Source organism: Mesorhizobium sp. M1348 (assembly GCF_040317925.1).
In the GTDB taxonomy this organism is placed as follows: Bacteria; Pseudomonadota; Alphaproteobacteria; order Rhizobiales; family Rhizobiaceae; genus Mesorhizobium.
Genome location: NZ_JAMYLH010000003.1, coordinates 222,936 through 278,544, shown reverse-complemented (window position 1 = coordinate 278,544; position 55,609 = coordinate 222,936). Strand labels below are relative to the sequence as shown.

Below are 55,609 nucleotides of genomic sequence, written 5' to 3'. Positions count from 1 at the left end.
TTTCCGCATGCTGTTCGGCGATCCCAACTGGTCGGTCAATTTCTGGAACGCGCTGCGGAACAATGTCTGGTTCTTCATCATCCACATGCTGGTGCAGAACCCGATCGGCGTCCTTTTGGCGGCACTTCTGTCCAGCCCCAGGCTGCGGTTTTCCGCCTTCTACCGCACGGCGATCTTCGTGCCGACGATTCTGTCTTTCGTCATCGTCGGCTTTGCCTGGAAGCTGATCCTGTCGCCGCTATGGGGCGTGGCACCGCATATGATGGACCTTGTCGGCCTGAAAAGCCTGTTCACGCCCTGGCTCGGCAAGGCGCAATATGCGCTGACCGCGCTCAGCCTGATCTCGGTGTGGCAGTTCGTCGGCATCCCGATGATGCTGATCTACGCGGCACTGCTGTCCATCCCCGAAGAGGTGATCGAGGCCGCCGAATGCGATGGGATCACCGGGATGGCGCAGTTCTGGAAGATCAAGCTGCCGCTGATCCTGCCGTCGATCGGCATCATCTCGATCCTGACCTTCGTCGGCAATTTCAACGCTTTCGACCTGATCTACACCGCGCAAGGCGCGTTGGCCGGGCCGAACTATTCAACGGATATTCTCGGCACCTTCCTCTACCGCGCCTTCTTTGGCTTCCAGCTGCAGGTTGGCGACCCCAATATGGGAGCTGCGATCGCCACGATGATGTTCCTGATCATCCTCGGCGGCGTCTGCGTCTATCTGTTCCTCGTGCAGACACGCTTGCGTCGCTACCAGTTTTAGGGAGCGCGATCATGAGCACCGCAACCCGTTCGCTGCCCCGCACCATCGGCGCCCACGCGATCCTTCTGACCTACACCGCGATCGCGCTGTTTCCGGTGATCCTCGTGATCATGAATTCGTTCAAATCGCGTGCCGGGATCTTTGGCGCGCCGCTGACGCCGCCGACGCCAGGGACCTTCGACCTGATCGGCTACACCACGGTGATCGGTCAGGGCGACTTCATCCACTATTTCCAGAACAGCCTTGTCGTCACCGTCGCCTCGCTGTTCTTCGTGCTTCTGTTCGGCGCCATGGCGGCTTTCGCGCTGTCCGAATACCGCTTTCGCGGCAATTCGCTGATGGGGCTTTACCTGGCGCTCGGCATCATGATCCCGATCCGCCTCGGCACCGTCGCCATCCTGCAGTTGATGGTGGCCAGCGGACTGGTCAACACGCTGACGGCGCTGATCCTGGTCTACACGGCGCAGGGCCTGCCGCTTGCCGTCTTCATCCTGTCGGAATTCATGAAGCAGGTCTCCGACGATCTGAAGAATGCGGGCAGGATCGATGGCCTGTCCGAATACACGATCTTTTTCCGGCTGGTGCTGCCGCTGGTGCGGCCATCGATGGCGACGGTCGCCGTCTTCACCATGATCCCGATCTGGAACGATCTGTGGTTCCCGCTGATCCTGGCGCCGTCGGAGGAGACCAAGACGGTGACGCTCGGCGCGCAACTGTTCCTCGGCCAGTTCGTCACCAACTGGAACGCCATTCTCGCGGCGCTGTCGCTGGCGATCATGCCGGTGCTGATCCTCTACGTCATCTTCTCGCGGCAATTGATCCGCGGCATTACGTCCGGAGCCGTCAAGTGAGTTCGCAAAAACCTCTTCGCGTTGTCGTCGCCGGGCTCGGCAATATGGGGCGCAGCCATGCGCTGGCCTATCACACCAATCCGGGATTCCAGATCGCCGCACTGGTCAACCGCTCCGATGTGCAGCTGCCGGAAGGGCTTTCGACCTACGCCATCCGGCGCTCCTTCGACGAGGCGCTGCGTGACGAACGGCCTGACGTCGCCTGCATCGCCACCTATTCCGACAGCCATGCCGATTATGCGGTCAAGGCATTCGAGGCCGGCTGCCACGTCTTCGTCGAAAAGCCGCTGGCAACGACGGTCGCGGATGCAGAGCGCGTCGTCGCCGCAGCCAAGGCCAACGGCAAGAAACTGGTGATCGGCTATATCCTGCGCCATCACCCGTCCTGGATCAGGCTGATCGCCGAGGCGCGGAAGCTCGGCGGCCCTTACGTGTTCCGCATGAATCTCAACCAGCAATCCTCCGGCCACACCTGGGAGACGCACAAGCAGCTGATGCAGACGACGTCGCCGATAGTCGATTGCGGGGTGCATTATCTCGACGTGATGCTGCAGATCACCGATGCCAGGCCGGTCGAGGTGCGCGGCATGGGGCTGCGGCTGAGCGACGAGATTGCGCCCTCAATGTACAATTACGGGCATCTGCAGGTGCTGTTCGACGATGGCTCGGTCGGCTGGTATGAGGCCGGCTGGGGGCCGATGATTTCGGAGACGGCTTTCTTCGTGAAAGACGTGATCTCGCCCAATGGTTGCGTGTCGATCGTTATGAAAGAGGGCGTCAGGTCCGACGACATCGACACCCACACCAAGACCTCGACCATCCGCCTGCACAGTGCGGCAACCGGAGCGGACGGCAAATTCGCCAAACCGGATGAGATGCTGTCGATGCAAGGCGAGCCCGGCCATCAGGACCTCTGCGACCTGGAACAGGCGTTTGTGCTGAAGGCGGTCCGCGAGGATCTGGACTTGACCCGCCACATGGACGACGCGGTGAAGTCGCTCGCCGTCTGCCTGGCCGCAGACGAGAGCGTGCGCAGCGGCCTCGCCGTGAAACTCTAGAACAGGGACTAAGCCGTGGGCTCGCTGAACATCGAGAACGTGAAAAAGGCCTTCGGGCCGGTCGAGGTGCTGAAGGGCATCAACCTCGAAGTGACGGATGGCGAGTTCGTCGTCTTCGTCGGTCCATCCGGCTGTGGGAAGTCGACGCTGCTCAGGGTTATTGCCGGGCTGGAGGACTCGACCTCAGGCCGCGTGGTGATCGACGGTGCGGACGTCTCCGCAACGCCGCCGGCCAAGCGCGGCATCGCCATGGTGTTCCAGACCTACGCGCTCTACCCGCATCTGACGGTGAAGAACAATATGGGCCTCGGCCTCAAGCAGGCAGGCACGCCGGCGGCCGAGATCGACCGCCGCATCGGCATCGCTTCGTCGATGCTGTCGCTGGAGCCCTATCTCGAGAGGCGGCCGGCCGAATTGTCCGGCGGCCAGCGCCAGCGCGTCGCCATCGGCCGTGCCGTGGTGCGCGAACCAAAGCTTTTTCTGTTCGACGAGCCGTTGTCGAACCTCGATGCCGCGCTGCGCGTCAACACCAGGCTGGAGATTGCGCAATTGCATCGCCGGCTGAAGGCAACGATGATCTATGTCACCCACGACCAGGTCGAGGCGATGACACTGGCCGACAAGATCGTCGTGCTCAACGCAGGCAAGATCGAGCAGATCGGCGGACCGATGGAGCTTTACAATTCGCCGGCAAATGAATTCGTCGCTGGGTTCATCGGCTCACCGAAGATGAATTTCGTCGACGGTGCCAGGCTTGGCGAAACGGCAAAGACCATCGGCGTCCGTCCCGAACATTTGACGGTCGATCCCAAATCCGGCGCCTGGAAAGGCACGGTCGTCCATGCCGAGCATCTCGGCGCCGACACCAACCTCTATCTCGACTGCGAGATGGCCGGCCTGATCACCGTGCGCATTTTTGGCGTCTATAACGCTGAGCCTGGTGCCACGCTCTATGCGACGCCGGATCCGGCGAAGACATACCGGTTTGGAGCCGATGGGAAGGTGCTGAAGTAGCTTCGCGGCAAAGGTTGGCGCTGCCCCTCACCCTTACCCTCTCCCCGTATAGAGACGGGGAGAGGGGGGCGTCAGCGCTGGAGCTTCGTCCTTCTCCCCGTCACTATACGGGGAGAAGATGCCGGCAGGCAGATGAGGGGCGGCGCAAACTTGCCAAAGTGAAACGCCTACAAATCCGCCTTGAACGTCTGCTTCTGTATACCAAGCCCTTCAATACCGAGCTCGACGACGTCGCCTGGCTTCAGGAACACCGGCGGCTTCATGCCGAGGCCGACGCCGGGCGGCGTGCCGGTCGAGATGATGTCGCCGGGATGCAGCGACATGAACTGGCTGAGATAGGAGACGAGATAAGCGACGCCGAAGACCATGGTCTTGGTCGAGCCGTTCTGCATGGTCTTGCCGTTGACCGTCAGCCACATCGGGATGTTCTGCGGGTCCTTGACCTCGTCCTTGGTCACCAGCCACGGACCGATCGGCCCGAACGTGTCGCAGCTCTTGCCCTTGGTCCACTGGCCCTGCCGCTCGGCCTGGAAGGCGCGCTCGGAGACGTCATGCGCGACGCAGTAGCCGGCGACATAGTCCAGCGCCTCGGCCTCGGTGACATATTTCGCTTTTCTGCCGATGACCACGCCGAGCTCAACTTCCCAGTCGGTCTTGACCGAGCCGCGCGGGATCAGCACGTCGTCGTTCGGCCCGACAATGGCCGAGCTTGCCTTCATGAAGATGATCGGCTCCGGCGGCACGGTGGCGCCGGTTTCGGCAGCGTGATCGGAATAGTTGAGGCCGATGCAGATGAATTTGCCGGTGCCGGCGACGCAGGAGCCGATCCGCGGCTTGCCGGAAACCACCGGCAGCGATTTCACGTCGAGCTTCGACAATGTCTCAAGCGATGCCGGGTCAAGCGCCTTGCCGGCAATGTCGGTGACATGGGCGGAGAGGTCGCGGATCGTTCCATCGGCATCGAGCAGGCCGGGGCGTTCGCTCCCCGCCTCGCCATAGCGCAGCAGTTTCATACAGTTTTCTCCCAGTTGCGACCAGAGGCCGTTTGCAAACTCGCTCCGCTGCGGCGAATGGCGTGGGTTTCGAGAACCGGAGCGGAGCGTACTTAAAGTACGTGAGCACCGGAAGCGCAGAAAGCCGCGTCAGGCGCCCGGCGGAGTAGGGTTTTCAAATGGCCTCTTAGATCGACCAGCCACCGTCGATATTGTAAGCCTGCCCCGACGTATAGGTGGCACCGGCGAGATAGACGGCGAAGTCGGCGATTTCCTCGGGCGTGCCGAGGCGGCCCATCGGCTGGCGGGCGATGAAGGCGGCGCGGGCTGTGTCGTAGTCGCCCTGCGCATGCATGCGGTCCTGCAGCGACGGGCTTTCGACCGTGCCCGGACAGATCGCATTGCAGCGTATGCCCTTGCCGACGTAGTCGGCGGCGACCGACTTGGTCAGGCCGATGACGGCTGCCTTGGTCAGGCCATAGACGAAGCGGTTCGGCACACCCTTGGTCGAACTGGCCAGCGATGCCATGTTGATGATCGAGCCGTCGCCGCGCTCCAGCATGCCGGGCAGCACGGCGCGGATGGTGCGGATCATCGAGCGGACATTGAGGTCATAGGCAAAGTCGAGATCGCCGTCCTTCATCTCGAGGATCGAGCCGGAATGGACGAAGCCGGCGCAATTGAACAGCACGTCGACGGCGCCGATCTCGGCAAAAGCGGCGTTCACCGCCTCGTCGTTCAGCACGTCGAGCTTGCGGGTCTTGATGCTGGGGGTCTTGCCGAGGTCGGCGAGCACAACCTCGTTAATGTCGGTGGCATGGACGACGGCGCCTGCCTTGGCGAAAGCCAGCGCGCTCGCCCGGCCGATGCCTTGCGCCGCCGCCGTGACGACAACGATTTTGCCTGTCAGATCCGCCATGCTTTTCTCCTCGCCCGTCTGTGATCGTTCGGCTTTTTACCGGCACAAGGCCGGGGCGCAATGTGCCAGGCGGGCACTACCATCCCGCCTGTTTCGATATCCGCCTGCCAGCCAAATGTTTTTTCTCGGTAAAGAACATCTTTTGACCCGTCAAGCCCGGACGTCCCTCCGGGACACTCAGTCGCCGTAGGGCACCCAGACGTTCTTGACCTCGATCGCCCGACGCAGCACGGCATTGCCGGCTGCTTCGCCCGACGCCCAGTCGAGGCTGTGGCCATTGCCGGTCCAGACGCGCTTGAGATTGCCGATGGACTCGGCCTCGGCCTTGGCGCAGGTCTCGGAATCGGCGAACACCCAGAGCCCGTCGACATCGTCATGCTTGGCCAGGACGCCGGCGAGTTCGGCGCTGCGGCCTGTGACGATATTGATGGCGCCCGCTGGAACGTCGGAATATTCGATGACCTGGTAGAGGTCGGTGGCAAGCAGCGGGTATCTTTCGGATGGTACCGCGACCACGGTGTTGCCCATGGCGAGCACAGGCGCCACCAGCGAGATCAGGCCAAGCAAAGGTGCGTTGTCCGACGCGACGATACCGACGACGCCGACCGGTTCGTGCAGCGCCAGTGTGACGGCGCGGGCCGGCGGCTGGTGGACGCGGCCCTCGAACTTGTCGGCCAAGCCGGCATAGAGGAACAGGCGCTCGATCGACAGTTCGACCTCTTCGCGCGCCGCCTTGGCGGTCGCGCCGGTGAGATGGGTCAAACGGGCGGCAAACTCGTCGGCGCGGCCGGAAAGGTTTTCGGCCAGGTAGTAGAGCACCTGGCTGCGGTTGTAGGCGGTCGCCTCCGGCCAGGCCTTGCAGGCACGCGCGGCCCCGACGGCGTCGCGGATGTCCTTGCGGTTGCCGAGACCGACCTCGCCCGCAAGCTTGCCCTTGGCGCTGGCGACGGCAATGGAATAATTGCCGTCCGGCCGGACCTGCTTGCCGCCGATGAACAGCTTTGCCGTGCGGTCGATGGCATCGCCCTCCGGGCGCTCGATAGGTTGAGCCGAAGACGTTGCCGGTTTGATGACCGGGCCAAGCGGCAGTTTTGCCGAGAGATATTCGAACATGCCCTCGCGCCCGCCTTCGCGGCCGAAGCCGCTCTCGCGATAGCCGCCGAAACCGCAGGAGGCGTCGAACATATTGGTGCCGTTGACCCAGACGACGCCGGCCTTCAATTGCGGTGCGACGTGCAGGGCAAGATTGATGTTCTCGCTCCACACCGAAGCGGCCAGGCCATAGCGTGTGTTGTTGGCGAGGTCGATCGCTTCCTCGGTGTTGCGGAAGGTCATGGTGGCGAGCACCGGCCCGAACACCTCTTCCTGTGCCAGAATGTTAGCCGGCGAAACACCTGTCGCCAGCGTTGGCAGATGGTAATAGCCCGAGGCGGGCAGTGCCGAGTCCGGCTGCCAGCAGATCGCGCCCTGCTTGGCGCCTTCGGCGATCAGGCCCTTGACGCGATCGAGCTGGGTCAAATCGACCAGCGGGCCGATATCGGTGTTCTTGTCGAGCGGGCTGCCGACGCGCAGCCGGCTCATCCGCGTCTTGACCTTGGCGATGAAGGCGTCGGCGATGCCTTCCTGCACCAGAAGGCGCGAGCCGGCACAGCACACCTGGCCCTGGTTGAACCAGATGCCGTCGACCAGCCCTTCGACGGCGCTGTCGAGATCGGCATCCTCGAAAACGACGAAGGCCGACTTGCCGCCAAGCTCCAGCGAAAGTTTCTTGCCCGAGCCGGCAGTGGCTTTGCGGATGATCTTGCCGACCTCGGACGAACCGGTGAAGGCGATCTTCTGGATGCCGGGATGGTTGACGATGGCCGCGCCTGCTGCCGGCCCGCCCTGGACGACGTTGACGACGCCTTTCGGCACGCCGGCGCGTTCACAGATCTCGGCAAAGAGGATCGCGGTGAGCGGCGTGAATTCCGCGGGTTTGAGCACCACGGTGCAGCCCGCGGCGAGCGCCGGCGCGATCTTCCAGGCCAGCATCAAGAGGGGGAAGTTCCACGGGATGATCTGGCCGACGACGCCGACGCCCCTGTGGCCTGGAAAATCCTTGTCCAGCGCCTGCGCCCAGCCGGCATGATGGATGAAATGGCGGATGGCGAGCGGCACATCGATGTCGCGGCTTTCGCGGATCGGCTTGCCGTTGTCGATCGATTCCAGCACTGCGAACAGCCGCTGGTGACGCTGCATGGCGCGGCCGATGGCATAGAGCACTTTGGCTCGGCTGTAGCCGGTGCTGGCGCTCCATTTCGGCAGCGCTTTTGTGGCGGCCGAAACCGCCGCGTCGATATCGGCGGCACCAGCGTCCGACACCTTGGCCAGCAGCTTTCCCGAGGACGGATCGCTGGTGTCGAAGGTCTTGCCATTTGCAGCTGCCTTCCAGTCGCCGCTGATGAACAGGGCTTTCGAGAAATCACGGGTCGCCAGCCAGGCATCGGCCTCGTTGCGGGCTTCCGGCGCCGGGCCGTAATCCATGGCGTGATAGCGTTCGAGAATGTTCATGAAGCGCTCCGAATCACGCCATCGCGTGGCGATGATTGGCCGAGTAGTGGCCGGTCAGATGATGCTCAAGCTGGCGCTCGATATCGGTCAAAAGGCTCGATGCTCCGAAGCGGAACAGCTCCGGCTCCAGCCACGGTCGGCCAAGCTCTTCCTTCATCAGCACCAGCCAGTCGAGCGATGCCTTGGCGGTGGAAATGCCGCCGGCCGGCTTGAAGCCGATGAGATAGCCGGTTTCCTCGAAATAGGCGCGGATGGCGCGCACCATGGCAAGGCCGACCGGCAGCGTCGCGTTGACGCTTTCCTTGCCGGTCGAGGTCTTGATGAAATCTGCACCCGCCATCATCGCCACCATCGAGGCGAGCATGACGTTGCGCAGCGTGGCGAGGTCGCCGGTGCCGAGGATCACCTTCAGATGCGCCTCGCCGCAAGCGGCACGCATCGAGACGATCTCGTTATAGAGCTCTTGCCATTTCGCCCCGAATACCAGGCCGCGCGGAATGACGACGTCGATCTCGTCGGCGCCGTCGCGGACCGATGCTTCGATCTCCTGCAGACGTGTCGAAAGCGGTGCAAGGCCATGTGGGAAAGCCGTGGAAACGGCGGCGACATGGACGCCGCTGCCGCGCAGCGCCTCGACGGCAGTGGCGACGAAGGGGTGATAGACGCAGACCGCCGCCGGGCGGATCTTTTCACCGGTAATGCCGAGCCCCTCGGCAATGTCTCGGCGGAACGGGTTGACCGCCTTGGCACAGAGCCGGCGCACGCGCTCTTCCGTGTCGTTCGAGTTCAGCGTCGTCAGGTCCATGCAGGCGACAGCGCGCAGCAGCCAGGCGGCCTGGTTATCTGCCTTGATCGAGCGTCTTTTGGTCAGGCTGGCGACGCGGCGTTCCAGCGCCGAGCGGTTGACGCTGCGCACCGATTCCATGAAGCCAAGATCGAGCCTCATGCCGGGATTGCGGGCAATGCCATGGGCCTGCGGCATAGGCGCATTGGCGGCGGGCCGCGCCGGCAGCGGCGTGATCTTGGACGTGCCGAGATCGGTTTCGCGGATTGTGCTGCTCATCTCCTGCCCCTTGTTTTCAGCGACTTATGCCGAAGATAGACCGTGAAGCAGCGCTTCACGAGTCCTTCAAGCGGTCATAGCGGAAAAAGGCAGTCAAGGCAGCCGATTTTTGACCGTATGATCAAAATCAGGATCGCAAACCAGTGGACGCTGAACTGCCGCGTCTCAGCCGACGAAGGCGCGCTCGACGACGAAGCTTGCCGGATGATGCAGCGAGCCTTCCTGGAAGCCGTGGCTTTCAGCCAGCTCCTTGACGTCCTTCAGCATATGCATCGAGCCGCAGATCATGATGCGGTCGGTCTCGGGATTGAGCTTGTCGATGCCGAGATCGGTGTAGAATTTGCCCGAGCCGATCAGTGCGGTGATGCGGCCCATGCGCTCGGAGGTCTCGCGCGTCGTTGAATTGTAGAGCGTGACCCGGCCGCCGGTCAGCTCGCCGATCAGCGGATCGTTCTCCAGTGCGGCCACCAGCTCCTGGCCATAGGTGAGCTCGGCATTGTCGCGGCATGTATGGGTCAGGATAACCTGCTCGAACTTCTCATAGGTATCGGGATCGCGCAGCAGGCTGGCGAAGGGCGCAATGCCGGTGCCGGTCGAGATCATGAACAGGCGCTTGGCCGGGATCAGCGCGTCGACCACCAGCGTGCCGGTCGACTTCTGCCGCATGATGACGGTGTCGCCGATCTGGATTTTCTGCAGCTCCGAGGTCAGCGGGCCGTCCGGCACCTTGATCGAGAAGAATTCGAGTTCGTCGTCCCAGGCGGGGCTGGCGATCGAATAGGCACGGAACACCGGCTTCTCGGCATTGGGCAGGCCGATCATGACGAACTCACCGGAGCGGAAGCGCAGTGATTGCGGCCGGGTGATGCGGAACGAAAACAGCCGGTCGGTATAGTGCTTCACCGAGACCACGGTTTCGGCATAGACATTGGCCGGTATCGGGAACTGCAACGGCCGGGCGCCGGTAGTGTTGAACGCGGATGTGGTGTTCATCAAACCTAACCTTCTGGGCCAGCTCAGCGCCCGCGCCAAATCTTCACCTGCGCGCCCGAACCGGTCAGGTTCCAGCGTGCCGTTTGCACACTCCGAAGCGGTAAGCTCTTGTGTCCGGAATTTATTAGTATACAAACGATATTTGCGTCAAGACGCCGCCGTAAAACAGCTTTCCAAACTGAGGCATGTAAGCAGTTCGGGCATTTCGGGTTTCGACAATGGGACAGAATTTTTCGGCGCAAGCTCTGGATTCGACGGGCAGCGTCGTGGCCGGTATCGATGTCGGCGGCACCTTTACCGACCTGCTTCTGATCGACGGCCGCGACGGTGGCCGGGTGCATATCGCCAAGACCCCGACCACGGTCGACAACCAGGCCTTCGGCGTCGTTGCAGCGCTTGGTGCCACCGGCTTTCCGATCGACGGCATCGACCTTATCGTGCACGGCACGACCACCACAACCAACGCGGTGCTGGAGCGCCGGCTGGCCAAAACCGGCATGATCACCACGCGCGGCTTTCGCGACGTGATCGAGCTAGGCCGGCGGACACGGCCGCAACCCTACGGCATGACAGGCACTTTCGTGCCGATCATTCCGCGCAATCTGCGGCTCGAAGTGTCGGAGCGGGTCGAGGCCTCGGGCGCGGTGCGCATACCGCTCGACGAGGCCGAGATGCGGGCAGCGATTTCAGAACTGATCGAAGCCGGCTGCGAATCCCTCGTCATCCATTTCCTGCATTCCTACGCCAACCCGGCGCATGAGCGGCGCGCGGCCGAGATCGCCGCCGAGCTTTGGCCGAACGGCTACATCACGACAGGCCATGCGCTGCTTTCGGAAGCGCGCGAATTCGAGCGCGGCGTGACCGCTTCGGTCAACGCCTCGGTGCAGCCGATCCTCGAACGCTATGTCGAACGGCTGCGCAAGGAACTGGCGTCAAAAGGCTACGCCCGCGACTTCCTGATCATGAACGGCAATGGCGGCATGATCTCGGCCCGCTTTGTCACACGTGAGTCGGCCAAGACCGTCATGTCGGGACCCGCCTCCGGCGTCATTGCCGCCGCCTATACCGGCAAGCGCGCCGGCTTCGAAAACCTGGTCACCTACGACATGGGCGGCACCTCGACCGATGTGGCGCTGATCCGCAACGCCGAGCCGGCGGTGTCGAACGAGATCGAGATCGAATATGCCATGCCGATCCATGTGCCGATGGTGGCGGTGCATACGGTCGGCGCCGGCGGCGGCTCGATCGCCCGCGTCGATGCGGCCGGCCTGATCCAGATCGGCCCGGAAAGCGCCGGCGCCAATCCCGGGCCGATCTGCTACGGACGCGGCGGCTTGGAGCCGACCATTACCGACGCCAATCTGGTGCTCGGTCGGCTGGCGCCGAAAAAGCTGCTTGCGGTGGAAAACCCGGTCACCGTCGAACGCGTCACCGGCATATTCGAGGACAGGATCGGCCGCGCCACGGGCCTGTCCGGCGTCGAGGCGGCGGGTGCCGTGCTGCGGCTCGGCAACGTGAAGATGGCCGGCGCCATCCGCATGGTGTCGGTGTCGCGCGGCCACGACCCGCGCGATTTCGCGCTGTTCGCCTTCGGCGGCGCCGGGCCGCTGCATGCGACGGCATTGGCGCGCGAGCTCGGCTTGCCCAAGGTGCTGGTGCCGGCGCGGCCAGGCATTACCAATGCGCTCGGCTGTGTCGTCGCCGATCTGCGCCATGATTTCGTTAATACAGTCAACCAGCCGGTGGCGAGTCTCGATGAAACCCAGCTTCACGGAGTATTGGAACGGCACCGAAACGAAGGCGAGGAGCTGGTCGGCAAGGAAGCGGTGAAGCCGGAAATGATCCGCGTCACGCATTCCGCCGACATGCAGTTCGTCGGCCAGACGCATATCATCAACGTGCCGCTGCCGTCGTCTGCGGTGACGCGCGAGGTACTGCAGCAACTGTTCGAGAAGGCCTATTTCGCCCGCTTCAAGGTCGAGCTGCCGGAAATCCGCGCCAATCTGGTCAACCTCAACACCTCGGTGACCGGCGTGCGGCCGGCGATCGATCTGTCCCGGCTGATCGACCCGGCTGGCCGCGCCAAAACGCTCGAAGAGGCGCGGCGCGAAGTCAGGCCTGTCTGGTATGGCGGGCGCTGGTACGACACGCCGGTCTACAGCAGAGAGAAACTGCCGCTCGACGCAACAATCGAAGGGCCGGCAATCCTCGAACAGATGGACGCCACCACGGTGCTGGAGCCCGGCGACCTGGCGCGATCGGATGCCGACGGCAACATCATCATCGATATCGGTAAGGCCTGAGATGGAAAAGCTCGACGCCATCACCCTTTCGGTCATCCAGGCGGCCCTACAGCAGGTCTGTGACGAAATGGACCTGACGTTTTCGCGCGCCGCGTTCTCGCCTGTTATCGCCGAGGCCAATGACCGCTCCGACGGTATCTATTCGGCGCTCGATGGTTCGCTGATCGCGCAAGGCAGCCAAGGCCTGCCGGTGTTCGTCGGCGTCATGCAGTATTCGACCAAAACGGTGATCGAGATGATCGCCGACGGTCGCTGCCTGCCGCCCGAGCCAGGCGATATCTACATCGTCAACGATCCCTATCTCGGCGGCACCCATCTGATGGATGTGCGCTTCGCCATGCCGGTCTATCGCGGCGGCAAAATATTCTGCTGGCTGTCGAACACCGGCCACTGGCCCGACATCGGCGGTTCGGTGCCGGGCGGCTTCTCCGCCTCGGCAACGGCGGTCGAGCAGGAAGGCTTGCGACTGCCGCCGGTGAAGCTGTTCAAGAAGGGCGTGCTCGATCGCGAAATCTACGCCATTATCTGCTCGAACATCAGGGTTGCCGACCAGCGCATCGGCGACATCCGCGCGCAGGCGGCGGCACTGCTGATCGGACAGGACCGGCTCAACGGAATTTTGGATCGTTACGGAGATGAAACGGTGGTCGATGCGATCGCCGAATTGCGGCGCCGCGCCGCTGAACAGATGCGCGTCAACATATCAGCCATTCCGGACGGCATTTACCGGTCGCAGGCTTTCGTTGATTCCGACGGCGTAGTCAACGAGCCGCTGACTATCGCGCTGGCGGTCGAAAAACAGGGCGACACGCTCAGCTTCGACTTCTCGGGGTCGTCAAAGCCCTGCGCTGGGCCGATGAACAGCGTGCTGGCGACTACCTTGTCCTCGGTCTATCTCGCCATGCGGCACATTTTCCCCGACGTGCCGATCAGCGCTGGCGCCTTCGAGCCGCTGATCGTCAAGCGGCCGGAAGGCACCTTCCTCGATGCCAAATATCCGCGGCCGGTGTCGGGCTGCGCAGCCGAAGTCTCGCAGCGCATTGCCGAGGCGGTGTTCGCGGCGATGGTGCAGGCGCTGCCGGACAAAGTGACGGCGGCTCCGGCCGGCTCCAGCGGCAATTTCGCGCTCGGCGGCAACGACCCGGCGCGCGGCCGCGACTACGTCATGTACCAGATTTCCGGCGGCGGCTATGGCGGCAATGCCGGTCACGACGGCCTGACCAATGGCTGCTCGACCATCGGCATTTCAAAGTCGCCGCCGGTCGAGATCATGGAGCAGGCCTTCCCGGTGCTCTACCGCCACTACGCCCTGCGCGAAGGCTCGGGCGGCGCCGGCAAGCATCGCGGCGGTTTTGGCCTCGCCTATGAGGTCGAGATCCTGCGCGGTGACGCCCGCGCCTCCTTCGTCATGGACCATGGCCGGTTTGGCCCGCAAGGCGCGCTCGGCGGCAAAGACGGTGCGGTCAACACGGTGACCGTGTTCCGCGACGGCAAGGAACATGTGCCGCCGCATCTGTCCAAGGAACAGGACATCGCGCTGAAGGCAGGCGATCGCGTGCGCGTCGGCACGCCGGGCGGCGGCGGCTACGGTGACCCGTTGCAGCGCGATTCGGAACTGGTCGCTCGGGATGTCAGGCTAGGGTACTATACGGCAGAGCAAGCCAGAGATCTGTTCGGGATCAAATGAATCCACAAGACAACTTCAAATGCCGTGTCTGCGGCCTCGATCAATCTCCCGATCTGCCATGGGGCGAGAACAGCAAAGAACCCAGCTACATCATATGTTCGTGCTCTGGAGTGGAGTTCGGCTACGAAGACGACGGCCTCGGCAATTGTTTGTCAATTCGCCGGCATTGGGTGGAGGTTCGGCGATGCAAGTGGTTCGCGCCGGAGGATCGGCCGCTCGATTGGGACATGCCCGCTCAAATCAGAGGTATTCCGTTAGCCTATAAAGGCGCAGAGGATGAGCAACTGATCCAGCTATATTTGCAAGCCGGAGAGCCGCCTCTACAAGGCTTGGCGGCGCTGAGCGCGGTGGAGAAGCCGGACCGGCAGTGAGGGTCTCACCGGGTGCTGGCGCATCGCCCAAACCGCAGCGCACCCTCAGTTCAAGCGGCCCTATGCCCTGTGATCCAGCCTCGCGACCAGCCGGTCGCCGGCCCACTGGATGCCGCAGACCAGGACGATCAGGACGATGACCACGGCGATCATGACGGACGTTTCGAAGCGCTGGTAGCCGTAGCGGATGGCGAGGTCGCCCAGCCCGCCGGCGCCGATGGCGCCGGCCATGGCCGAGGCGCCGATAAGCGTCACCAGCGTCACCGTGAAGCCGGCGACGATGCCGGGCAACGCTTCCGGCACCAGCACCTCGCGAATGATCGTCCAGCGGTTGCCGCCCATGGCGCGCGCCGCTTCGATCAGCCCGTGGTCGACCTCGCGCAGCGACACTTCGGCGATCCGGGCGTAGTAGGGCGTCGCCGCGATCGACAGCGGCACAATCGCTGCCCAGGTGCCGATCGAGGTGCCGACGATCAGCCGCGTCACCGGGATCAGCGCAACCAGCAGGATGATGAAAGGCACCGAGCGGAAACCGTTGATGACCGCGCCGAGCGCGCGGTTCACCCACAGGTTTTCGGCGATGCCGCCGCGGTCGGTGGCGACCAGCGCCAGGCCGAGCGGCAGCCCGAAAACCAGCGAGATGAGGCCGGAGGCGGCTGTCATCAGGATCGTTTCCCAGATCGAACGGACGAGAAGCTCAAACAGAACCGGCGACATGGCCAAGCACCTCCACCCGCGCTTGGCGAGCTTTCAAGAACGCGATCACCTCTGCCAGGTGACCTTCATTGCTGCCCGCGACCGCCACGAACAGTGTCCCGACAGGCTGCTGCTGGACGTGATCGATGCCGCCATGCACCAGGCGGAACGAGCCGGGAACTGCCGAGGCAAGATCGGACAAAAGCGGGCTTCGCGCGGCCTCACCCGCCACGTCGATCCTGAGGATCGCCTCCACGCCGGCGTTCTGCGGTAGCCGGCTTGCGATCTCCGCCGGCAATTGCGGCCTGATGCCGCCGAGCAGGCTTTGTGTGATCGCCGACTTCGGATCGGCAAAGACCGACCACACCGGCCCTTGCTCGACGATTCGTCCGGCATCGATCACCGCGACCCGGTCGGCGATCGAACGGATCACCTCCATCTCATGGGTGATGAGCAGGATGGTCAGGCCGAGCTGCCGGTTGATGTCTCTGAGCAAGGCAAGGATGGAGCGCGTCGTCTCCGGGTCCAACGCCGAGGTCGCTTCGTCCGACAGCAGCAGCGCCGGGCGCGCCCCAAGCGCCCGGGCAATGCCGACGCGCTGCTTCTGCCCGCCCGAAAGCGACGCCGGATAGGCTTTCGCCTTCTCCGACAGGCCGACGAGCTCGAGCAACTCGGCAGCGCGCGCCAGGCGTTCGGCTCTGGGCCGGCCTTCGATCTTGAGCGGCAGCGCTACATTGTCTTCGACCGTCTTGGCGGACAGCAGATTGAAATGCTGGAAGATCATGCCGATGCGCCGGCGCAGCGGCTGCAATTCGCGCTCGCCGAGCCGGCTGATGTCGCGGCCTTCGATGAAGACCTGTCCTGTATCCGGCCGCTCCAGGCCGTTCAGACAGCGTATCAGCGTCGACTTGCCGGCGCCGCTGCGGCCGATGATGCCGAGGATCTCGCCCTGGCGCACGCTGAGCGATACGCCGTCCAGCGCCGCCGTAGCGCCGAAGCGGCGCTTCAGCTCGACGAGGCGCACGACATCGTCCGGTCCGGTGGAACGGCTGCCGATGGGATGCATGATCTCGGTGGCCGAGGCGAAATGCTGGTTCATGAAAATTCCTGTCTCGCGATCCACAAACGCGATCGCGGTCCGCGTTGCAACACGGACCGCTTTCCTCATGGACCGGGCTTCAGCACCCGGACCGGTTCGGCAAATCAATAGGCGCTGATGCCGGTTCCCTTGTAGACCCGGTCGAATTCGGCCTTCACCTTTTCGTTCTGATAGGAGGCGACCAACGTCTTTACCCAGGGCTGGTTTTCATTGCCGGCCTTGACCGCGATGAAGTTGCGGTAGGGATTGTCGGCCACCGCCTCCTGGGCGATGCGGTTCTCCGGTGTGAGGCCGCTTTTAAGCGCCCAATCCGTGTTGACCACGGCCCCGTCGAGATCTTCCACCGAGCGCCCGACAATGCCGGCGTCAAGCTCCTTGACGACCAATTTCTTCGGGTTTTCGGCAATGTCGGTCGTCGTAGCCAGAATGCCGGTGCCTTCCCTGAGCTTGATCAGACCTTCGCTCTGCAGAACGCGCAGTGCGCGGCCCTCATTGGACGGGTCGTTCGGCACGCCAATGACGGCGCCTTCGGGCAGGTCGGCAATCTTCGTGTACTTCTTGGAATAGAGGCCGATCGGCCAGACCCCGGTATAGCCGACCGGGACGATGTGATAGCCCTGCGTCTTGATCTGGTTGTCGAGATAGGGCTTGTGCTGGAAGGCGTTGGCGTCGATTTCGCCACGCTCGAGTGCTTCATTCGGCTGGGTGTAGTCGTTGAACACCACGGTCTCGATCGTCAGCCCCCTCTCCGCCGCCTGGGCGGTGACGACGCGCCATACATCCTCATCCTCGCCGCTCATGATGCCGACCTTGACCGCCGTCTTGTCTTCGGCGAACGACGGCGCAGCAAGGCCGACAATCGCAACCGCCGACGCGAAAAGTACAGCCAGACCGGCGCGCCGGTTTATACTTGCGGAGAGAAATGAGAGCAAAGTGTTGGTGTTCCCAGACATGATCTATCCCGTCGGTTCTGAAGTCGTTGCGGCCAAGCGGAGTGCCAAGCCTTGCCGGCATCATCGGGAATGCTGACCGTCGGATCAAAGCACCGTATTTCCCGCGAAATGCCAAGCCAGGAATATTCTCTCAAAGTTTCGGGCCTGGCGAGCACAGGGCGTGCTGGGATCATGCGTTCCAAGCCAATGCTGGCTCAGAAATTGTCCGGCTGTCGTCTCCGCTATGAGGCCCGCCGTGCTTCGAAGCGGCGGGCCTTTCTGCGTCCGAATGCCCAACACGGGCAGCAGTTTGGGATGTCGACAATGCTGGACGCGCCGCATGTCCCTTCAAAGCGACGCGCTTGCTCACTCGATGACCTTTACAATCCTGCGCGAGCCAGGATCGACCAGGACGGTCCGATTGTCGACGACGACATAGCGGTATTTGACGTCGGGAACCTCATGAAGCTCGACGGTATCGGGCAGGGTCGAGCCGACATTGAGCTCCACGCCGGGAAGCTGGACGGACGCCAGAGGCTGCTTTTTCACATACTCGCGTACGATCGTCTCCTGCTGCGGTTCGATGACCACGTCCTGAGCGGCAGCGGCGCCAATACCCGCAAGCAGCAAGAACCCAGCCGCGGCTGCCGAAAGATGCATTCTCATGATCGTCTCCTTTCGTCGTGAGCCACCTCTGCGCTGCGCCGCGTCATGCCGTTCGCAGCGGGGTCGCTATAGGCCGGTAACGTCATCAGGTGGAGCTTGTTCCGCCACTCGGATCGCTTGCCGTTTCGCTCCATTGGTTTGGAACAAAATTTTTTAGCCGCAGTTTTACGCGGTGAAGGGACGCATTTTCCAAGGAGATCTCTCATGAAAGGCGTTCTGATCACCAGCATGCTAGCAATCAGCGTCAGCTGCGGAGCTGCACTTGCCCAGACGCAGCAGTCGACCGACGACCAGTCCGGCGCCAATTGCGCAGCCGGCGCTGCCAATTGCCAGAATGGCGCCAAGATGGACGAGCAGGCTCAGGGCAAGGCCGGCGCTGCGACTGATCAACAGGCGCAGGGCAAACCGAAGCTGAAGACCGACGAGCAGGCCCAGGGCAAGGCCGGCGCTACGACTGATCAACAGGCGCAGGGCAACAAGAAGCTGAAGACCGAAGAGCAGGCCCAGGGCAAGGCCGGAACCACCACTACCGAGCAGGCCCAAGGCAACACGAAAATGAAGACCGAGGAGCAGGCTCAGGGCAAGACTGGGACCACGACCACCGAGCAGACTCAGGGCAATGCCTCGACGCAGACGCAAGACCAGAGTTCGACCGCTTCCATCAACAATGTGACCGTTGAACAGAAGACGGAGATCACGCAGGTCATCAAGGAGACGAACGTCCAACCCGTTTCCAGCGTCGATTTCGACATCTCTGTCGGCATCGAGGTTCCGCGGAAGAAAGTCCGGCTGCATCGTCTGCCGGCGCGCATCGTCAAGATCGTTCCGGCTTACGAAGGCTATGAGTATTTCGTGCTCGCCGATGGCCGGATCGTCATCGTCGACCCGAATACCTACAAGATCGTGATTATCCTGACTTAGTTGTGGCCAGATGGTTTGATTGAACCAAAGGGTCCGTCGCGCAGGTCGCGTGGCGGGCCTTTCCGCATCTCCTCGCTCCGCGTCTGCTGCAATCGCAGATCACGGTCCGTCCTCGGGGCGAGGAGTGAGCACGGTGTGATCGATGGTGTCGGGCAGGCATGGACTGGGCACGCAGCTTGTTCGGACTGACGCGGTGGTCATGGCATCGATATCCGTAACCAGCACCATTCTCGCGTAGTGCCGCGGCCACAGCGGCTCTCCAAACAGGACGAAGACGCCGCCAATCATCAAGGCCAGCAACATGAGTGCCGTAACATTTGCAAATATCTCGCCGTAGCGCATGAAGGCAGCCTGTCCCGTTCGGAAAGCGATTTCAGCCTATGACAGCGGCGACCAGGACGGTGCCGAAAGCCGGCGCTACTATCCTTGAGGCCTCGCGAATGCCGCCTTCCATTGGATCCTCCCCGAACAAGCCGGATAAATAACGGCACTCTCGGTGCTTTGTTCCCGGCCGTGTGGCCGGACTACAGCCGCTTTACACAGGCCGTGTGTGGGGCGGCCTTTCGTTTGCAAAAGGCACTCCTCGCTCTCATTGATGCGCGGCAGCGAGGTCCTTGACATGACGTTCGTGCATTTGCAGCACCGGCAGCGTCTTCTTGGCAAACTCCTTCATCGCCGGATCGTCGCCGGAATTTGCGTAAGCGGAAAACAGCGCCACCGCTTCCTTATGCGCCTGGGTCTGCATGTCGATATATTTCGATTGGAAGCTGTCACCGCTGGCCTCCTTAAGTTGGTCGAGCAGCGCCTGGTGCTTGGTGTCCAGCGACGGGCCGGCTGGCGCGGTGGCCGAAGTCGTCTGACCCCTGCTGAGCGCCGCCTTGAAGTCCTCGCCGGCCTTGGTGTGGTCCGTGACCATTTGCGCCGCGAATGCCTTCACGTCGTCGGCAGTCGCCTGCGTCTGCGCAAGTCGGCTCGATTCGATTTCGAATGTATTGGCGATGGGCACGGTCTTGACGAACGTCGCGGTGTCAACCTTGCTCATGGTGTCGGTCGTTAGAGGCGTCAGCGTCGCCGATTGAGCAAAAGCAGCCAAAGGCGCGCCGGCCATCAGCGCTGCCGCAGTGATGGATAGAAGTGTTTTCATGGAAGTTCTCCGAGGCCGATGTCATCCCTCCGATGGCTCAACGCGGAAGCTGCGGCGAGGTTGCCTGATCGCGGCGGCCACAGCCGCCGCGACGCCAAACAATGGTTTGGAAACGCAAAACAAAAGACGCCGGCCGGGTCGTGGAAAGTGCAACGCAAGCCGCGAGATCGTACGGAATCGTACAAGCTCTTTCGCTTTGCCGCAGTCTTGCTATCGTTGGCTGGGAGAGATGGGTGGAGGCTTCCGTGGGGCAGATCAAGTCGCCGCTAGGAATCGGTATTGACACCGACGCTGCCGTTCATACCATCATGGCCGACTATCATTCCGGCGACATTCTCTCGACCACCGTCGTCATAGCCGATTTGCGCAAACGCTTCCCTGGTTCCGGCAAACCGACGAGGAGCTGGTTGGCTTTATCGTTCGGGCGCTGGACGGTCGGGATATCGCGGTCAGCTTCGACCACCGCGGCCGTTAGGCTGATTTTACGGCAAAACCAGCCGGCCGCGGAGCCTATGCTCCGCGGCCTCGTCAGGCTGTGATGACCGGGCGCTTACTTGCCGCAGTGGTTGTCGTTCACCGTCGGCGCCATCGTGTCCGGAGCCTTGCCGGTCGCATCGGGCAGAGCCCCCTGCGGGCCCGGCGGGCAATTCCGGTCGGCATTCGAATTCGTCGTTGAGAAATCGCGAATGCTGTTGGTGATGGTCGAATCCGTGCCGGTGTCAGGGCCGCCATTATCCGGGACTACGACCGTCCGCCCGCTACCGTCGGCAGCGGCTCCGGAGGGGTCGCCGACGTTCTGGGCCATCGCTGACGTGGCCAGACCGATCGTAAGCGCCGAAGCTGCGAGAATTTTCGTGAGCATGATGCTTCTCCTTTTTACGAGGGTCGTCGCGTTGCGACTACGAAAACAACCGTTCGAGCTGGCGAAGGTTCCGACAAATTTCCTATGAAATTCAGCATGTTCTCAGGTGTTCAAGGTGGCCGGCATGCCATTCTCCGCGGGCACGCATCTATGGACTTTTCTAACGGCACAGCCCGGCATTTTGCTCGCCGCATGAGCGTACGCCTTACCGTCCCGCCGGAACAGGAATGCTCCTTGCGAGTTCATACCTTTGTACAATGCGACGCGCTGATGCGAATGGCGGCAGCGCAAACAAGGAGAGCAGACATCATGGGCCTTGGAACCATTCTCATCATTATCTTGGTCCTTGCCTTGCTTGGCGGCTTCAGCGGCTTGGGCGGCGGACCGTTCTATGGCACCGGCTATTACGGTGGTGGCGGCCTCGGCCTGGTGTTGCTTATAGTTATCATCCTGGTCCTGCTTGGGCGCATTTGATGTATGTCGCGCAAAAGTGTGCAGCGGTTTTGTGATAGCGACATGCATAAAACAGGAACCTAAAGCGCGTCGCATGGGGCCGGTCGAGCGCGACGCGCTTTAGTGTCACGCTCACGACCAAACACCCGGCGCTTGGTAACAAGCGCCGGGCGTTTTGTCGTGAAGAGACAAGATTTCCATGATCCTTGGCTAAAAAGGGCGACCCGGTGCCGAACCTTTCGGCAACGAGGACACCACCATAGCAGCAGCTTAGTGTTGGCGATCGGCGGCCAGCGCTTCTTTCAGATCGGCGCTGAGCACACCCTCGTTGAACAGCGACATGATACGGGCGGCCAACCGCTCGCGGACAGGACTGTCGTCCGCAACACCCAACTCGCGGCAGCAGTCGTCGAGCGCTTTTTTCAGCACGCTCAGTTCGGCTGGAGTTGCTGCACCTTGCATCGACATGCCATCCTCCCTTGAAAAGGGCGAAAGCGCGAAGCGTCTTTCAAGCGTCCACTCGCCATGTCTGTGTGGACGACTCCAATTCAATTAGCGCCGCTCTCTTCCAAACTCAATGTACGGAAATTACTAAGCAGACAGTTTGGGAACGACTGCCTTCCACCTGCATTGTTGCTGCGATCCAACCCACCCCTCATTTGGATCACTGGGCGTAGCCCACGACGCCCGAATGGAGCCCGTTGCATCCCTCGCGACGGGCTCTTTCGCGCCCGATGATCTCAATTGTCGTTTTCGTACCAAACTGTCTTTGGTACGTTTCCAACTCTAACTTTCAGTCGGATGTTTTCGTAGGCAAGCGACAGGAGAAACTGCCGTGCATCGATTCATTTTTTTATTTAGTAGGCTCCATACCTTTCAGTGCTTATATGAGCGTTATCGTCCGCAGGTTATACCGGGCGCGGACGGCTGGGAGATAAAAAAGCTCTTGCCCTGTTTTGGGGCGAGTTATGTCTGATCCAGCAATTTCCAACAAAAACCTATACAAAAACAAGCTGTTGCGCCGGATGAGCGCCGGCGATTTCGCATCTCTCGAGCCGCACATCGAGCGCTGTTCGCTGGAGTTACGGCAATCGCTCGAAGTGTCCGGATCGCCGATCGAGGCCATTTATTTCCTCGAGGACGGCATCGGTTCGGTGGTTGCGAAAATGCCGAACGGCAGCGATGCGGAAGTTGGCCTTGTCGGCTTGGAAGGTATGACCGGCTCGGCTCTGATAATGGGCGACGACCGTACGGTCCATGATTGCTATGTGCAACTGGCGGGAGAAGCCGCCAGGATAGATGCCGAGCCATTCAAGGCAGCGCTGACGCAAAGCCCGACGCTGCGCCTGTTCTTGCTGCGCTACGTGCAATATCTGCATGTCCAGACTGGCTATACCGCGCTGGTCAACGCGCGATCGAAACTTGAAGACCGGCTGGCGCGCTGGCTGCTCATGTGTGACGATCGGGTGGACGGCGGCCGGCTGACGATCACTCACGAATTCCTGTCGATCATGCTTGGCGTAAGGCGTCCGGGTGTCACGGTCGCGCTGCAGCTGCTCGAGGGGCGAGGGCTCATCCGGTCCCGGCGCGGCGAAATTATCATTCGCGATCGCGATGGTCTCGTCGCACTGGCGGATGGCGGCTACGGCCTGGCCGAGGCCGAATATACCCGCCTGGTCGAGCATATCGGCGAGCGCTGACGGCGCTTTCCTGGCCGATTGCTACCGCAGGTCGAGGCCCCTTGCGACACTACACGGCGGGTCGGAAAAATTTTCAAAGCTCCCGGACCGTCAGGGAACTTGTTTCCCGTCGGAGGGTTATGGGACGCCTCTACTTTGCGAGGCGGCACCAACCATTCGGGAGAGGATCATGGCGACTACGAAAAAGGCCGCGAAGACGGCAAGCAAGGGCCTTGAGGATCTGTTCCTCGACGGGCTCAAAGACCTCTACTACGCCGAGAAGAAGATACTGAAAGCGCTGCCTAAAATGGCCAAGGGCGCGGAGTCGGAAGAAGTGACCGCCGCCTTTGAGAAACACCGCATGGAAACCGAAGGACATGTCGACCGCCTGGAAGAGGTGTTCGAGAAATTCGGCAAGCCGGCCCGCGGCAAAACCTGTCCGGCGATCGACGGCATCATCGAAGAGGGCTCGGAAATGCTCGAGGAGTATAACGGTGCTCCCGCGCTCGACGCCGGGCTTGTCGGTGCGGCGCAGGCTGTCGAGCATTACGAGATCGCTCGCTACGGCACATTGATCGCGTGGGCGGAAGAACTTGGCAAGAGCGACGTTGTCGAGCTGCTCAGGGCAACTCTCAAGGAAGAGGTCGCGACCGACGAAGCGCTTTCCAAGCTCGGCGAAAGCGGTGTCAACGAACGCGCAATGCAAGAAGCCGCTTGATCTACCAGATCGCCTCCGAGCCTCGGCAAGGGTTTGCCGTGGCTCGGCTAGTGCGGCGAACCAGCGAATTCTGCATTGGTTCCGTCGTCGTCGGCAGGACGGGGCAGCAAGAGCTTGAATCGGTGCCTCGGGACGGACTTACTCGATCTGCTCGAACGTGCATTGCCGGGGCTGCTTGTCCGGCCGCCAGCGCAACAGCTTGGTTCCATGCCGGAACCGGTCGCCTGTCACATGGTCGAAACGAACCTCGACCACCAGTTCAGGCTTTATCGGTTCCCATTGTCCGCTGCGCTCCGTGCTCCAGCGGCTTGGTCCGCCCGGCGCCTTGCCGGTGAAACCCGGTTTGGCCCGCAGTTTTTCCAGCCGTCTGGTCAGCGCCGCCCTGTCGTCCTTGCCGATGGTCGAGGTGAACCCGACATGGTCCAGCCTGCCTTCGTTGTTGTAGAGGCCGAGCAGCAGGGATCCGACTTCGTTGCTGCTGGCGAGATAGCGAAAGCCGCCGACCACGCAATCCGCCGTGCGCAGCCGCTTGACCTTGACCATGGCGCGCTCGCCGGGCCGGTATGGCCCGGCGATCAGTTTTGCAACGACACCGTCGGTCGAGCCGTGGCCGGCGCCCTGCAGCCAGCGCTCGGCGGTGGCGGCGTCGTGCGTATATTTGGACAGGTGCAGTTCGGGCCGTGCCGCCGACGCGACAAAGGCCTCAATCGCCTGCCTCCTGGTGGTGAGAGGCTCTTCGATGATGATCCTGCCGCCGGGTTCGGCCAGCATGTCGAACAGGACCAGCATGGCAGGCGTCTCCCGGCTCAACTTGCGGATCCTGCTTTCGGCTGGATGAAGGCGCATTTGCAGGGCCTCGAACGAGGACGATCCGTCGACCTCGATGACGATCTCGCCGTCGGCAACAAACCGCCGCGAGTTCACATAGCGCAGCACCACGACCAGTTCGGGAAAATAGCGGCCAAGCGGCTTGCCCGATTTTGCACGCAGATCGACGGCGTCGTCGCCCTTGAACACGAGGCAGCGGAACCCGTCCCATTTCGGTTCGTACTGCCAAAGCCCGTCACCGCCAGGAATTGCATCGGCGGCTTTGGCTTCCATCGGACGAAGGTCGAGCGGCAACGGAAATGCGGTCATGGCTGGTCCGCGCCGCCGCTGAGGCATTCGCTACCGCCGTCGGCCATTCCCCTGCGCCCCGCTTTCCCGCCTCGGCACCTTGCGGCCGGTTTGGTCGGGTGAAGGCGACCGCGGATCGACCTCGTCGGACCCACCGATCTCCTTGGTGATGCGATAGGCCAGATAAGCGACGGCTCCGGCAAGCAGCAAGCGGACCATGACTGCAAATCCTTCGTTGGCGTGAACCCACCAACCCACAGGCCGAAGGTTTTGTTCCGCCGCTGCCGATCGCCGGAGTGAATCGTCGGCGGCGCAACCAAAATCCAAGCGCATCGTTTGTTGCTTATCGACGAAAAGAATTTGCGATGAAGACGCTCTTGCCCTTGTTCGCTTTGACCCTGGCGCTATTCCTGGCCAGCAGCGCTTGGCCTGACGGGTGACCGCGATGCTTCTCGTTGTTCCGGTCTGGCAGGACATCGCGGCACGACTGCTTCTGACCGCGCTCGCCGGCCTGTTGATAGGCCTCAACCGCGAGGCGCGCGGGCACGCGGCGGGGCTACGCACCACCGTGCTGGTCGGATTGGCCGCCGCCATCACAATGATCCAGGCCAGTATTCTGCTCGAGACCGTTGGCAAGCACCCGGATTCGTTTGCATCGATGGACGTCTTGCGCTTTCCGCTGGGCGTGTTGACCGGCGTTGGCTTTATCGGCGGTGGCGCCATTCTTCGCCGCGGCAATCTTGTCAGCGGGGTCACCACGGCGGCCACGTTGTGGGTGATGACGGCGATCGGATTGGCTTTCGGTGGTGGCCAATACGGCTTGGGCGCGGCCGGCACGGCGCTGACGCTGGCCACCTTGCTGGTCCTGAAATGGGTGGACCTTCGAATGTCGCGCGAACACCATGCCCAGTTGGAACTGACGTGGAAGGCCGCGGCTCGACAGGAGCTCGATGCGCTCATCGGGCCGCTTGGCTACCAGGCACGCCTCGTCGCAATAGAGAGGCGCCCAGATCTCAAGGACCCTGTGTTCTCGTTCGAGATCAGTTGGAGGCGGCCCGACACTGGCGCACCGCCAATGGATCTGCTGGCATCGGTGGGCGAGCATTGCGAGATCCAAAAGTTTGATCTCCTCAGCGAGCCTGCCCGCTAGAGCGGTTCATCGTTTCACGGAAACGCCGAAACGCTCTATCTCTTTGTTTCTGCGCAATCCCGGACGGAAAACCGTTCACACTTTTCCTGGAATTGCTCTAGCGGCTCGCAACGATCGCGGCCTGAATCAGGCCATCGCTTCTTCGCGGCGCTTTCGATACCTATCTGTGGAGGCAGGACTCAAGGAGCAAGCAAGAGAGCGTGGCACAGCGATCGGGAAGTGCTGATCTTCCACTTCACGGCGGACGCGTGCCGAAATGGCTCGGCGACCGCATGACGCGGCTTGGCGCGGTCATGTGCGAGGCGATCATCCACCATTACGGCCGCGATGAATTGCTGCGCCGGCTGGCGCATCCGTTCTGGTTCCAGTCCTTTGGCGCCGTGATGGGGATGGACTGGCACTCTTCCGGCATCACCACCAGCGTCGTCGGTGCGTTGAAGCGCGGCCTGTCGCCGCTTTCCGGCGAACTCGGCATCCACGTTTGCGGCGGCCGCGGCGCGCATTCGCGCAAGACCCCGCACGAGCTTGCCCTGATCGGCGAGCGTGTCGGCCTCGACGGGCAAGGCCTCGCGACTGCCAGCCGGCTTGTCGCCAAGGTGGACAGCGCCGCGGTCCAGGACGGTTTCGATCTCTATCTGCACGGCTTTATCGTCACCGATGACGGCAAATGGGTGGTGGTGCAGCAAGGCATGAACGGCGACAGCAAGGTGGCGCGCCGCTATCACTGGCTGTCCGAGGGCCTGAAGAGCTTTGTCGACCAGCCGCATGCTGCCATCGAGGGCGCCAACCAGGGCGAGATCGTCAACCTGACCGACCGCCGCGCCGAAGCGTCGCGCCAGGGACAACTGGACCTTCTGCACGACCTTGGACCGGATCGCATCGTGAGGGAGCTTGCCGCTTTGGAGCGGGGTTCGGCGCCAGCGCCGGAGCCGGCACAAAAGCTGCTGCCGCATCTGGTGATGCCGGCGCACCACGATGTACGCGAAAGCGATGTCGTCATGCGCCGCCTGCACGGCAACATCGCGGCGGCGGCCGAGCGCGGCCCGACAGATTTCGCCGGGCTTCTCCTGGTGCCCAATGTCGGCGCGCGCACGGTGCGGGCGCTGGCGCTGGTCGCCGAAGTGGTGCATGGCGCGCCGTGCCGTTTTTCCGATCCAGGGCGTTTCTCGCTGGCGCATGGCGGCAAGGACCGGCATCCGTTCCCCGTGCCGCTGAAGGTCTATGACGAGACGATCGGCGTGCTGAAGTCGGCTGTCCAGAAGGCCAGGCTCGGCCGTGACGAAGAGATCGGCGCGTTGCGGCGGCTGGACGACCAGTCGCGGCAGGTCGAGCGCTATGTCACCGGCCCAAGCCTGAAGGAAATCGTCGCCGGGGAGTTCGAGCAATCGCATCTGCTCGGCGGCCGCAGCGTCTTCGGTTGGGAGGTCGTACCCGAAACGGCCGCGGTCAAATCAACGAAGTGATCGGCTCGGATCAAGCCTCCAAGTCGATCAGGGCGACGCCGAGTTCGGGACGGTGCCTGCGGCGCAGATGGCCAGGCGTCTCCACCAATGTGACCTCGAGCGTCGGCCGCACGATGCCGTCCAACAGATGACCGCCCCTCGTGGTGCCGTCACTCAATCCAAGGACTGCGTGGACGTGCAGGCTGGGCCTGCCGTCGTCGCCGATGGCAACATCGCCGATCGCGCTCAGCACTTCACACTGTTCCCGAACGGGGATTTTCCGGTAGGTCCTTTCCCCAGGGTCGAACCAGCCGACGGTCGCTCTTTCGAAAGCGCCGAGCGCAGTCAGCGCCGCACTGCCAATGTCGTTGTCGACGGCAAAGGACGTCAGCTGGGCAAACGCCTCTTCGCCCGGATCGAGCACAATGACGAACGTTCTCTGTCCGGCGCTTTCGGCAACAAGCTGTGATTTCATGATTTCGCTCCAGCCGTCAGGAATTCAAATCCACCACACCAGCAATGCCAGCAAGACGAGACCCGCCAGGCCGGCGATGAAAATGATCCGGCGCGCCCGCGTCCGCAGGATGATCTCGCCCTGCCGCGCCTGCTCCGCCGAAAAGACAGGACCATCCTTGTCCCGGTCGTTGCTCATCCATCGTCTCCTTCCGGGCAATTATTCAGCATTGAATGGATCTGGCGCCCGATAGAACACAATCTCGTTTGGCGGATGAGGTTCCACGATGGACCATCGACGATTGGAACCGACTGGGACCCGGTCTTCTGCCGGCTCGGGACGGAGATCGACCACGAGGTGAACCCAGCCGGCTTGGGACCGGCTGGGCGCCGTTTGCATCTATTCCTTCGGCGCGGTCGCGGGCGCGGTATAGCGGCGGCGCACCGCGTCCAGGACGTGGTTGCGGCTCTCCTGCGCCGAAAGTGTGCCGTCTTTCTCCGCTTCGGCGGTTTCGCGCGCCAGTTCCTTGTCCCTGATCTGGTGGCGAAACCATTCGGAATAGTCGCCGGCGCGCAAATGATGTTCCCAGGTCTTGTCGTCGATGCCCTCGGCGATCTGGGCGAAAATCATCAGATTGTGGGCGCGGAGGTTCATCGCATTGTCGGGGCCGCGGAAATAGAAGCTGCCCTTCTCGTCCAGCTGGCCCTCGGCATATTTGCGGCTGTGGCGCTTGAGCGACTGTCGCGGTTCGATCGGCTCGACCATGGCAGGTTTCTTACGCGCCTGCGGCCGCCAGAACAGCACGCGCTTGTCTTTTGGAGAGTTCAGGTCCTTGTCCTTTGGCGGTTCGGTGCCGGTCTCGTGACAGAACGTCTTGATGACCTTTTTCGCCTTGGGGCCGAGTGCGATGACGGCGGTGACCAGCCGCAATGCCTCGGTTGAGATCGCGTCCGGATGAACCGTGATCAGGATCGTGCCCGGCAATTCCATGGCCAGCACCATTGGCGTGTCGTCGCGCCGCTTCGGCAAGAGGTGATGCGCTTCGTCGATGATCAGCCAGTGTGGTCGTGCCGTGCGGAAGCGAACGCTACCAAGCCCCGGCAGCAGGTCGGCAAAGAAGTCCGGCCGCTCATTGACGCGCAGCGCCAGGCCGTTGACGACCAGGTTGTTGTCCGGCTTCTCCAGGATCTCGAGCAGCTCCGTCTTCGTCGGCGCATTCGAGCCGTCGCCCAGCCGGACGGCGCCTTCGAGGCCGTCATAGTCGCCTTCCGGATCGAAGATGCAGAACTGGAACTTTCTCTCGACGAAGCGCTCCGTCAGTGCGGTCGCCAGGGTCGATTTGCCGATGCCGGAGCTGCCGGCGATCAGCACCGTATCGGTTGGCGACAGATGCACCTCCTTGCCATCCTCCGAGCCGAGCAGAATGCCGTCGCGGTTCGGCACAAGCTCGCGATCGCGCTCGACAAGTTTGTCGATCAGCTCCTCGACGCCCTTTCCGCGCGCGCCGCGTGTCACGAGATCCGCTGTATCCTTGACCGCCGCCAGTGCATTGTCGACGGCGATGCTGAGGCCGCAGGCGCGCAGGAAGGCGTGGTCGTTTTCGGCGTCGCCGACACCGACGACGTTGTGCGGCGACAATCTGAGGTCCTGAAGCGCGGCTGTCAGCCCGGTCGCCTTGTTGATGCCGCTGGGCAGGATCATAACCGCGCCCTTGTTGAAGATGATTTCCAGCTCCAGCCCCAATTTCTTGATGACCTCGAGTGCGGTAGCCTGATGCGGTTCCCAGGTAGCCACGATAGAGCGGCCGACCGAAAGCGGTTTGACACCGCGTTTCCTGAGTTTGGCGATGAACTCGGGGGCGGGCGGCGGAGATATCGCCCGCTCCTCCTCGCTCGCCGGCGTGTAGATCAGCGCGCCATTTTCCGCGACGACCTTGTCGAAGATCGCGACTTCGGGAAAGACACGCTTCAGGTCGGGCAGCTCGCGCCCGGTAACGAGAATGAGCTTGCGGCCGCTCTTCTTGAAGCGCTCGAGCGCCGCAAGAGTCTTCTCGGCAACGATCCCTTCATGCGCCAGCGTGCCGTCATAGTCAGTGGCCAGGGCTATGAAATACATGTCGTCAGTAGCCGCCGACGATCGGCAATATCTCGCCGGTGATATAGCTGGAGCAGTGCGGCGAGGCGAGGAACACGTAGGCCGGCGCGATCTCCTCCGGCTGGGCCGGCCGTTTCATCGGCGTGTCAGCGCCAAATTTCGAAACATCGCCGGCTTCCTTGTCCGAGGGGTTGAGCGGCGTCCAAACCGGGCCTGGCGCCACGGCGTTGACCCTTATGCCCTTGTCGACAAGGTTGCCCGAGAGCGCGCGGGTGAAGGCATGAATGCCGCCCTTAGTCATGGAGTAATCGACCAGTTGCTTCGAGCCCTCGATGCCGGTCACTGAACCGGTATTGATGATCGCCGAACCGGGTTTCATGTGCGGCACGGCCTCCTGCGCCATGTGAAAATAGCCGTAGAGGTTGGTCTTCAGCGTCGTGTCGAAATGCTCCTCGGTCAGCTCGCTGAAATCGCTGGAGTGGACCTGGAAAGCGGCGTTGTTGACCAGCACGTCGATCCGCCCAAACTCCTGCACGATCTCAGCCACCGCGTTGTGGCAGTGGTCGCGTTCGCTGACATCGGCCTTGATCAGGATGCAGCGCCGGCCTTCCGCTTCGACGGCCCTTTTGGTATCTTCGGCGTCCCTATCCTCTGAGAGATAGATGATCGCCACATCGGCGCCTTCACGCGCATAGAGCACGGCCACCGCACGGCCGATGCCTGAGTCGCCGCCGGTAATGACGGCCACTTTGCCGTCGAGCTTTTTCGATCCGATATAAAATGGCGCATCGTAAAGCGGCGCCGGCTCGATCGCCCATTCATGCCCCGGCTTCGGCTGGTGCTGCTCGGGGAAGGGCGGCTCGGGATATTTGCGGGCACCGGCCTGCATGGCGCCTTTTTGCTTGCCATTGGACTTGGACTTATCCTTCTCGTCGATACGGCGCTGGATGTGCCGCTGCTTGGCGGCCTCGCCGGCGATTTCCGACTTCATCTGCATGGTCATCTCCCTGGCTTGAAACCCAACAACGCGTGTCCAGCGAAAAGGTTTATGCGATGGCGTCATTCCTTCAGCCCGGGCGGATCGTGCGGAGTCTAACCCACGGCGCCGGCTGCAGTACGGACCCGCTGAAAAGCCTAGGAGATTGCGGCTCCCTCAGCGGCGCATTCGTTCGGCCCGCCCTGAGTCACAGATTGTTCTGCAGGGTCGCCGGCCCGTTGGCTCCATCCGTCCTATTCGTGTCGCGCCCCTTGCCATTGAGTTGCCTGGCCTCGTCTTCGGCTGCGTCTTCGAGCTTGGCGACAAGCAGATCCTTGAGGTCACCAACCTCTTCCTCGATATCTTCGATGGGTACGCCGGCGTCTGCCGCCTCTTCCTTGCATTCCCTGGCGAGGGTTTCCGCCTCCTTTTCAAGCTTGATCGGAGGCGGCGGTAGATGAACGTTTTCGTGGATCCAGTCCTGCAAGAATTCTATCGCACTAGCACTCATGGCGCTCACCTATAGCGGCAACCTGTAGTGCACATTAACGTACGTGCTGCAAAATGGATGCTTGGCAACGCCGGATTTCGAATTACGCCACTTGACGATAGCGTGATCGCCTAGGGGCTAGAGCTTCTGCAGCCAAATGGGATCACTTGGCGTCGCAGAAATGCGGCTAGCCAGACAGTTGGAGCGGGATCCAATTTGAAGGTATCCCGCCCTTAGGACGTGTTGCGCCGCCGCGCCGATGTTGCTCGATTCGGATCGCCCGACGGCCGACCATCGTCATCCGCAGCAGCCGGTCGTGTCGGCCACTCAGCGGCGCGGTCGGCGCGCATTTTGCGTTTATGCGCCATCCAGAACGGCAAGAGCTCAGCAAGAAAACTGTATATCGTGGTCTTCATCGGCATGCTCCGGACACGGGTTACAACTCGTGATCCCGGAGTTCCGTTCCGACAATGAGTTGCCTCTACAATTGCGATTCGATCGGCAGGCACCCAACCAGCGCTGCAACGATGCGCCGATAGAGACTGGCCTCGGGTTCACGCGAATATTGCCGCATCTCGCCATTCGCCATGCCGAGCCACCGCACGGCGCCTTTGTCCAGGACCAGCTGGTAGCTCGTCTGCGGTGACTTTTCGTGCTCGAACCGCCGGCGCAATTCCATCACCAGATTGGTATCATGGAAAAGCACGCCCATTTCGGCATTCAACGACACCGAACGCGGATCGAAATTGAAGGAGCCGACAAACCCCAGCGTGTCGTCGACCGTGAAGGCCTTGGTGTGGAGGCTGGCTCCCTTTGAGCCGAAAACGGAGATGTTGGCCTGGCGGTCGAAGGGCTGCAATTCGAAAAGCTGGACGCCGTTTTTAAGCAGCTTGCGGCGGTATTTGGCATAGGCGCCGTGCACGGCGGCGACGTCCGTCGCGGCGAGCGAGTTGGTCAGGATTGCAACCTCGGCGCCACGGTCCACCAGCTTCGACAGGATGGCCAACCCGGTGCGGCTGGGGATGAAATAGGGCGAGACGATTTCGAGGCGCTGCCTGGTCGCCGCGATAGCGGGAAGCAGCTCCTTGGTCAGCCAGTTCCTGCGCCTTTTGCCGCGCACCTTTTCCGGCGGATCGGAAATGACGCGAACGCCTTTCGTCCAGCAGACGTCGCTGTGCGCTACAATGAACTCCGTGATCGTGCGCCAGGCACGGAAGCTGTTCAAAAGCTGGCCGTCCGCGGTCGCATCGAAATTGTCGAGGAAATCGGCGCGCGAGCCCGCCGCAGCCGGGTTGAGCAGCTGGATCGGCGTTGCCGCCTCGCAATTCCAGAACGCCTCGAAGATCTGCATCGTCTGCCCTACGGCAGGACCGAGAAGCAACAGGTCGAGATCGCGGAAATTCGTCTCCGCAGCGTCGAAATAGGCATCGCCGATATTTCTTCCTCCGACGATGGCCAAGCCCTCATCGGCGATCCAGGCCTTGTTGTGCATGCGGCGGGTCATCGCAAACAGCCGGGCGACCATCTCCAGCGAGCGAAAGATGCTGCCGTTCCTCATGCCGCTGGGGTTGAACAGCCTCAGCTCGATGTTCTTGTAGCTGTTGAGCGCCAGGTAAGCGGCGTCGCTGTTGCGCGGATTTATATCGTCCAGCAGTATGCGGACGCGGACACCGCGCTCCGCCGCCTTGACGACCTCCTGCATAAGCAGCCGGCCGCTATGGTCGTCGTGCCAGAGATAGTACATCAGGTCGAGGCTGCTTGTGGCACTTCGCGCAGCAAGGATTCGCGCGGCAAACGCGTCATAATTGTCGGTGATCAGCAGCAGCCCGCTATTGCCGGCCGCGATCTTGTCCCGGGCAAACCGCGAAATGGCTGTATCCATGAAGTGCACCGGCAAACATCAGCGAAGCAAACGGTCTGAAATCTGACTAACAACCCTTCAGGTTCATTCTGGTTGCAGTCGCGGCTGCCGTATCGCGTCCAGGTTCAGCCGGGCCTTGATCGGCAGATGATCGGAAGCCCGTTGCGCCAGCGGCGTCTTGTGCACCTCGATGCTGGAAATCAGGTGCGGCGGCCTGGCCAGGATGCGGTCGAGCGCAAAAAGCGGAAAGCGCGACGGAAAGCTCGGCAGAACCGCATCGATCGGACCGAAATGCGGCAGCAGGGCCAGCAGCGAAGACCTGTTGCGGACGCGCCATTCGTTGAGGTCGCCAAGCAGGATTGTTGGCCGCAGAACCGGGTGCGTGGCTTCGACCAGCGCGTTGGCCTGCTGCGAGCGCGACCGCCGCAGCAAGCCAAAATGTGCGGCTATGATCCTGAGGGAGACGCCCTTCAGTTCCAGGTCCACGATGACCGCACCGCGCGGCTCGAGGCCGGGCAGCCGGATCTGGTTCACGCTTTCGACCACGCCGCGGCGTGCCAGGATCAGATTTCCGTGCCAGCCATGGCTGCGGCGGTTTTCGGGGACGTGGGTGGGGACGAGGTCGCTGTCCCGCTCGAGCGCTGCGAGATCGAGCAAACCCTGCCTGCTTCCGGTTCTTTCGTCGGCCTCCTGCAAAGCAATGATATCCGCGTCGAGTTCCTTGACCACGGCTGCGACCCGCTCCGGATCGAACCTACCGTCTGTGCCGACGCATTTATGCACGTTGTAGGATGCGACCGTTGTGCACGAAATTTCATTGCCGGGTACCGTAAACCGCGGCACTTCCCTTCGCAGCGCAGCGCCAAGCGACCTTGGAAGGGTAGGCGATCGATCCAGCATGTGATCCATTTGCTGTTGAGTCGGTGAGTGGCGGCCATTGCGATTATGGCGCGTGCGGAGGTCTGAAACAACGACGACCTTGCAAAACCGTTCCACCGCCGGCCTCGGCGCGCCCGCGGCCTGGAACCGTGACGGGCAACAACACGTTTCAGGAGGGCAGCGCAGTCAACGGAGAAGTCGAATGCAGCCCTTAGCCGCAAATTCCGCCCCCCGGCCAGGCCCGCTCAGCATTGTCCCGTTCGATGGAACCGTGACCGTTCGGTTTTCCGATGCCATTATCGCGTCGAGCCAGCGGGCAAAGCTGCTCTACGAAGACGGTCATGATCCTGTCTTCTACATACCCTTCGAGGACATCTATTTCGACCTTCTGGAGAAGACGAACACAACGAGCCACAGCCCGCTGAAGGGCACGGCAAGCTATTGGCGTGTTCATGCGGTCGGTTCGTCGGCAGAAGACTTCATGTGGGCCTACGAGACGCCCGACACCCCGGCATTGGCGATCGCCCGCCACGGCGCGTTCGATCCCGGCAGGGCGCGGATCGAGGCCGATCCCGCGGAGGACAAGCGGCATACGCCGCACGTCACCGAGTAAACTCAAATCGGCGACAGCGCAGCCTTCCGTCAGCTCGCAAACTCTTCTCTGAGAATGCGCAAGCCGTCTTCGTATTTCGCTGTCGAGGCCCCGATCTGCCGTGCCTGCCATAGATTGTCGGCAAGATCGGCGCGCTTGACAGGCAACGCCAACGGGTTGGCCGCGGCCCTGCGAACGAAAGCCGCATCGTCCTCGTTCGGCAGCCGCGTCATGGCATCGACGGCGGATACGATGGACGGTCCAAACCCGGCCGCCTCAAGCCGGTCGCGGTTCCAGCCGTCGCCTTTTTCGATGACGTCGTGAAGATAGGCGATGGCTTTCTGGTCGAGCGTTTCGACGGCATCGACGACCCGGCGGCAATGTTCGATATAAGGCCGCCCTGTCTTGTCCGTCTGCCCGGCATGAGCCTGTTCGGCGATTTTCGCTGCGCGATAAAGCACGCTCATTGGGTCGACCCCGTAACGAACAGCGCATGTCCTGGCGCACCAACGCGCCATCGTCAGTGCGAGTTCCTGTGCACTGCGGGACTCCTGCTGCCTCACTCGCGAGCTGAATGCCCGCGACAGTCAGGAGACGCGTTCAAAACTGTCGAGGCTGGTTCCAAAAGCGCGCCAGGCGGGGAGTTTCCTGGCTCGGGCCGGGGCACCTTCCTTTTCAGCCGACAAAGCGGCATCCGCAACGGTGTGCCACAGCATCTCCAGCTTCCCGTTCCTGAGGATGCCGGTATAGCTCACCGCCGCGGCTCCGATCCGCCCTTCGGCCGCGCAGGTGAATCCGATGACGTCTCCATGGCAGGCTCCGAACAGCGGCACCGTCATGCCGAAGAAGGCGCTGTCCTCCAGTGCCGTCCTGAAGGTTCCGCTGATCCGTCCGCCCTCTTCGCTGGTCAGTTCGACGACCGACCCGTACTGGTTCCGCCAGGTGCCCAGCCAACTCATCGCTGCTCCTCCTGATTGCTACCAAAGGGATTGCGTTGCCACACGGCCGCCAAGCCGCGGCTGGTGTAGCAGCCTTCAATCAGCCGCGATGCCAGCCATCGACATCTGAACGAAGCGCAGCGGCGCTTCCAGCGTCCAGGTGATGCCGTGCCTGGCGAATTCCAGGCGGCCGGTGCCGCTGAGCGCCTGCGGGGTGACGCGTTTGAGCACAACCGTTCCGAAACCGCGTCGCGTGTTTTCATCGACCAATGGTCCGTCCAGTTCCCGCCAGACAAGGCGGAAGCCATCGCTGCCATCGGCGGCTGGCGTCACGGTCCATTCGACCTCGACCCGTCCGTCAAGGCGCGACAGCGCTCCGTGCTTTACCGAATTGGTGGCCAGCTCGTGAAAGGCAATGCCGAGATATTGCACCGCGTTCGGCTGCAGCATGATCATCGGCCCGCTCATCGACAGCCTGGCCTGTGTCGCGAAGGCCTTGGTCTGGGCATGGATCAATTCGCCGATAGTCGCGCCACGCCATTCGGCATCGACCAGCAGATCGTGCGATTCCGAAAGCGCCATGATGCGTTCCCGAACCTGTGAAAGGAAAGCCTCTGGCGTCCCCGCCAGCTTGCTGGTCTCGCGGATCATCGAGACGATCACCGAATACTGGTTTTTGACGCGATGGTTGACTTCGCGCATGAGTGTGCGGATACGCCGTTCGCTCTCCTTGTGCGGGCTGATGTCGCGCGCGATCTTGGAGGCGCCGATGATACGCCCGATGCCGTCGCGTATCGGCGAGATGGTGAGCGAAACCGGAACCAGGGTGCCGTCCTTGCGCTGCCGGATCGTCTCGTATGAAGGAATCCGTTCGCCGGCGCGAATGCGGCTGATGATCATGGCTTCCTCATCCAGGTGGTCGGGCGGGATAAGGATCGTCACCGGGCGCCCGATCGCCTCGGCGGGCGTATAGCCGAACAGGCGTTGTGCCGCGTCGTTCCAACTGGTGATAATGCCGTTCAGGTCTTTCGACACGATCGCGTCCATCGAGGATTCGACGATGGCAGCGAGCCTTATGCCGGCGTCGTCAGCCAGCGCCTGGGTGCGCAGGTCGAGCAGGGTGTTGATGGCGCCGACGACCTCACCGCGCGCATTGCGAAGCAGGACCGGGTGCGCGCTGAACGGGATGAACTGGCCGTCCGGCCGCTCGGCGATCGCCCGGCCCCCACGAACCTCCCGCTCCTCCAGCAAGGCAACGGCCATCGGACATTCGTCATGCGCCATCGGCCGCCCGTCTATGTGGCGAAGCTTCCATGATCCGCACCAGCGGTCCTGGCCGATAACTGGACGATATCCCCAGAGATCGGCAGCGGCTTCGTTGAAGAAGGTAATGTAGCCTTGTTTGTCGGTGGTGTAGACGGCGACAGGCAACGCCTGCATCAGATCGGCGGAGGAAACTTGCGGGATTCCGCCAGTCTTTAGTTCAACGACGTCCACCAGTCCCCCGCTCCGCTTGGCTTGCCGACGGATTGCTTCGTCATCTAAATGCGCGCGAGCGTTTTCGGTTCCGTTCGATCCACTTTCGGACATTCAGGCCGATTTGCGTTTCGGGGCCGTTCTCGGATTCTTGCTGGGAGCCTTGCCGCCTTCCTGCGCCAGGCTTTTGCGCAGAACATCGGCGAGGTTGACGACGTTCGTCCTCGGCTCGGGTGCCGGCTTGGGCGGTTTCTTGCCCTTGCGCTTGGCTTCGATCATCGCAACCAGCGCCTGTTCATAAGTGTCTTCGAACTTCGACGGGTCGAATTTGGCCGGCTTCTTGTCGACTAGCAATTGCGCGATTTCCAGCATCTCGGGATCGACCTTGCGAGCCTTCAGCCCTTCGAACACCGCGTCCGCCGCGACCACTTCATTGTGGTTGCGTAATTCAGTCATCACCATGCCCTTGCCCAGCGGCTGGATCAGCACCTCTCGGCCACGCTGGTACAGCACGACGCAGGAGCGAGCTGCCACTTTCTTCCTGGCCATGGCGTCCCGGATCACCGCGAACGCCTCCGTGGAGGGCGCATCGGCCGGGACCAGATAATAGGGCTTTTCGAGGTAGCGTGCGTCGATTTCGGCGGCGGGCACGAACTCGCCGATCTCGAGCGTATGCTGCGATACCATCTTCAGTTTCTTGATTTCGTCCGGCTCAATGCGGATGAACTCGCCCTTTTCGACCTCGTAGCCCTTTACCTGCTCGGCCGCCTCGACCGTGTCGCCGGTCTCCTCGTCTATATAGGCGCTCTTGACCGGGAGACCGTCTTTGCGGTTCAGGATCCTGAAATGTACTTTCTCGGCCTCGCTGACGGCGCCGATGATCTTGACGCCACAGGAAACCGATCCGACTTTCATAAAGCCCTTCCAGGCAGCTCGCGGCGTCGCCATGTCAATCACTCATTTGCCGAACGGACGGAACGGCTGCGAGCGGAAATCGTTCCGCCGTGGCAGGCTGCTCCATACGCCGGCCCGGACGAGAACGTTCGTTTCATTTTCGTCAGGGGAATAGCGGAATGGCCAAACGCAGCGCAGGGTTGCTCATTTATCGCCAAAGCAGAGGTTCACTTCAGGTGTTGCTGGTGCATCCGGGCGGCCCATTCTGGGCGAAGAAGGACGACGGCGCATGGTCGATCCCGAAGGGCTTGGTCGACGAGAACGAGGACGAGCTGGCGGCGGCCAAACGCGAGGCAGAAGAGGAACTCGGCATCGCCATCGATGGAGTTTTCGAACACCTTGGCAGCTACCGGCAGCCGGGCGGCAAGCTCGTCATCGCATGGTGCGTCGAGGCGGATTTCGACAGCGACGCCATCAGCAGCAACACCTTCGTCATGGAATGGCCGCCAAGGTCCGGCTCGATGAAGGAATTTGCCGAAGTCGACAGAGCGGGCTGGTTCTCCCTGCCTGAAGCCAACCTCAAGATCCTGAAAGGCCAGCGCGCCATGTTGGCGGACTTTGCCGGTCGGCATGGCGACGGATGAACTTGTTTCAGCCTGGTCCTTAGGGCATCGCTTGGGCTTCCTCACCGCCCTGCTTTAAGCGCGTTGCGGTCGCAGCGTGCGCAACGTGATCGAATAGCGGCGCTCGGCAACCGGTGGAATGCTGTGCTCCCATTCGTTGCGCGCAGCACCCGTCATCAGATAGGCCGATCTTGGCTCGACGGTGACGGTCTTGCGATCCCATCGCGTGCCATTTTTCCGGCGCAGGCGAAAGCTGCAGGCGGCTAGCAGCGAAACGCCGGCGACCGCCTCGAAATGAGGCTTGTCGCGGTGCCAGCCGATACCGGCGCCCGGCCGGTACTCGTTGATCAGCACCTGCACGAAGGTTTCGGCCGGCAGGCGGGCAAAGGCTACAACCTTTTCCCTGAGCGGCAGCAGAAAGCCGGGTATCGGCGGTGCCTCGACGACTTCGAGCCGGTCGTAGTCGTAACGCAGCCCGAAGCCGACCACCCGACGGTTTGCCAGATGGCCGTGAAAGTCGAAGGCCTGAAATGGCAGGGTTGCGAGCTGGCTCGCCAACGTTGCTTCTTCGTCCGGCGTGATCAGTTCGGGCCGGTAGTGAAATCCTTCCGGCAGGTCGTCGATGGCGGCAAAGAGATCGCCCTGGCGGGCTGCAGCCGATGTCTTGAGCGACGGCATCAACCGTATTTGGTGAAGCCGGCCCGTAGCGGCAAGGCTGCCTCGGCAGCAAGGAACCTCGCTCTCCGTGCAGGGTTATTCACACGACGGCATGGAATGGAGCACTGCCGAGCATTGGACCTGTCGAGGATGCCTTCAACTGCGATCAGAAACATCGACTACCAGCCGGCGACGAGGGTACTCTCCGTATGGTTCGTCCCGAGCGGAAACCGCTATGATTACGAGGACGTGCCGCCGCGGGTGCACGCGGCATTCCGCAAAGCCTCGTCAAAGGGCCGGTTCTTCAACGCGCATATTCGCGACCGGTATAAATTCCATCTGGTCGAGCAGAGCCATTCGAGCTGAGCCTTCAGGCGCTTCCCAACCATCATCTCGGCTCTCCGCCATGCGTGGCCGCGCCGGGACTTCGCAGTTGGCGAGTGACCTCAATGAGCTTTTGACGAACGCGCTGAAGCACGCCTTTTGGGCCGCGAAGGCGGGACGATCACGCTGCGCAGCGTCGTCGATGGCGACGGTTTTCGCATCGTAGTCGCCGATGACGGCATCGGGCTGCCCGAAGGCGAGACCTGGCCGAAACCCGGCAAGCTCGGAGCGTTGATCGCGCAATCGCTGACCGAAAATGCCAATGCCCGGTTCGAGGTGGATTCGACCCCTGGCAAAGGAACGCGGGTGACCATTGTGTTCAACAGATCGGCCGCGCTAGCGGCGTAGCCGCTCGACCAGTGCGGTCGTAGGCGCCGCCACTCAAGGCCATCCGCATCAGCCGGGCTCCTCCATCACCTTGCGGGTGTGGCGGGCGATGACACCTTCTTCGTCGGTCGCCACGACGCGGACTTCGACCTTGCTGTCTGCCTGGCTGATGAGCGCGGCATGGGAGCTGTTGGCGGCCTCGTCGATCGCCACGCCGAGCCAGCCAAGCCTCCCGCAAATCGCTTTGCGGGCCGGGGCAGAGTGCTCGCCGATGCCGCCGGTGAACACCAGGCATTCCAGCCCGCCCAGCGTGTTGGCGAGGGCGGCAACCTCCCGGGCGGCGCGGAAGGCGAAAAGCTCCACCGCTTCGCGAGCCCGGCGGTCGTCGCTGGCCTCCAGCGTGCGCATGTCGCCGGAAATGCCGGACACGCCGAGCAGGCCGGATTCCTCGTAGAGCATGTCTTGCAGCGCCTCTCCCGAAACGCCTCTTTCCAACAACAGGTACAAAAGCACGCCCGGATCGATGGCGCCGCAGCGTGTGCCCATGACCAGGCCGTCAAGCGCCGAAAAGCCCATAGTAGTATCGACGCTTCGCCCGTAGCGCATGGCGCACAAGCTCGCCCCGTTGCCGAGATGGGCGACGATGGTTCTTTTCGCCGCCAGATCGGGCGATATCTGCTTGAGCCGGCCGGCGACATATTCGTAGGAAAGCCCGTGAAAGCCGTAGCGGTGGATGCCGTCTGCCTCATAGCGGCGCGGCAGTGCGAAACGGCTGACCAGAGGCTCGATGGTCCGATGGAAGGCCGTGTCGAAACATCCGACCTGCGGCAGGTCCGACCGCAGCGCAGCAAGCGCCCGGATTGGTGCGAGACTGCGCGGCTGGTGCAGTGGCGCAAGCGGGGTCAGCCTGTCGAGAGCCTCGATAACTGTCGGCATCAGGCGGACAGGTTCGACGAACTCGCGTCCGCCATGGACGATGCGATGGCCGGCGGCGATCAGTTTCCTTCCGCCAAGTTCGTTCTCGATCCATTGCAGCATCTGGCCGATGCCCATGTCGCGTGATGCGTCTGCGGCAAGTGGCCGATCGCACTGCACCGCCCCATCGGCGGCTTTCGCGGTCAGCCTTGGCGCGTCGCCCAGATCCAGCGAACCGCGCGAGGCAAGATCCAGCTCGGCGGATGCTGCAAGGTCGTAAAGTCTGAACTTGATGCTCGACGAGCCGGCATTCAACGCAAGGATCGATCGTCGCATCAATCGCCGGCCTTCGTCGCGCTGTCCTGTGGCCAGGACCATTTCTGGATCTCGGGCATGTCCTCGCCATGTTCGCGGACATAGGCCTTGTGCTCAGCCAATTTCCCATGCAGCGCCGCGGCAAGCTCCTTCGCCCGCTCGGCCAGCCCCGGCACGCGCGCGATCGCGGCGAGCGCCAGATGATAGCGGTCGAGCTGGTTGAGCACGACCATATCGAACGGCGTCGTCGTCGTGCCTTCCTCGCGAAAGCCATGCACATGCATGTTGTCGTGGTTGGCGCGCCGGTAGGTCAGACGGTGAATGAGATAGGGGTAGCCGTGATAAGCGAAGATAACCGGCTTGGCCTTGGTGAACAGGGCGTCGAATCTGTCATCGGCAAAGCCATGCGGATGCTCGGAATTCGACTGCAAAATCATCAGGTCGACGACATTGACGACGCGGATCTTCAGGTCCGGAATGCCTGAGCGCAGGATGTCGGCTGCGGCAAGCGTCTCCAGTGTCGGCACGTCGCCGGCGCTGGCCAGGACCACATCCGGATCTTCGCCCTTGGCAACCGTCCCGGCCCATTCCCAGATGCCCGCACCGGCCTTGCAGTGCGCTTCCGCGTCTTCGGCGGACAGCCATTGCGGCGCCGGCTGCTTGCCGGCGACGATGACGTTGATGCGGTTGTAGGTTTTCAGGCAATGGTCGGTGATCCACAGCAGCGTGTTGGCATCCGGCGGGAAATAGAGCCTGACCGTGTCGGCCTTCTTGTTGGCGACGAAATCGGCAAATCCCGGGTCCTGATGGCTGAAGCCGTTGTGATCCTGCCGCCAGACATGCGAGGTCAGCAGGTAGTTGAGCGAGGCGATCGGCTTGCGCCAGGCAAGTTCGCCGGAGGTCTTCAGCCATTTGGCGTGCTGGTTGACCATGGAATCGACAATGTGGATGAACGCCTCGTAGCACGAGAACAGGCCGTGGCGGCCGGTCAGCAGATAGCCCTCCAGCCAGCCTTGGCAAAGGTGCTCGCTGAGCACCTCCATGACGCGGCCGTCGCGGGAAAGATGGACGTCGTAAGGCTCGATCCGCTCCATCCAGACGCGGTCCGTAACCTCGAACACGTCGTCGAGGCGGTTGGAGGATGTCTCGTCCGGTCCCATCAGCCGAAAATTCCTGGCATCGGCGTTCAAGCGGATCACATCGCGAAGATAGCTTCCGACGGTCCGCGTCGCCTCCCCAACAGTACCGCCCGGACGCAGTACGTCGAGCGCGAGGCCTTTCCAGTCGGGAAGCACAAGGTCTTGTTTCAGCAGGCCACCATTGGCGTAGGGGATTGCGCCCATGCGTCTTGACCCCGTAGGCGCCAGCGCCGCGAGTTCCGCCAGGAGATGCCCGCCTTCGTCGAACAGCGTCTTCGGTTCGTAGCTGCGCATCCAGTCTTCGAGGATCTGGCGGTGCGCCGCGTCGCCGCGTGCGTTCGACACCGGGACCTGGTGCGAGCGCCAGAAATCCTCGACCTTCTTGCCGTCGACCTCTTTCGGCCCGGTCCAACCCTTTGGGCTGCGCAGCACGATCATCGGCCACAGCGGCCGCTCTCCCATCCAGCCCGCGGCTCGTGCAGGCTCCTGGATGGAGTGGATCCGGTCGAGCACGGTATCGAGCGTGCGGGCCATCTCCCGATGCATCGCGGCAGGCTCATGACCTTCCACGAAGAAGGTCTCGTAGCCATAGCCGAGGAACAGGCTGCGCAACGCCTCGTCTTCCATGCGGCCGAGGATCGTCGGGCTGGCGATCTTGTAGCCATTGAGATGCAGGATCGGCAGGACGGCACCGTCGGATGCCGGGTTCAGGAACTTGTTGGAATGCCAGGCCGCGGCGAGCGGGCCGGTCTCGGCTTCACCGTCGCCGACGACGCAGGCAACGACAAGGTTCGGATTGTCGAAGGCGGCGCCGAAGGCATGAACCAGCGCATAGCCGAGTTCTCCGCCTTCGTGGATCGAGCCGGGCGTCTCCGGAGCCGCGTGGCTCGGCACTCCGCCGGGAAACGAGAACTGCCGGAACAGCTTTCGCAGGCCGTCTTCGTCCCCGCCGACCTCGGGATAGATCTCGCTGTAGGTGCCCTCGAGCCAGGTGTTCGCGACCATTGCCGGGCCGCCGTGACCCGGCCCGCAGATGAACAGAACATCGAGACCACGTTCACGGATGATCCGGTTCAGATGCACATAGATGAAATTGAGGCCGGGCGTCGTGCCCCAATGGCCGAGCAGCCGCGGCTTGATGTGCTCGGGCCGCAAAGGCTCGCGCAAGAGCGGATTGTCGAGCAGATAGATCTGGCCAACCGAGATGTAGTTCGCGGCGCGCCAGTAGCGGTCCATCAGATCGATCTGGTCAAGGCCGGTTGTCTGCGCAGTGGTGCGGGCCTCGTCGTTCATGGAAATGCCTCCGGAATACCCTCGTCCGTCGGTATCTGGAGTGGCGTCGCCTCGGAGAAAGGATTTGCCTCGAAATAAGTTTGGGCGGGCGCTGCCCCTCGCCAGCAAAAGCCGATCGGTCACTTGGGAACCTCGAGGCTCGCCAACGGTTAGAGAGACGTGCGTAATCCAGGAATTCACGGGACCGCAATTCCAGGGACGTACGGGACATGAACCTAGTTGCCCTTGAGGACGCTTGGCTCATTGGGGCGGAGGGGTCTGCAAAAGGAGCAAAAAATGCTCGATCTCTCCGATGCCCGTGATCGTATGGTGGACGTCCACCTAAGCCGCCGTGGCATTCGCGACCGCAATGTCCTGCAGGCGATGCGGGAGGTTCCGCGCGAGGCTTTCGTCGATCCGGGCTTCGAAGAGTTCGCTTATGAGGATGGGCCGCTGCCGATCGCCGAAGGTCAGACGATATCGCAGCCCTTTATCGTTGCGTTCATGATCGAAATGGCGGAGATCGGAGCTGGTGACCATGTTCTCGAGGTCGGCACCGGCTCCGGCTATGCGGCTGCCGTAATGAGCCGCATCGTCGAACGCGTCTACACGATCGAGCGCCACGCCGCGTTGGCTGAAACGGCAAGGCAACGGTTCAAAAAGCTTGGCTACGACAATATCGAAGTCCGCACTGGCGACGGCACCAAGGGCTGGCCCGAAGCGGCGCCCTTCGATGCGATCCTGGTTGCCGCCGCTGGACCCGGCGCACCGCTCGCTCTGCAAGAACAGCTCGACGTCGCCGGCCGGCTTATCATCCCGGTCGGCGACGAATTCGACGCGCAGCGGCTGCTCAAGGTCACCCGGACCGGCGCAGCAACTTACACCGAGGAGGATTTCGGCGGCGTGCGGTTTGTTCCGCTGATCGGCGAGCAAGGCTGGGGCGAGCCAGGCAGCGACAGCCAAATAGCGGCCGATCTTCCGCACCGGCATCAGCGCAGGAGCAGCCTGCCGCAGATGATAGCGGCCGCAGCCGAACCGCTTCCGGATTTCGACGATCCGGCCTTCGGTGCGCTGTTCGACCGGTTTGCCGACCGCCGCGTCGTCTTGCTCGGCGAAGCCAGTCACGGTACGTCGGAGTTCTACCGTGCGCGCGCCGCGATCACTCGCAGGCTGATCGAGAAGCATGGCTTCACCATCGTCGCGGTGGAGGCCGACTGGCCCGATGCCGCGGCGATCGACCGCTACGTCCGCCATCGGCCGCCGCGGCCGGGCGCGGCGCCGCCGTTCCAGCGCTTTCCCACCTGGATGTGGCGCAACACCGACGTCGCGGCGTTCGTCGACTGGATGCGAGTGCGTAATGAGCGGATCAGCATATCCTCCCGGCGGGCCGGATTCTATGGCCTCGACATCTACAATATGGGCGGATCGATTGCGGCGGTCCTGCAATATCTCGACCGGGTCGATCCGCAGGCGGCGAGGATCGCGCGCGAACGCTATGGCTGCCTGACGCCGTGGCAGAACGACCCGGCCACTTATGGCCGTGTCGCACTCACCTCCGGTTACCAGAAATGCGAGAAGGCCGTGCTCGAGCAATGCCGGGAACTGCTTTCCAGGGAGCTCGACTATGCGCAGCAGGACGGTATCGATTTCCTCGACGCCACCCAGAACGCCCGCCTAGTCGCCGCCGCCGAGCGCTATTACCGCACCATGTATTATGGCGGCGCGCAATCCTGGAACCTGCGCGACACCCACATGTTCGAAACGCTGGAGCACCTGCTGCAGGCCCGCGGCCCGAATGCCAAGGCGGTGGTGTGGGCACATAATTCCCATATCGGCGATGCTCGCTACACCGAGATGGGGATCGTCAGGGACGAAGTGAACATCGGCCAGCTCTGCCGCCAGCGTCTTGGCGACGAGGTTGGCTTGATTGGGCTCAGTACGCATTCCGGGACGGTGGCCGCGGCGACCGACTGGGACGGCGACATGGAAGTGAAACTGGTGCGGCCTTCCCACAACGACAGCTATGAGCGGCTTTGCCACGACAGCGGCGTCTCGCCTTTCCTTCTCGATTTCGAGCGCGACGACACGCTGCGCCAACGGCTTCTCGAGCGCCGGCTGGAGCGCTTTATCGGCGTCATCTACCGGCCCGAGACCGAGTTGCACAGCCACTATGCGGATGCCTCGCTCGCCCGCCAGTTCGATGCTTTCGTCTGGTTCGATGAAACCAGTGCCGTGACGCCGCTTGGGCCGGAACATGCGGGGACAGGCCTTCCCGAGACCTATCCTTTCGGGCTTTAGCAGCTTGGGAAGCGGAAAATAGAAAGAAGGAGGTCGCCGATGGCCGGAAGAAAGACTCATGAGCAGCAGTTGCGCATCATCGAAGAGCGCGAGAACACGAAAAACGCCGGCAAGGATTTCGACGCCGAAGCGGATTTGAAAAAGACCAGGCAAGAGCGCGAGGCGTTCCGGCGCGGTGCCGAGCTCAGATCGGACCCGAAGGATATTGCCGATCCCGACGATCGCAACATCATCCGCGGCGAGCACCAGGAAAGCGCCCACAACAAGCATCGCGCCGACCGCTGAACGGCCGGATCGCTTGACGTTAAGACAATACGGCGCCGGGTCCGTTCTCTGATCTGACGGATGCAGCGTTCGTAGCCGCAAATTGGCGAACGAGGACGCCGTCTTGATCTCCTCGGCGCTATTCGGCAAAAAATGTCGCGGCGACAGCAATTGAGACTAGGCTCAGCATCGCGAGGCCTGCCCTGGCGACATGCGAAGCCTCCCAGACGTTGCGCAAATCTCTCCAGTCGCCGGTCTGCTTTCGAGAGAACATTGAAAAAAACGTCGCGGCTGATTTCGGCATGGCAGTGTCTTGCACCCAGAAATTATTGACGGGATGCGTGACCAACCAATAGGTCGCATGCTCCGCCAGCAAGAAGACAAGCGCCGCCAAGGTCCACCAGAATCGGGCGCTTGGATAGGGCGTCAGGTAGAGCAGGACGGCGAGTGCAATGATGCCGCCGATCTCGGCGAACCCGCCGATCGTGAAGCCGGGATAGTAGATCGCCTGCACTGATCTGTAGGTGGCCTCCTTGAGACGCAACTTGCCGGGCAATTCCAGTGCGTGCGCGAGCGAGAGCGCCATCGAGACGGCGACCAGAAGAAGGGTGGCGATCATCAATGCGCGCATGTTCCTGCTCCCGATCATGCCAAGGTGCGCGCGTAGATAGGGTCGTTGGTGATCCGGTAAAGGCTATGACACCCGACGTCGCCGGCAAGCCGGTCGGGTCATTCCCCGATCTGGCTGGTAGACCGTTCGTGGAGCGTGGCGCCGGTCTGCGCGTCGACCGCGACCATGCTGACCTCGTAGCCCCAGAGCTTGCGGATGTGGCGCAGCGTGGCGTCGCGGCTGCCGCCTTCCAGCACGATGCCGTCCTTGACCTTGTGCTGCAGGCGCAGATGCCGGTCGCCGAGCAGGTCCACGTCCACCACCTGGATGTCCGGCCGGCTGGCGCCGATGTCGTAGCTGTGGGCGAGTGCGGCGCGGACGCTCTCGTAGCCGCGCTCATTGTGTATCGAGGCGACTTCGTAATGGGGGTCGTTGGCGGCATCGGCAAGGACAAAGAACCGCCATTTCCGTATCAGGGTAGGGCTCAGATATTGGCGGATGAAGGACTCGTCGCGATGGTTGGCCCAGGCGTCCAGCAAGGTCTGGCGCCAGTCGCCATTGCCGGCGATATCGGGGAACCAGTCGCGGTCCTCGGCCGTCGGCGCGGTCGAGATGCGCTGGATGTCCTGCATCATGTCGAGACCCAGCGCGTAAGGGTTGATACCGGAAAAGCGCGGATCGTCGAACCCTGGCTGGAAGATCACGTTCGAATGGTTGCGCAGGATTTCCAGCATGGCACCTTCGCCGATCAGGCCGCGATCGAACAAAAGGTTCATCAGCGTGTAATGCACGAAGGTGGCGCAGCCCTCGTTCATCACCTGCGTTTGCCGTTGGGGATAGAAATACTGCGCGATGACGCGGACAATCCGGACGACCTCACGCTGCCATGGTTCCAGGATCAGGCTGTTCTTCTCCAGGAAATAAAGCAGGTTCTCCTCGGGCAGCTTGAGCGATTTCTTGCGCTCCGCCACGGTGTCCGTCTCGCGGACCTTGGTGCCGTCCTTGGACGGCGGCAGCGTGCGCCACAGATCATTGTAGGAGCGCTCCTCGTATTCCAGGCGCTCGCGAAGGCCCTCGCGCTGCTTTTCCGACGACAGCTTCGGCGGCCGGTGATATCTGAACACGCCCTGTTCCATCAGCGCATGTGCGGCATCGAGGATCTCTTCCACCGCATCGACGCCATGCCGCTCCTCGCAGCGGGCAATGTAGCCCTTGGCAAAGTCCAGATAGCTGAGGATGGCGCCGGCGTCCGTCCACTGCCGGAACAGATAATTGTTCTTGAAGAAATGGTTGTGGCCGAGTGCCGCGTGCGCCGTCACCAGGGCCTGCAGGGCCATGGTGTTTTCCTCCATCAGATAGACGATGCAGGGATTCGAATTGATGACGAGTTCATAGGCGAGCCCTCGCCCGCCTTTGCGATAGAGCAATTCCTGGTAGAGGTAGTGCTTGCCGAACGACCAGTGCCGGTACATCAGCGGCATGCCGACCGAGGAATAGGCGTCGAGCATCTGTTCGGACGAGATGATCTCCATTTGTACCGGATAGATGTCGAGGTGGAGCTCTTCGGTGGCGATCGCCTCGATGGTCTTGTAGGCGCGCGACAGCGTCCTGAAATCCCAGTCGGAACCGGAAAACAGCAGCCCGGATCTGCTCTCCATCAGCCCCCTCTTTCACCGCTCTTTTGATAACCCGGCTGTCTGGCGAAGAGTTGGCGGAAAACCGGGTAGATGTCGGCCGCGGTGGCGATGCGGCTCATCTGGAAATTCGACCATCTCAGCTTGACCGCACTGTAGGCACGCCATAGCGACGTGCCGTTGTCGGTAGCGCCGAAGATATGGCTCTCGCGCTCGTCGAGGATCTCGACATAGGCGAAATACTGGCAGAGCCGCATGATCTGTTCATCGAGAAGTGCGATGCAGCGCTCGGAATCGGTGACGAAATTGTCGCCGTCCGAGGCCTGGGCGACATAGATGTTCCATTCGCGGCTGGGATAGCGTTGCTCGACGATGCGGTGCATCTCCTCGAGCGCCGTGGAAACCACCGTACCGCCGCTCTGGGTGTTGTAGAAGAAGGTTTCCTCGTCGACCTCCTGCGCCTCGTGCGTGTGGCGGATGAAGACCACCTCGGTCCGGTCGTAGCGCCGTTTCAGGAACAGGTGCAGCAGCACGAAGAAGCGCTTGGCCAGATCCTTCTCGCGTTCGCCCATCGAACCGGACACGTCCATGAGGCAGAACATCACCGCGTTGGCATTCGGCACCGGCTGCGCGTCGAAGCGGTTGAAGCGGATATCGACCGGATCGACAAAGGCGATCCGCTTGCGGCGGCGCTCCAGCCGATCGAACTCTTCCTGAAGCGCCACGATGCGCTGGCGTATCTCGGCGTTTTGCGGCTTCGCCTCCAGCGACGCAATCTCCTGCGCGATCGCGTCGAGTTCCTCCTGCTTGGGGCGCCTGAGCGCTATGCGGCGGCCGTGGCTGTTGCGCATCGTGCGCCCGACATTGATGTTGGTCGGCGAGCCGGTCGCGGCGAAGCCGGCCCGGCGCGGCTTGAAGGCGAGGATCTCCTTCAGGTTGAGCTTGACCATATCAGGCAGTTCGAGGTCTTCGAAAAAGAGGTCGAGCACCTCTTCGCGCGACAGCACGAAACGGAAATCGTCCTCCGATTCGGTTCTCCCCGGGGCTGATCCCATGCCGCCGCCCTGGCCGGGTTTGGGCAGCCGGTCGCCTGGAGCAAAATGCTTGTTGCCGGGCAGGACGTGCCGGCGGCTGCCGCTGTTCCTGGCATCGTTGAAGCTCGGCTCGCCGGTGCCTCGCGCCGGCATCGAAACGGCATGCTCGGCATCCACGTCGGCGATCTTGCCGGTGCGGATCTGATCGCGGATGGTGCGCTTCAACTCTTCGCGCGCCCGCCGCAGGAAACGCTGCCGGTTGCCGAGGCTTTTGTCCTTCGGGTTCAGTCGGCGATCGATGAAGATCGGCATATGTTACCCCGGCTGGCTTCAACCCGCCTTGTTCACCCGCATGTACCAGTCCACCAGCCGGCGGACCTGGCGCTCGGTGTAACCGCGCTGGATCATCCGCTGCACGAATTCGGTATGCCGCTTCTCCGTCACGCTGTCCTGCTTGGAGCCGAAACTGATCACCGGCAGCAGATCCTCGACCTGCCCGAACATCCGCTTCTCGATGACTTCGCGCAGCTTTTCGTAGCTTGTCCATGACGGGTTGCGGCCATGGTTTCTGGCCCGCGCGCGCAGCGTGAACTTCACCACTTCGTTACGGAAGTCCTTGGGATTGGCGATGCCGGCCGGCTTTTCGACCTGCGACAGTTCGTTGTCCAAAACCTCGCGATTGAGGATCTGGCCGGTATCGGTATCCTTGTAGTCCTGATCCTCGATCCAGGCATCGGCATAGGCGATATAGCGGTCGAACAGATTCTGGCCGTATTCGCTGTAGGATTCCAGATAGGCCTTCTGGATCTCGTGGCCGATGAACTCGGCATAACGGGTGGCCAGCTCCGACTTTATGAAATCGAGATAGTCCGCCTCTGTTTCCTTCGGGAACTGCTCGCGCTTGATCGCCTCTTCCAGGATGTACATCAGATGCACCGGATCGGCGGCCACCTCTTCGGTGTCGTAGTTGAAGGTCTGCGACAGGATCTTGAAGGCGAAGCGGGTGCTGACGCCGGTCATGCCTTCATCGACACCGGCCGCGTTTCGGTACTCCTGGACCGACTTCGCCTTGGGATCGGTTTCCTTGAGGTTCTCGCCGTCATAGACGCGCATCTTGGTGTAGAGCGGCGAATTGTCGTGTTCGGCCAGGCGGGTCGAGACGGTGAACCGGCTGAGGATGTCGAGCACTTCCGGAGCGCAGGGACTGTTAGCCAGTTCGCTTTCGCGCAACAGCTTCTCGTAGATCTGCCGTTCTTCGGTAACGCGCAGGCAATACGGCACCTTGACCACCAGGATGCGGTCGAGGAACGCCTCGTTGTTCTTGTTGTTCTTGAACTGCAGCCATTCCGATTCATTGGAATGGGCAACGATGATGCCCTGATAGGGGAAAGCGCCGAAATTCTCGGTGCCGTTGTAGCTGCCTTCCTGGGTCGCGGTCAGCAGCGGATGCAGCACCTTGATCGGCGCCTTGAACATCTCGACGAATTCGAGCAGTCCTTGCGTGGTCCGGTTCAGCCCGCCGCTATAGGAGTAGGCGTCCGGATCGGACTGGCTGAAGTTTTCCAGCTGCCTGATATCGACCTTGCCCACCAGGGCCGACACGTCCTGGTTGTTCTCGTCGCCCGGCTCGGTCTTGGCAATGCCGATCTGGCGCAGCCTGGACGGCATCAGCTTGACGACGCTGAATTTGGAGATGTCGCCGGACAATTCGTCGAGGCGCTTGGCCGCCCAGGGCGAGATCAGGCCGTTCAGCCGCCGCCGGGCGATCCCGTATTTGTCCTCCAAAAGGTCGCCCATGCGGTCGGGATCGAACAGCCCGAGCGGCGATTCGAAGACCGGGCTGACCTGGCCGCCGACCTTCAGGGTATAGATCGGACGCTGCTCCATCAGCCTTTTCAGCTGCTCCGCAAGCGAGGATTTGCCGCCGCCGACCGGGCCGAGGAGATAGAGGATCTGCTTGCGTTCCTCAAGCCCTTGCGAGGCATAGCGGAAATAACCGGCGATACGCTCGATTGTATCCTCCATGCCGTAAAAGTCGGCGAAGGTTGGATAGATCTTGATCGTCCGGTTCGAAAAAATACGGCCGAGCCGCTCGTCCTTGCTGGTATCGACAAAGGTCGGCTCACCGATCGCCTCGACCATCCGTTCGGGTGCCGAGGCGTACATCGACTTGTCCTCGCGGCAGGCAAGCAGATATTGCTGGAGGCTTATCTCCTCCTGCGCCGCATTCTTGTAGACCTCGGAAAACAGATCGAAGACGTCGGATTGATTCTCACGCATGGTATTCCTAGCCCCGGAGCCGGTGTGGCTGCACGTTTGTCTCTTGAACAACCAAATGTTGGAAAGCCCTTGTGGTTCCCTTCACTTCGCAGAGAGTGCATGTGACCGAATGATAAGAGTTACATAAGCGCATCCTGAGTGCAGACAAGGCGTGGAACGTCCTGCCCGAGGCACAAAATCCTGAATCGCACCACGTCCTGCGGGCGACATCCGACAAGACGGAGGAACGGTTCGGGTCCTTTCCGGTTGTGAGGGAAAGGAGACGGTCGATGTCTGGGAATAGTTTGTGGTTGCTCGTTGTTGCAGGCGGTCCACTGCTTCTGGCAATTCTGATCGCCTACGCCCTGCTCACGCAGCGCCGTCGCGGCCCGGCGGAGCGCAGGGAAAGCGAGCGTGCGACCGAGCGCCTGTATCAGGAAAAGAAGGACTGACCGACGGGATCGCAGCTCAGCTGCCGGCAACCGCCAGGCTGGTCGCTTTTTCGGCGCGCAGCAGCATGCCAAACAGGTCGCGCGGCTCATCGGGATCGGCCAGAAGGTCTAGTTCCTCGTAAAGGCCGGTCCGCTGCAGCTGATCGCGGACGTAGCGCAACGCGGAAAAATCCTCGATCGCAAAGCCGACGGAGTCAAACAATGTGATCTGTCTTGCGTCCGTCCGGCCTGCTGCCTTTCCTGTCATCACTTGCCACAATTCGGTGATCGGGTGATTCGCATCGAGCTGCTGGCTCTCGCCTTCGACGCGCGTTTGCGGCGGATATTCGACGAAAATGTCCGAGCGCAGCAGAATGTCGCGATGCAGCTCGGTCTTGCCCGGGCAGTCGCCGCCCACCGCGTTGATGTGCACGCCGGATCCAACCATGTTGTCGGTCAGGATTGTTGCCGACCGCTTGTCGGCGGTAACCGTGGTGATGATCTCTGCACCTTCAACGGCTTCCTGCGCCGACGCGCAGACCTTGATGTCGAAACCCATGCCGGCAAGGTTCTTCATGCATTTCGTCGAGGCCGCCGGGTCGATATCGTAGAGCCGCAGCCTGTCGACGCCAAGCAGCGCCTTGAACGCAATCGCCTGGAATTCCGATTGCGCGCCATTGCCGATGATCGCCATGCACCTGGCGGCCTCGGGAGCGAGGTATTTCGCCGCGACCGCCGAGCTTGCGGCGGTTCTGAGCGCGGTCAGGATGGTCATTTCCGAAAGCAGCATCGGATAGCCGTTGCCGACATCGGCAAGCACGCCGAAAGCGGTCACGGTCTGGCGGCCGTCACGCGTATTCTTCGGATGCCCGTTGACGTATTTGAAGCCGTAGAGCTGCCCGTCGCTGGTCGGCATCAGCTCGATGACGCCGTCAACGCTGTGCGAGGCGACGCGCGGCGTCTTGTCGAACAGCTCCCAGCGCCTGAAATCCTCTTCGATGTAGGCAGCAAGCTCGACCAGGAAGCGCTCGATGCCGATGGCAAGCACCAGCTTCATCATGCGGTCGACGCTGACGAACGGGACGATGTTCAAATTCACCGTCATGGCTCAGAACCCCCTCGTCGGGCGATCCATGATCCGCCGGCCCATCAGGCTTGCGGTCAGGTCGACCAAAAGCGTGGCAGTGCGGCCGCGTTCGTCGAGAAAAGGGTTGAGCTCGACCAGGTCGAGACTGGTGACGAGGCCGCTGTCATGCAGCATTTCCATCGCCAGATGCGCCTCGCGGAAGGTGGCGCCGCCGGGAACGGTGGTGCCGACCGCCGGGGCGATCGACGGGTCGAGAAAATCGACGTCGAGGCTGACGTGCAGCATGCCGTTGGCGGCGCTCACCCGTTCGAGAAACGCGCGAAGCAGTTGCGCGATGCCGTGCTCGTCGATCGAACGCATGTCATGGACCGTGACGCCGGCTCTGCGCAACGCTTCCCGTTCCGCCAGGTCCACGCTGCGGATCCCCAGCGCGCATATGCGAGCCGGATCCACCTGCGCTGCAAGGCGGGGGAAATAGCCCTCGAAGCCGGGCTGCCCGCTGGCATAGGCCAGCGGCACACCATGCAAATTGCCGCTGGTCGTCGTGTCGAGCGTGTGAAAATCGGGGTGCGCGTCGAGCCACAGCACGAAGAGCGGCCGACCGGCATTCGCCGCCCGGCGGGCAATGCCAGCGAGCGTGCCGGCCGAAATGCTGTGGTCGCCGCCGAGAAAGATCGGCATCGCATCGGCGCTTGCCGCATAGGCCGTTTCGCTGATCGCCGCCGTCCAGGCGGCAATTTCCGGCAGCGCCTTCACCGCCGCGTTGCCGTGTACGACAGGGCACATGTCGGCAGGGATAATCGTTCCGAGGTCGGTCAGTGTATGGCCGAGTTCGGTCAATGCGCCGGCCAGGCCGGCCGTGCGCAGCGCGCTGGGCCCCATCTCGCAACCCATGCGGCCCGAACCCGCCTGGATCGGTGCTCCTACGATCGTGCAATGCATGCTCATGCCCCACCAATTACGATGCCCCTATTGAAGCCGGCATCGCTGGCAGAATGAACATGTCAAATTGGCAAATTTGTCGAAGTGCCTTACCATAGTGGCATCATCTACGTCCGTTGTGAGCAATCATGGACCAGCTCGATGAGCAGATCATCACCTCTTTGCGGCACGACGCCCGGCGCAGCATTTCCGATCTTGCCATCAGCCTGGGTGTCTCTCGGGCAACGGTAAGGTCCCGGATCGAGCGACTTGAAAGGGACGGCGTCATCGTCGGCTACACCGTCATTCTGCGCGCCGACGCGGTCGATCAGCGCGTGCGTGGCATCATGATGATCGAGATCGAAGGCCACGCCGCTGATCGCGTCATCCGGGCGCTGGGCGGCTTCTCCGAGGTCTCGACGATCCACACCACCAATGGCCGCTGGGATCTGGTGATAGAACTCGGAACGCAGACCCTGAGCGAGTTCGACGCGGTGCTGAGACGTATCCGCCTGATCCCCGGAATTACCGGCAGTGAAACAAGCCTGCTCCTGGCAACGCCGCGCACCACCAAGGCGCGGCTGTGATCTTCGCCCTTGACCTGTAGCGGTAACGAAATCCGAAGCCACGGAACCTTCAATTGCCGCCGCGGTTAGAGCAATTCCAGGAAAAGTGTGGAACGCCATTGGCGGATGTTCCCTGCCAAAGGCGTGTTTCACTTCGACCTAAGATGACGATCGGCCGGCGTCCCCGATCGGCCCTCGGATCGCTTGGGTGACGATGGTATAACGCGTGATTTGACCCTCCTCGGGGTCCTCCCCGTGGAAATGGATGTCTGCGTTCAGCGGCAGCGGCGCAGTGCTGCCGAACTGCTTGACGGCGGAGACATGCACGATCTGCATATCGGGATCGCGCTTCATGGCGTCCATTGCTGCCAGCTCGGCGCTGCTGCTGCCACCGATCCGCCAGCTGGCTTCCAGCACACCCGATCGCCAGATGCCCGAGGAATCGACACCTTGGCCGATGTCGTAGTTGCGTCGCGAGGCGAAGAATCCGGGATAACCATCCATCGCTGCGTCATAGGTTCTCGCCTGCGCCACAGCCAAACCCAGCGCCGGAGATAGCCGCAGCTCATCCAGCGCCTCCCATCCGCCCCGCACGACAACCAGATCGGATCCGCCGTAAACGGGCTGCCCGTCGTTGTCGGTCGTCGTCCGCTGGGTGCCGTAATAGCTGACCGACAATTCGTCGATCGTGGTTCTGCCAACGCTCAGTGTAACAATGTCGCGAAGCTGCGTTTCGAGAACAAGGCCGTATTCGCTTAGGTCAGAGGATGGATATTGGTC

56 protein-coding genes and 1 pseudogene (2 of these 57 only partly in view) are annotated in these 55,609 nt (G+C 62.2%); 21 read left to right on the top strand and 36 right to left on the bottom strand.

Translation table 11 applies throughout. The features are described 5' to 3' along the window. The 4 genes in view from NKH13_RS08410 to NKH13_RS08395 are tightly spaced (at most 15 nt apart) and all read left to right on the top strand, a layout consistent with a single transcriptional unit that may run on beyond the window. A protein-coding gene (locus tag NKH13_RS08410; RefSeq protein ID WP_352716179.1) for a carbohydrate ABC transporter permease crosses the window boundary here: on the top strand, window positions 1-760 show its 3' portion. 164 nt of this gene lie to the left of the window's left edge; the window shows 760 of its 924 coding nt (coding positions 165-924); its start codon lies off the left edge, out of view; the stop codon is at window positions 758-760. Between the two features lie 11 nt (window positions 761-771). Continuing rightward, entirely contained in the window at window positions 772-1,611 is an 840-nt protein-coding gene (locus tag NKH13_RS08405; RefSeq protein ID WP_023718923.1) for a carbohydrate ABC transporter permease, read from the top strand. After that, window positions 1,608-2,669: a Gfo/Idh/MocA family protein gene (locus NKH13_RS08400; protein ID WP_352912093.1), complete on the top strand. Its 1,062-nt coding sequence runs from the start codon at window positions 1,608-1,610 to the stop codon at window positions 2,667-2,669. Before NKH13_RS08405 ends, NKH13_RS08400 begins: the two co-directional genes overlap by 4 nt. Before the next feature lie 15 nt (window positions 2,670-2,684). Beyond that, window positions 2,685-3,683, top strand: coding sequence for an ABC transporter ATP-binding protein (locus NKH13_RS08395; RefSeq protein WP_352716186.1), 999 nt, complete (start codon window positions 2,685-2,687; stop codon window positions 3,681-3,683). Between the two features lie 167 nt (window positions 3,684-3,850). On the opposite strand, the gene NKH13_RS08390 is transcribed toward NKH13_RS08395, so the two are convergent. The 5 genes from NKH13_RS08390 to NKH13_RS08370 all read right to left on the bottom strand — a co-directional run bounded on the left by NKH13_RS08390 (window position 3,851) and on the right by NKH13_RS08370 (window position 10,200). Then, complete coding sequence (locus NKH13_RS08390) at window positions 3,851-4,696, bottom strand: fumarylacetoacetate hydrolase family protein (protein WP_352912091.1); 846 nt, start codon at window positions 4,694-4,696, stop codon at window positions 3,851-3,853. Between the two features lie 166 nt (window positions 4,697-4,862). Beyond that, window positions 4,863-5,594, bottom strand: coding sequence for an SDR family oxidoreductase (locus tag NKH13_RS08385; RefSeq protein ID WP_352912090.1), 732 nt, complete (start codon window positions 5,592-5,594; stop codon window positions 4,863-4,865). A gap of 177 nt (window positions 5,595-5,771) precedes the next feature. Beyond that, window positions 5,772-8,144 (bottom strand): aldehyde dehydrogenase family protein, encoded by a 2,373-nt coding sequence (locus NKH13_RS08380; protein ID WP_352912088.1) that lies wholly within the window; start codon window positions 8,142-8,144, stop codon window positions 5,772-5,774. A 13-nt stretch (window positions 8,145-8,157) separates the two neighbouring features. Next, entirely contained in the window at window positions 8,158-9,207 is a 1,050-nt protein-coding gene (gene deoC / locus NKH13_RS08375) for a deoxyribose-phosphate aldolase (RefSeq protein WP_352912086.1), read from the bottom strand. Between the two features lie 165 nt (window positions 9,208-9,372). After that, a complete protein-coding gene (locus tag NKH13_RS08370; RefSeq protein ID WP_352912084.1) occupies window positions 9,373-10,200 on the bottom strand; it encodes a ferredoxin--NADP reductase in 828 nt (275 codons plus the stop codon). Between the two features lie 218 nt (window positions 10,201-10,418). Here NKH13_RS08370 and NKH13_RS08365 point away from each other — a divergent pair, with 218 nt between their 5' ends. The 3 genes from NKH13_RS08365 to NKH13_RS08355 are packed head-to-tail and all read left to right on the top strand — an operon-like array spanning window position 10,419 to window position 14,561. Then, entirely contained in the window at window positions 10,419-12,503 is a 2,085-nt protein-coding gene (locus NKH13_RS08365) for a hydantoinase/oxoprolinase family protein (protein WP_352912082.1), read from the top strand. A 1-nt stretch (window position 12,504) separates the two neighbouring features. Beyond that, window positions 12,505-14,190 carry a hydantoinase B/oxoprolinase family protein gene (locus NKH13_RS08360; protein WP_352912080.1) on the top strand — a complete coding sequence of 562 codons (1,686 nt, stop codon included), beginning with the start codon at window positions 12,505-12,507 and terminating at the stop codon, window positions 14,188-14,190. Further along, window positions 14,187-14,561 (top strand): hypothetical protein, encoded by a 375-nt coding sequence (locus tag NKH13_RS08355; RefSeq protein ID WP_352912078.1) that lies wholly within the window; start codon window positions 14,187-14,189, stop codon window positions 14,559-14,561. The genes NKH13_RS08360 and NKH13_RS08355 overlap by 4 nt, the downstream gene beginning before the upstream one ends. Window positions 14,562-14,621: 60 nt before the next feature. On the opposite strand, the gene NKH13_RS08350 is transcribed toward NKH13_RS08355, so the two are convergent. From NKH13_RS08350 to NKH13_RS08335, 4 genes are all read right to left on the bottom strand, one after another. Continuing rightward, the gene (locus tag NKH13_RS08350; protein ID WP_254815748.1) at window positions 14,622-15,278 is read right to left on the bottom strand and encodes a methionine ABC transporter permease; all 657 of its coding nucleotides are present in this window, start codon (window positions 15,276-15,278) and stop codon (window positions 14,622-14,624) included. After that, on the bottom strand, window positions 15,259-16,356 hold the full coding sequence (locus NKH13_RS08345; RefSeq protein ID WP_352912076.1) for a methionine ABC transporter ATP-binding protein: 1,098 nt from the start codon (window positions 16,354-16,356) through the stop codon (window positions 15,259-15,261). The genes NKH13_RS08350 and NKH13_RS08345 overlap by 20 nt, the downstream gene beginning before the upstream one ends. A gap of 104 nt (window positions 16,357-16,460) precedes the next feature. Further along, window positions 16,461-17,309 carry a MetQ/NlpA family lipoprotein gene (locus tag NKH13_RS08340; RefSeq protein WP_352912073.1) on the bottom strand — a complete coding sequence of 283 codons (849 nt, stop codon included), beginning with the start codon at window positions 17,307-17,309 and terminating at the stop codon, window positions 16,461-16,463. A gap of 345 nt (window positions 17,310-17,654) precedes the next feature. Beyond that, window positions 17,655-17,954 carry a DUF1236 domain-containing protein gene (locus tag NKH13_RS08335; RefSeq protein WP_352912070.1) on the bottom strand — a complete coding sequence of 100 codons (300 nt, stop codon included), beginning with the start codon at window positions 17,952-17,954 and terminating at the stop codon, window positions 17,655-17,657. Between the two features lie 204 nt (window positions 17,955-18,158). On the opposite strand from NKH13_RS08335, the gene NKH13_RS08330 reads away from it, so the two are divergent. Then, entirely contained in the window at window positions 18,159-18,875 is a 717-nt protein-coding gene (locus NKH13_RS08330; RefSeq protein ID WP_352912215.1) for a DUF1236 domain-containing protein, read from the top strand. Between the two features lie 99 nt (window positions 18,876-18,974). Here the strand turns inward: NKH13_RS08330 and NKH13_RS08325 are convergent, their stop codons facing one another. From NKH13_RS08325 to NKH13_RS08315, 3 genes are all read right to left on the bottom strand, one after another. Further along, window positions 18,975-19,217 (bottom strand): hypothetical protein, encoded by a 243-nt coding sequence (locus tag NKH13_RS08325; protein WP_023677112.1) that lies wholly within the window; start codon window positions 19,215-19,217, stop codon window positions 18,975-18,977. Window positions 19,218-19,464: 247 nt separating this feature from the next. After that, entirely contained in the window at window positions 19,465-20,019 is a 555-nt protein-coding gene (locus NKH13_RS08320) for a DUF4142 domain-containing protein (RefSeq protein WP_352716216.1), read from the bottom strand. A gap of 550 nt (window positions 20,020-20,569) precedes the next feature. Next, a complete protein-coding gene (locus NKH13_RS08315) occupies window positions 20,570-20,881 on the bottom strand; it encodes a hypothetical protein (RefSeq protein WP_352716217.1) in 312 nt (103 codons plus the stop codon). 309 nt (window positions 20,882-21,190) lie between these two features. On the opposite strand from NKH13_RS08315, the gene NKH13_RS08310 reads away from it, so the two are divergent. Next, on the top strand, window positions 21,191-21,355 hold the full coding sequence (locus tag NKH13_RS08310) for a DUF3309 family protein (RefSeq protein WP_023677107.1): 165 nt from the start codon (window positions 21,191-21,193) through the stop codon (window positions 21,353-21,355). 249 nt (window positions 21,356-21,604) lie between these two features. Here NKH13_RS08310 and NKH13_RS08305 read toward each other — a convergent pair whose 3' ends face one another. Continuing rightward, entirely contained in the window at window positions 21,605-21,802 is a 198-nt protein-coding gene (locus NKH13_RS08305) for a hypothetical protein (protein WP_292655400.1), read from the bottom strand. 500 nt (window positions 21,803-22,302) lie between these two features. Between NKH13_RS08305 and NKH13_RS08300 the strand changes: the two genes are divergently transcribed. Next, window positions 22,303-23,034 carry a Crp/Fnr family transcriptional regulator gene (locus tag NKH13_RS08300; RefSeq protein ID WP_352716218.1) on the top strand — a complete coding sequence of 244 codons (732 nt, stop codon included), beginning with the start codon at window positions 22,303-22,305 and terminating at the stop codon, window positions 23,032-23,034. Between the two features lie 169 nt (window positions 23,035-23,203). Next, window positions 23,204-23,731, top strand: coding sequence for a YciE/YciF ferroxidase family protein (locus tag NKH13_RS08295; protein ID WP_352912065.1), 528 nt, complete (start codon window positions 23,204-23,206; stop codon window positions 23,729-23,731). A 138-nt stretch (window positions 23,732-23,869) separates the two neighbouring features. Here NKH13_RS08295 and NKH13_RS08290 read toward each other — a convergent pair whose 3' ends face one another. Beyond that, complete coding sequence (locus tag NKH13_RS08290; protein WP_352912062.1) at window positions 23,870-24,868, bottom strand: ATP-dependent DNA ligase; 999 nt, start codon at window positions 24,866-24,868, stop codon at window positions 23,870-23,872. A gap of 30 nt (window positions 24,869-24,898) precedes the next feature. Then, entirely contained in the window at window positions 24,899-25,066 is a 168-nt protein-coding gene (locus NKH13_RS08285; protein WP_023677102.1) for a hypothetical protein, read from the bottom strand. 226 nt (window positions 25,067-25,292) lie between these two features. On the opposite strand from NKH13_RS08285, the gene NKH13_RS08280 reads away from it, so the two are divergent. Together NKH13_RS08280 and NKH13_RS08275 are read left to right on the top strand one after the other, a co-directional pair. Further along, the gene (locus NKH13_RS08280; protein WP_352716224.1) at window positions 25,293-25,997 is read left to right on the top strand and encodes an MgtC/SapB family protein; all 705 of its coding nucleotides are present in this window, start codon (window positions 25,293-25,295) and stop codon (window positions 25,995-25,997) included. Window positions 25,998-26,197: 200 nt separating this feature from the next. Next, on the top strand, window positions 26,198-27,460 hold the full coding sequence (locus NKH13_RS08275) for a DUF763 domain-containing protein (RefSeq protein ID WP_352449581.1): 1,263 nt from the start codon (window positions 26,198-26,200) through the stop codon (window positions 27,458-27,460). 10 nt (window positions 27,461-27,470) lie between these two features. On the opposite strand, the gene NKH13_RS08270 is transcribed toward NKH13_RS08275, so the two are convergent. The 7 genes from NKH13_RS08270 to NKH13_RS08240 all read right to left on the bottom strand — a co-directional run bounded on the left by NKH13_RS08270 (window position 27,471) and on the right by NKH13_RS08240 (window position 34,214). After that, complete coding sequence (locus tag NKH13_RS08270; protein ID WP_352912057.1) at window positions 27,471-27,914, bottom strand: PPC domain-containing DNA-binding protein; 444 nt, start codon at window positions 27,912-27,914, stop codon at window positions 27,471-27,473. Between the two features lie 24 nt (window positions 27,915-27,938). After that, entirely contained in the window at window positions 27,939-28,091 is a 153-nt protein-coding gene (locus NKH13_RS08265; RefSeq protein ID WP_352716227.1) for a peptide ABC transporter permease, read from the bottom strand. A 201-nt stretch (window positions 28,092-28,292) separates the two neighbouring features. After that, window positions 28,293-30,008, bottom strand: a complete 1,716-nt coding sequence (locus NKH13_RS08260) for an HAD family hydrolase (protein ID WP_352912053.1) — start codon at window positions 30,006-30,008, stop codon at window positions 28,293-28,295. Window positions 30,009-30,012: 4 nt separating this feature from the next. Further along, window positions 30,013-30,984: an SDR family oxidoreductase gene (locus NKH13_RS08255; RefSeq protein WP_352912050.1), complete on the bottom strand. Its 972-nt coding sequence runs from the start codon at window positions 30,982-30,984 to the stop codon at window positions 30,013-30,015. Between the two features lie 187 nt (window positions 30,985-31,171). Beyond that, on the bottom strand, window positions 31,172-31,474 hold the full coding sequence (locus tag NKH13_RS08250) for a hypothetical protein (RefSeq protein ID WP_352912047.1): 303 nt from the start codon (window positions 31,472-31,474) through the stop codon (window positions 31,172-31,174). A gap of 460 nt (window positions 31,475-31,934) precedes the next feature. Beyond that, window positions 31,935-33,335 (bottom strand): phospholipase D family protein, encoded by a 1,401-nt coding sequence (locus NKH13_RS08245; protein ID WP_352912044.1) that lies wholly within the window; start codon window positions 33,333-33,335, stop codon window positions 31,935-31,937. Between the two features lie 63 nt (window positions 33,336-33,398). Next, window positions 33,399-34,214: an endonuclease/exonuclease/phosphatase family protein gene (locus tag NKH13_RS08240; RefSeq protein ID WP_352912041.1), complete on the bottom strand. Its 816-nt coding sequence runs from the start codon at window positions 34,212-34,214 to the stop codon at window positions 33,399-33,401. Window positions 34,215-34,395: 181 nt separating this feature from the next. On the opposite strand from NKH13_RS08240, the gene NKH13_RS08235 reads away from it, so the two are divergent. Continuing rightward, window positions 34,396-34,806: a DUF427 domain-containing protein gene (locus tag NKH13_RS08235; RefSeq protein WP_353016094.1), complete on the top strand. Its 411-nt coding sequence runs from the start codon at window positions 34,396-34,398 to the stop codon at window positions 34,804-34,806. Between the two features lie 29 nt (window positions 34,807-34,835). Here NKH13_RS08235 and NKH13_RS08230 read toward each other — a convergent pair whose 3' ends face one another. The 4 genes from NKH13_RS08230 to ku all read right to left on the bottom strand — a co-directional run bounded on the left by NKH13_RS08230 (window position 34,836) and on the right by ku (window position 38,147). Then, on the bottom strand, window positions 34,836-35,252 hold the full coding sequence (locus NKH13_RS08230) for an HD domain-containing protein (RefSeq protein WP_023677074.1): 417 nt from the start codon (window positions 35,250-35,252) through the stop codon (window positions 34,836-34,838). Window positions 35,253-35,372: 120 nt separating this feature from the next. After that, window positions 35,373-35,744, bottom strand: a complete 372-nt coding sequence (locus NKH13_RS08225) for an avidin/streptavidin family protein (protein WP_352716236.1) — start codon at window positions 35,742-35,744, stop codon at window positions 35,373-35,375. 75 nt (window positions 35,745-35,819) lie between these two features. Then, on the bottom strand, window positions 35,820-37,220 hold the full coding sequence (locus NKH13_RS08220) for a PAS domain-containing HWE histidine kinase family protein (protein WP_352912036.1): 1,401 nt from the start codon (window positions 37,218-37,220) through the stop codon (window positions 35,820-35,822). 93 nt (window positions 37,221-37,313) lie between these two features. Continuing rightward, a complete protein-coding gene (ku, locus tag NKH13_RS08215) occupies window positions 37,314-38,147 on the bottom strand; it encodes a non-homologous end joining protein Ku (RefSeq protein ID WP_352912033.1) in 834 nt (277 codons plus the stop codon). A gap of 125 nt (window positions 38,148-38,272) precedes the next feature. Between ku and NKH13_RS08210 the strand changes: the two genes are divergently transcribed. Further along, complete coding sequence (locus NKH13_RS08210) at window positions 38,273-38,737, top strand: NUDIX hydrolase (RefSeq protein WP_352912030.1); 465 nt, start codon at window positions 38,273-38,275, stop codon at window positions 38,735-38,737. A 54-nt stretch (window positions 38,738-38,791) separates the two neighbouring features. Here the strand turns inward: NKH13_RS08210 and NKH13_RS08205 are convergent, their stop codons facing one another. Then, a complete protein-coding gene (locus tag NKH13_RS08205) occupies window positions 38,792-39,394 on the bottom strand; it encodes an alpha-ketoglutarate-dependent dioxygenase AlkB (RefSeq protein WP_352912027.1) in 603 nt (200 codons plus the stop codon). 129 nt (window positions 39,395-39,523) lie between these two features. Here NKH13_RS08205 and NKH13_RS08200 point away from each other — a divergent pair, with 129 nt between their 5' ends. Then, window positions 39,524-39,739 (top strand): KTSC domain-containing protein, encoded by a 216-nt coding sequence (locus tag NKH13_RS08200; RefSeq protein ID WP_352912024.1) that lies wholly within the window; start codon window positions 39,524-39,526, stop codon window positions 39,737-39,739. A 79-nt stretch (window positions 39,740-39,818) separates the two neighbouring features. Next, window positions 39,819-40,105 (top strand): annotated as a pseudogene (locus NKH13_RS08195) (ATP-binding protein); the annotation flags it as partial. Between the two features lie 48 nt (window positions 40,106-40,153). Here NKH13_RS08195 and NKH13_RS08190 read toward each other — a convergent pair. Then, on the bottom strand, window positions 40,154-41,335 hold the full coding sequence (locus NKH13_RS08190; protein ID WP_352912213.1) for an acetate/propionate family kinase: 1,182 nt from the start codon (window positions 41,333-41,335) through the stop codon (window positions 40,154-40,156). Beyond that, a complete protein-coding gene (locus NKH13_RS08185; RefSeq protein ID WP_352912020.1) occupies window positions 41,335-43,746 on the bottom strand; it encodes a phosphoketolase family protein in 2,412 nt (803 codons plus the stop codon). Before NKH13_RS08185 ends, NKH13_RS08190 begins: the two co-directional genes overlap by 1 nt. A gap of 276 nt (window positions 43,747-44,022) precedes the next feature. Here NKH13_RS08185 and NKH13_RS08180 point away from each other — a divergent pair, with 276 nt between their 5' ends. Together NKH13_RS08180 and NKH13_RS08175 are read left to right on the top strand one after the other, a co-directional pair. Next, entirely contained in the window at window positions 44,023-46,023 is a 2,001-nt protein-coding gene (locus tag NKH13_RS08180; protein ID WP_352716247.1) for a protein-L-isoaspartate(D-aspartate) O-methyltransferase, read from the top strand. Between the two features lie 39 nt (window positions 46,024-46,062). Beyond that, window positions 46,063-46,308, top strand: a complete 246-nt coding sequence (locus NKH13_RS08175; protein WP_352716249.1) for a hypothetical protein — start codon at window positions 46,063-46,065, stop codon at window positions 46,306-46,308. 118 nt (window positions 46,309-46,426) lie between these two features. Here NKH13_RS08175 and NKH13_RS08170 read toward each other — a convergent pair whose 3' ends face one another. From NKH13_RS08170 to NKH13_RS08155, 4 genes are all read right to left on the bottom strand, one after another. After that, window positions 46,427-46,918 carry a DUF1772 domain-containing protein gene (locus tag NKH13_RS08170; protein WP_352716251.1) on the bottom strand — a complete coding sequence of 164 codons (492 nt, stop codon included), beginning with the start codon at window positions 46,916-46,918 and terminating at the stop codon, window positions 46,427-46,429. A gap of 98 nt (window positions 46,919-47,016) precedes the next feature. Further along, a complete protein-coding gene (locus NKH13_RS08165; RefSeq protein WP_352912016.1) occupies window positions 47,017-48,555 on the bottom strand; it encodes a SpoVR family protein in 1,539 nt (512 codons plus the stop codon). Beyond that, complete coding sequence (locus NKH13_RS08160; RefSeq protein ID WP_352912013.1) at window positions 48,555-49,877, bottom strand: YeaH/YhbH family protein; 1,323 nt, start codon at window positions 49,875-49,877, stop codon at window positions 48,555-48,557. The genes NKH13_RS08165 and NKH13_RS08160 overlap by 1 nt, the downstream gene beginning before the upstream one ends. 18 nt (window positions 49,878-49,895) lie before the next feature. Then, complete coding sequence (locus tag NKH13_RS08155; RefSeq protein WP_352449545.1) at window positions 49,896-51,845, bottom strand: PrkA family serine protein kinase; 1,950 nt, start codon at window positions 51,843-51,845, stop codon at window positions 49,896-49,898. A 269-nt stretch (window positions 51,846-52,114) separates the two neighbouring features. On the opposite strand from NKH13_RS08155, the gene NKH13_RS08150 reads away from it, so the two are divergent. After that, window positions 52,115-52,276, top strand: a complete 162-nt coding sequence (locus tag NKH13_RS08150; RefSeq protein ID WP_292655465.1) for a hypothetical protein — start codon at window positions 52,115-52,117, stop codon at window positions 52,274-52,276. A gap of 16 nt (window positions 52,277-52,292) precedes the next feature. On the opposite strand, the gene ocd is transcribed toward NKH13_RS08150, so the two are convergent. Together ocd and rocF are read right to left on the bottom strand one after the other, a co-directional pair. After that, window positions 52,293-53,360 carry an ornithine cyclodeaminase gene (gene ocd, locus NKH13_RS08145; protein WP_352912009.1) on the bottom strand — a complete coding sequence of 356 codons (1,068 nt, stop codon included), beginning with the start codon at window positions 53,358-53,360 and terminating at the stop codon, window positions 52,293-52,295. Window positions 53,361-53,363: 3 nt separating this feature from the next. Then, window positions 53,364-54,284, bottom strand: a complete 921-nt coding sequence (gene rocF / locus NKH13_RS08140; protein WP_352912006.1) for an arginase — start codon at window positions 54,282-54,284, stop codon at window positions 53,364-53,366. A 128-nt stretch (window positions 54,285-54,412) separates the two neighbouring features. Here rocF and NKH13_RS08135 point away from each other — a divergent pair, with 128 nt between their 5' ends. After that, a complete protein-coding gene (locus NKH13_RS08135; RefSeq protein ID WP_292655471.1) occupies window positions 54,413-54,850 on the top strand; it encodes an Lrp/AsnC family transcriptional regulator in 438 nt (145 codons plus the stop codon). A gap of 138 nt (window positions 54,851-54,988) precedes the next feature. Here NKH13_RS08135 and NKH13_RS08130 read toward each other — a convergent pair whose 3' ends face one another. After that, window positions 54,989-55,609, bottom strand: partial view of a DUF3182 family protein gene (locus NKH13_RS08130; RefSeq protein ID WP_352912002.1) — the 3' portion only. The gene runs 573 nt beyond the window's last position; the window shows 621 of its 1,194 coding nt (coding positions 574-1,194); its start codon lies beyond the right edge, outside the window; the stop codon is at window positions 54,989-54,991.

Coding starts and splice junctions, on each gene's coding strand:
- NKH13_RS08405 (WP_023718923.1), top strand. CDS start 772: ATGAGCACCGCAACCCGTTCGCTGCCCCGCACCATCGGCGCCCACGCG.
- NKH13_RS08390 (WP_352912091.1), bottom strand. CDS start 4,696: ATGAAACTGCTGCGCTATGGCGAGGCGGGGAGCGAACGCCCCGGCCTG.
- NKH13_RS08385 (WP_352912090.1), bottom strand. CDS start 5,594: ATGGCGGATCTGACAGGCAAAATCGTTGTCGTCACGGCGGCGGCGCAA.
- NKH13_RS08380 (WP_352912088.1), bottom strand. CDS start 8,144: ATGAACATTCTCGAACGCTATCACGCCATGGATTACGGCCCGGCGCCG.
- deoC (WP_352912086.1), bottom strand. CDS start 9,207: ATGAGCAGCACAATCCGCGAAACCGATCTCGGCACGTCCAAGATCACG.
- NKH13_RS08370 (WP_352912084.1), bottom strand. CDS start 10,200: ATGAACACCACATCCGCGTTCAACACTACCGGCGCCCGGCCGTTGCAG.
- NKH13_RS08365 (WP_352912082.1), top strand. CDS start 10,419: ATGGGACAGAATTTTTCGGCGCAAGCTCTGGATTCGACGGGCAGCGTC.
- NKH13_RS08360 (WP_352912080.1), top strand. CDS start 12,505: ATGGAAAAGCTCGACGCCATCACCCTTTCGGTCATCCAGGCGGCCCTA.
- NKH13_RS08355 (WP_352912078.1), top strand. CDS start 14,187: ATGAATCCACAAGACAACTTCAAATGCCGTGTCTGCGGCCTCGATCAA.
- NKH13_RS08350 (WP_254815748.1), bottom strand. CDS start 15,278: ATGTCGCCGGTTCTGTTTGAGCTTCTCGTCCGTTCGATCTGGGAAACG.
- NKH13_RS08345 (WP_352912076.1), bottom strand. CDS start 16,356: ATGAACCAGCATTTCGCCTCGGCCACCGAGATCATGCATCCCATCGGC.
- NKH13_RS08340 (WP_352912073.1), bottom strand. CDS start 17,309: ATGTCTGGGAACACCAACACTTTGCTCTCATTTCTCTCCGCAAGTATA.
- NKH13_RS08335 (WP_352912070.1), bottom strand. CDS start 17,954: ATGAGAATGCATCTTTCGGCAGCCGCGGCTGGGTTCTTGCTGCTTGCG.
- NKH13_RS08330 (WP_352912215.1), top strand. CDS start 18,159: ATGAAAGGCGTTCTGATCACCAGCATGCTAGCAATCAGCGTCAGCTGC.
- NKH13_RS08325 (WP_023677112.1), bottom strand. CDS start 19,217: ATGCGCTACGGCGAGATATTTGCAAATGTTACGGCACTCATGTTGCTG.
- NKH13_RS08320 (WP_352716216.1), bottom strand. CDS start 20,019: ATGAAAACACTTCTATCCATCACTGCGGCAGCGCTGATGGCCGGCGCG.
- NKH13_RS08315 (WP_352716217.1), bottom strand. CDS start 20,881: ATGCTCACGAAAATTCTCGCAGCTTCGGCGCTTACGATCGGTCTGGCC.
- NKH13_RS08310 (WP_023677107.1), top strand. CDS start 21,191: ATGGGCCTTGGAACCATTCTCATCATTATCTTGGTCCTTGCCTTGCTT.
- NKH13_RS08305 (WP_292655400.1), bottom strand. CDS start 21,802: ATGTCGATGCAAGGTGCAGCAACTCCAGCCGAACTGAGCGTGCTGAAA.
- NKH13_RS08300 (WP_352716218.1), top strand. CDS start 22,303: ATGTCTGATCCAGCAATTTCCAACAAAAACCTATACAAAAACAAGCTG.
- NKH13_RS08295 (WP_352912065.1), top strand. CDS start 23,204: ATGGCGACTACGAAAAAGGCCGCGAAGACGGCAAGCAAGGGCCTTGAG.
- NKH13_RS08290 (WP_352912062.1), bottom strand. CDS start 24,868: ATGACCGCATTTCCGTTGCCGCTCGACCTTCGTCCGATGGAAGCCAAA.
- NKH13_RS08285 (WP_023677102.1), bottom strand. CDS start 25,066: ATGGTCCGCTTGCTGCTTGCCGGAGCCGTCGCTTATCTGGCCTATCGC.
- NKH13_RS08280 (WP_352716224.1), top strand. CDS start 25,293: ATGCTTCTCGTTGTTCCGGTCTGGCAGGACATCGCGGCACGACTGCTT.
- NKH13_RS08270 (WP_352912057.1), bottom strand. CDS start 27,914: ATGAAATCACAGCTTGTTGCCGAAAGCGCCGGACAGAGAACGTTCGTC.
- NKH13_RS08265 (WP_352716227.1), bottom strand. CDS start 28,091: ATGAGCAACGACCGGGACAAGGATGGTCCTGTCTTTTCGGCGGAGCAG.
- NKH13_RS08260 (WP_352912053.1), bottom strand. CDS start 30,008: ATGTATTTCATAGCCCTGGCCACTGACTATGACGGCACGCTGGCGCAT.
- NKH13_RS08255 (WP_352912050.1), bottom strand. CDS start 30,984: ATGCAGATGAAGTCGGAAATCGCCGGCGAGGCCGCCAAGCAGCGGCAC.
- NKH13_RS08250 (WP_352912047.1), bottom strand. CDS start 31,474: ATGAGTGCTAGTGCGATAGAATTCTTGCAGGACTGGATCCACGAAAAC.
- NKH13_RS08245 (WP_352912044.1), bottom strand. CDS start 33,335: ATGGATACAGCCATTTCGCGGTTTGCCCGGGACAAGATCGCGGCCGGC.
- NKH13_RS08240 (WP_352912041.1), bottom strand. CDS start 34,214: ATGCTGGATCGATCGCCTACCCTTCCAAGGTCGCTTGGCGCTGCGCTG.
- NKH13_RS08235 (WP_353016094.1), top strand. CDS start 34,396: ATGCAGCCCTTAGCCGCAAATTCCGCCCCCCGGCCAGGCCCGCTCAGC.
- NKH13_RS08230 (WP_023677074.1), bottom strand. CDS start 35,252: ATGAGCGTGCTTTATCGCGCAGCGAAAATCGCCGAACAGGCTCATGCC.
- NKH13_RS08225 (WP_352716236.1), bottom strand. CDS start 35,744: ATGAGTTGGCTGGGCACCTGGCGGAACCAGTACGGGTCGGTCGTCGAA.
- ku (WP_352912033.1), bottom strand. CDS start 38,147: ATGGCGACGCCGCGAGCTGCCTGGAAGGGCTTTATGAAAGTCGGATCG.
- NKH13_RS08210 (WP_352912030.1), top strand. CDS start 38,273: ATGGCCAAACGCAGCGCAGGGTTGCTCATTTATCGCCAAAGCAGAGGT.
- NKH13_RS08205 (WP_352912027.1), bottom strand. CDS start 39,394: ATGCCGTCGCTCAAGACATCGGCTGCAGCCCGCCAGGGCGATCTCTTT.
- NKH13_RS08200 (WP_352912024.1), top strand. CDS start 39,524: ATGCCTTCAACTGCGATCAGAAACATCGACTACCAGCCGGCGACGAGG.
- NKH13_RS08190 (WP_352912213.1), bottom strand. CDS start 41,335: ATGCGACGATCGATCCTTGCGTTGAATGCCGGCTCGTCGAGCATCAAG.
- NKH13_RS08185 (WP_352912020.1), bottom strand. CDS start 43,746: ATGAACGACGAGGCCCGCACCACTGCGCAGACAACCGGCCTTGACCAG.
- NKH13_RS08180 (WP_352716247.1), top strand. CDS start 44,023: ATGCTCGATCTCTCCGATGCCCGTGATCGTATGGTGGACGTCCACCTA.
- NKH13_RS08175 (WP_352716249.1), top strand. CDS start 46,063: ATGGCCGGAAGAAAGACTCATGAGCAGCAGTTGCGCATCATCGAAGAG.
- NKH13_RS08170 (WP_352716251.1), bottom strand. CDS start 46,918: ATGCGCGCATTGATGATCGCCACCCTTCTTCTGGTCGCCGTCTCGATG.
- NKH13_RS08165 (WP_352912016.1), bottom strand. CDS start 48,555: ATGGAGAGCAGATCCGGGCTGCTGTTTTCCGGTTCCGACTGGGATTTC.
- NKH13_RS08160 (WP_352912013.1), bottom strand. CDS start 49,877: ATGCCGATCTTCATCGATCGCCGACTGAACCCGAAGGACAAAAGCCTC.
- NKH13_RS08155 (WP_352449545.1), bottom strand. CDS start 51,845: ATGCGTGAGAATCAATCCGACGTCTTCGATCTGTTTTCCGAGGTCTAC.
- NKH13_RS08150 (WP_292655465.1), top strand. CDS start 52,115: ATGTCTGGGAATAGTTTGTGGTTGCTCGTTGTTGCAGGCGGTCCACTG.
- ocd (WP_352912009.1), bottom strand. CDS start 53,360: ATGACGGTGAATTTGAACATCGTCCCGTTCGTCAGCGTCGACCGCATG.
- rocF (WP_352912006.1), bottom strand. CDS start 54,284: ATGCATTGCACGATCGTAGGAGCACCGATCCAGGCGGGTTCGGGCCGC.
- NKH13_RS08135 (WP_292655471.1), top strand. CDS start 54,413: ATGGACCAGCTCGATGAGCAGATCATCACCTCTTTGCGGCACGACGCC.